The organism is Actinacidiphila sp. DG2A-62 (assembly GCF_035825295.1).
GTDB lineage: Bacteria > Actinomycetota > Actinomycetes > Streptomycetales > Streptomycetaceae > Actinacidiphila.
Map to the genome: position 1 here is coordinate 2,394,216 of NZ_JAYMGI010000002.1, position 52,436 is coordinate 2,446,651.

Below are 52,436 nucleotides of genomic sequence, written 5' to 3' on the forward strand. Positions count from 1 at the left end.
TGCGGGCGGAGGGGGTGGCGGCACCTGAGCTCCGGTCGGTCGCGGACCTGACGCCGTGGGCGGCCACCGTGGACGAGGTGGCCCGCGCGTTTCCGCCGGCCCAGGTGCTTCCGCCGGACGCGCCGAGCCGGGCGCGGCTGCGCATCGTCGACCCGCGGTCCGGCGCGCCCCTGGTCGCCCACTTCACGTGGGGCCTCCTCCAGTACGTCACGTCCTAGCGCCGGCCCGGCCCGGGCGGCGCCTCGTTGTCCGCCCGCCCTCCCGCTCCTCCGCTCCCCTGCTCTCCCGTTCGCTCTCCCGCTCGCTCTCCCGTCCCCTCCCCCGCTCTCCCCGGAGCTTCGCCCGTGGAGGGTGGGCGAGTGAAGAACGGGTGAACGCTGCCGGCGCGACTGGCGTGACCCGGAAAACTTTTGTACCGTGAGGGAACAAAGTGGTTCCGCCCGCTCACCCTGACCGGCGGGCGGGACCACCGCGTACCCCCGCCCGCCGCGCAGGCGCACGCCGACCGCGACGCGGCCGACGCCGACCGCAGGCGCCGGGCCGAAGCAGCCGCCGGGCCCGCGCCGGCGCCACGTACGAGGAGCCACATGCCCGTCCCCCTCCAGCTCCAGGCGAAAGCCGTACTGCTCGACATGGACGGCACCCTCGTCAACAGCGACGCGGTCGTCGAGCGCTGCTGGCGCCGCTGGGCCGTCCGCCAGGGGCTGGACCCCGCCGAGGTGCTGAAGGTGGTGCACGGCCGCCAGGGCCACGCCACGATGGCCGCGCTGCTCCCGGACCGCCCGATGGCGGTCAACTACGCCGAGAACGCGGTGATGCTCGCCGAGGAGACCGCGGACACCGAGGGCGTCGTGCCGGTCCCGGGCGCCCCCGCGTTCCTCGCGGCGCTGGAGCGCGCCGGCGCGCCCTTCGCGCTGGTGACGTCAGCGACCGAGGAGCTGGCCCGGGCCCGGATGGGCGCGACCGCGCTGCCGCTGCCGCCGGTGCTGGTGACCGCCGAGTGCGTGAGCGCGAGCAAGCCGGACCCGGAGGGCTTCCTCAAGGGCGCCGCGGAGCTGGGCTTCGCGCCGGAGGACTGCGTGGTGTTCGAGGACGCCGAGGTCGGCATCGCCGCCGCGAAGGCCGCGGGGATGCGCGTGGTCGGCATCGGCCCGCGGGCCGGCGCGCACGCCCCCACCGCGCACGTGCCGGACCTGACCGCCGTACGGGTCGAGGCCGCCGCGGACGGCGGCCTCGTGATCACCGCCGACGCCGGCTGAGTCCGGGCGCTCCCGTCACCCCGCCGCCGCCTCGTACAGGCTGAACCCGGCCAGGACGATCATCGCCGCCGCCGCGACCTTCGTGATCAGCCCCAGCGGCACCCGCTTCATCAGCATCCGGCCGCCGAACACGCCCAGCGCGCCCACCGCCCACAGGCCCAGCACCGCGCCGATGCCGACCGACAGCGGGCTGTCGTAGCGGGCCGCGAGGTTCGCGGTCATGATCTGCGTGAGGTCGCCGAACTCCGCGACCAGGATCAGCGTGAAGCCGGTGCCGAACACCTTCCAGAAGGTCTGGTCGGCCGGCTCCGGCACGTCCTCGTCCTCCTCGCCGTGCGACCGCAGCAGCATCACCGCGCCGCCCAGGAAGAGCACGCCGACGATGCCCTGGAGCAGCCGGTGCGGCAGCAGCGTGAGCAGGCTGCCCGCGGCGATGGCGAGCGCCACGTGGACGACGAAGGCTGCGGCGACGCCGCAGAAGACGTACGAGGCGCGGTAGCGGGTGCCGAGGACGAGGCCGGCCAGCGCGGTCTTGTCGGGGAGTTCGGCCAGGAAGATCACGCCGAAGACGACGGCGACGACGGTGGGGCTGAGCACGGGACGGTTTCCTCATCGGTCGGGCCGCCGGGCCGGGGAACCGTCGCTCCTCGCGAGTCGGGGGTCGCCTCGGCACGGCAGCGTGGAACGCTGCGGCCGAAGGTCTCGCTGGCGGGCGCCGCGCGGCGCTCCCGCCCCCGGGCGCCGGCCCGGCACGCCCCGTGAGGGCGGCCCGGCAGTATGTCGACGGTCCGGCGAAGAGCTACTCCCCTTCTGCTGCCCGCCAGTCTACGGGACGCCCTGACCAGCCCCGTCACCGGTCCCGTCCCCGGTCCCGGCCCCCGGCCCGCCGTCCGGCCCGTCCTCCGGCGCCCCGCCCGGCGCCCCGCCCGGCGCCCCGCCCGGCGCCCCGCGGTAGCAGCGCAGGAGCGGCAGGAACAGCTCGTCGACGATCGAGGCGATGCGCTCGGGCGGCACCGGCTCGAGGTTCATCAGCAGGTCGTGACGCACCAGGTCGTACGGCATGGCGAGCAGCGCGGCGGGGACCCGGTCGAGGTCGATCTCGCCGCGGTCGTGGGCGCGCTGGTAGACCGCCCGCGCCCGTACGAGCCGCCGTTCGCCCATGATGCGGTCGCGCACCTGGGCGGGGGTCATCCCGGCGTCGAGGTTGAGGCCGGACATGGCGGTGGCCGCGACCACGACGAAGAAGGCGGCGCGTACCTCGCCCATGCCGGTCAGCACGGCGAGGAGGTCGCCGCGCAGCGTGCCGGTGTCGGGGATGTCGATCAGGTGGCCGTTGCGGTAGTGCTCCAGCGCGGCCAGGACCAGCTCGTTCTTGTTGGCCCAGCGGCGGTAGAGCACGGCGATGCCGGTGCCGGCCCGGGCGGCGACGGACTCCATGGTGAGCTTCGCGAAACCGGTCTCGACCAGTTCCTCCCACGCCGCCTCCAGCAGCGCGGCCTCCAGTGCGGGCCCGCGCCGGCGCCGCCGGGAGGCCGTGGCGTCAGGTGTGGTCATCACCCCAGCATAAGGAAGGTTTGCATTCCTCAACGGCACGCCGTACGTTCATTAGAGATGGATGTCTCTCTTACAAGGGTGGAACGATGACCGGGACAGGGACGCGGACCACCGGGGCGAAGCTGCCGTCCGAGGTGCGGAACGCGCTGACGGCGCTGGTCGTCGGCGGAATCGCGGCGATTCTCGACTCGACGATGGTGACGCTGGCGATCCACACGCTGACGGGGGAGCTGCACTCGTCCACCGACACCATCCAGTGGGTCACCACCGGCTTCCTGCTGGCGATGGCCGTCGCCATCCCCGTCACCGGGTGGGCCGAGCGGCGCTGGGGCGGCAAGCGGGTCTGGACGGCCGCGCTGGTGCTGTTCGTGCTGTCCTCGGTGCTGTGCGCGGCGGCCTGGGACGACACCAGCCTGATCGCGTTCCGGGCGGTGCAGGGCTTCGGCGCCGGGCTGATCTTCCCGCTGATGCAGACGCTCGCGGTGCGGGCCTCGGGCGGGCAGGTCAGCAGCCGGCTGATGGCGGCCGTCACCGTGCCGATCGCGCTCGGCCCGATCCTCGGCCCGGTGCTGGGCGGGCTCATCCTGAACTGGCTGAGCTGGCGCTGGCTGTTCCTCATCAACGTGCCCGTGGTCGCCGCCGGACTGCTGCTGGCCCGCCGGTACCTGCCGGACGACCGCCCCGACCCCTCGGCCGCCCGCCCCCGCCTGGACTGGGCCGGCCTGTCGCTGCTCGCGCCGGCGCTGGCCGGCCTGCTGCTCGGCCTGTCGCAGCTGTCGCAGGAGGGCGGGATCGGCCACGCCGGCGTGCTGGTCCCACTGGCGGCAGGGATCGTGCTGCTGGCCGCGTTCCTCCTGCGGGCGTCGCGGCCCGGCGGGCGCGAGCCGGTCGTCGACGTCCGCCTGCTGCGCCTGCGGTCGCTCGCCGGCGCCTCGACGGTCCTGTTCACCGCCGGCGCGGCGATGTACGCCGGCATGTTCCTGCTGCCGCTGTACTACCAGCAGTTGCGCGGCGACAGCGTGCTGGACGCGGGACTGCTGCTCATCCCGCAGGGGGTCGGCGCGCTCGCCTCGCGGTTCGCGATCGGCGCCCTGGTCGACCGGGTCGGGGCGCGGGTCGCGACGATCGTCGGGTTCCTGCTCGCCGCCGTCGCGACCGTCCCCTTCGCGCTCGCCGGCCCGCACACCGGCCTGTGGTGGCTCAGCGCCGTGCTGCTGGTCCGGGGCCTGGGGATCGGCGCGGTGCTGATCCCGCCGATGTCCGTGGCCTACCGGGACGTACGGCCGGCCGGCATCCCGCACGCCACCATGAACACCCGCATCGCCCAGCAGGTCGGGGCCTCCTTCGGCACCGCGGTCGTGGCCGTCGTCCTGCAGTCGCTGCTCGGCCACGGCACGACCGGCGCCTTCCAGGGCGCGTTCTGGTGGGCGATCGGCATCACCGTCGCCGCGGTCGTCCCCGCGGCGGCCCTCCCGGCGGGCCGGCCGGCGGCCACGTCCGCGGACGAGCCGGCCGGCAGTCCGGCGGCCGAGCCGGCGGGCCGCTGACCCGGCGGCCGGGGGGGCGACGTCCGCGCGGCCGCACCCGCGCCGCGACGCCCGCGCGGCTGTACCCGTGCCGCTACGTCCGCGCGACGATGCCCGCGCCGCGACGCCCCCGCGACTTCACCCGCGCCGCTACGTCCGCGCCGCCCCGCCCGCGGGCCGGGTGATCCGCCCGCGGGCGACCAGCTCCAGCACCACGGACACCGACACCGCCTGCACGGCCATCAGCGCGATCAGCACGAACAGCTGCACCGCGCCCGCCTGCACCACGCCCGCGCCGCCCAGCAGCATGCCGACGAACGCGCCGGGCAGCGTCACCAGCCCGACCGTACGGGTCTGGTCCAGGCCCGGGACCAGCGCGCCCGAGGCGGCCGGACGGGCGATCTCCATGCGCGCGTCCCGGTCGGTGAAGCCCAGCGCCATCGCCGCCTCGACCTCGCCGGCCCGCCCGGTCAGCTCCTCCAGCGCGCGTCGCCCGCCGAGCACGGTCGCGGTCAGCCCGCCGCCGATCAGGATGCCGGAGACCGGGATCAGCGCCAGCCCGTCGATCGGCAGCAACCCGGTCAGCACCAGCAGCGCGACCACCGGCAGCGCGCCCGCCCCGACCGGCAGCGCCGCCCACACCCAGCTGGCGTCCTTGGTGATCCGCCGCCCCGCCGTGCGCGACGCGACCGCGTACATCAGCGCCACGAACCCCAGCAGCGCGGCCTGGTGGTGCACCACCCAGCCGATCAGCGCGGAGACCGCGGCGAGCTGCACGGCGGCCCTGACCCCGGCCAGCGCGATGCCGCGCGCGTAGCGCTCGCCCGGATCGGCGAGCCGCGCGTACGCCGCGACCGCCACCGCCGCGACCAGCAGCACCGCGAGCACCACGCCCAGGGTGCGGTCCACCGGCAGCAGCGAGGAACCGGAACCGGCCGCGAGCGCGCCCCGCCCCGCGGCCGTCCCCGGCACGGCGGTCAGCGCTGGCACGGCGGTCACGCCGTCACTCTAGGCGCGCCGCCGCCCCCGCAGCGGTCCCCCGGCGGTCCGGCGGTGTACGGCCCGCGCGGATCCTGTGACCCGTCTGTGCCGACAGCTGTGGATACGGTCCCAGGTCGGCCACGATCCGGTCCGCGGGCGTCCGCTCCCCCGCCCGCGCCCGTACGCTGGCGTGCGGGGACTTCCCTACAACGGCGTCACTCGAAGTATGCCGGTCGTGATCGGGCTGTAACTGTCTCCTACGTCACGCGTCCGGGACGGAACCGGAAGCCGCTGGTGGCGTACGCTGTACGGCTGACAGGGATGAAGATCAGCAACCCGGCGGAGAGCGAGGAGGAGACGTGCCGCAAGGCTTCAGCTCCCTCTTCGACTGGCCCTGGATCTACGCGCTGGTCTCGCTCTCGGTCCTCCTCGACGTCTTCCTGCCGGTGCTGCCCAGCGGCGTGCTGGTGATCGGCGCGGCGACCGCCAACTCGGCCAGCGCCGGCGACGGCTTCGTGGACGTCCTGGCCCTGCTGGCCTGCGCGGCGACCGCGTCCTGCCTGGGCGACCTGATCGCGTACCGGCTGGCCTTCCGCGGCGGTGAATGGTTCCGCCGCAGGATGGCCTCCTCGCAGCGGCTGTCCACCGCGCACGAGCGGCTCGGCCAGGTGCTGACCGGCGGCGGCGGCGCGCTGGTGGTGCTGGCCCGGTTCGCGCCCGCGGGCCGCAGCGTGGTGAGCCTGGGCGCGGGCGCGGCCCGGCGGCGCCCCAAGGAGTTCCTGCCGTGGTCGGCGCTGGCCGGCCTGTGCTGGGCGACGTACAGCGTCGGCCTGGGCTGGATCGGCGGCAAGTGGCTGGGCGCGAGCTGGTTCGGGACCGCGATGTCCTTCGGCGCGCTGGTCGGCGCCGGCGCGTTCGCGGCGTACGTCTTCCGGCGCGAGCGCCGGCTGGCGATGGCGGCGGCGAAGTACGCGGCCGCCGCGGCGGTGGAGCTGGCCATCCCGGGCCCGTCCGCCCCGCAGGACCGCGCCGCGGTCGCCGAGGCGCTCTGACTCCCGGCCCGGCTCCCGGTCCGGACGTCGCGCTGCTCTTTCGGCGCAGTAACCCGGATTTCGGAAAGTATTCTCACTCGTTCCGGCAATAGCCAGCACTCTGGGTAACCAGCAGAATCCTTCCCGTATCACCTCCAGACGGGAAGGACAGCCCATGTCGGTTGACGCGGGTCAGGACTCCGCACAGAGCGAGCCGCAGCACGCCGGACCGCGTACCAGTCTCGACACGGCCGCCGCGCGGAATCTGGCGACCACCACCAAGTCCGCCCCGCAGATGCAGGGCATCTCGTCCAGGTGGCTGCTGAAGGTGCTGCCCTGGGTGCAGGTCAACGCCGGCACCTACCGGGTCAACCGCCGGTTGAGCTACGCGGTGGGGGACGGACGGGTGACCTTCGTGAAGACGGGGTCGGAGGTCCGCGTCATCCCGCAGGAGCTGGGCGAGATCGCGGCGCTGCGCTCGTTCGACGACGAGAGCGCGCTGACCGCACTGGCCGACCGCTTCGTGCAGCGCGAGTACGAGGTCGGCCAGGTCATCGCCCGGGCCGGCGACAGCGCCGACACCGTCTACCTGGTGGCGCACGGCAAGATCGAGAAGCTCGGCGAGGGGCTGTACGGCGAGCCGACCCGGCTCGGCGTGCTGGCCGACGGCGACCACTTCGGCGAGCAGGCGCTGCTGACCGACGACGACACCTGGCAGTACACCGCGAAGGCCGTCACCGCCACCACCGTGCTGGCCCTGCCGCGCTCGGCGCTGACCTCGCTGCTCGGCGTCTCCGACGGGCTGCGCGAGCATCTGGAGGCGGTGCGCTCGCTGCCCCGCCAGCGCGCCAACAAGCGCGGCGAGGCGGACATCGAACTGGCCTCGGGCCACAAGGGCGAGCCGTCGCTGCCGGCCACCTACGCCGACTACGAGGCCAAGCCGCGCGAGTACGAACTGAGCGTCGCGCAGACCGTGCTGCGGGTGCACAGCCGGGTCGCCGACCTCTACAACGAGCCGATGAACCAGACCGAGGAGCAGCTCAAGCTCACCGTCGAGGCGCTGCGCGAGCGCCAGGAGCACGAGCTGATCAACAACCCCGAGTTCGGCCTGCTGAACAACGCGGAGTACGAACAGCGCATCCAGCCGCACGCCGGCCCGCCGCTGCCGGACGACCTGGACGAGCTGATCAGCCGCCGCCGCGGCACCCGCTACCTGCTGGCGCACCCCAAGACGATCGCGGCGATCGGCCGCGAGTGGACCCGGGCCGGCATCTACCCGGACTCGGTGGAGGTGCTCGGCGCGAACGTCCCGGCCTGGCGCGGCGTGCCCATCCTGAGCTGCAACAAGATCCCGATCTCGGCCGAGCGCACGAGTTCGGTCATCGCCATCCGTACCGGCGAGGACAACCAGGGCGTCATCGGCCTCAACCAGACCGGTCTGCCCGACGAGTACGAGCCGGGGCTGAACGTCCGCTTCATGGGGATCGACGACAAGGCGGTCATCAGCTACCTGGTCAGCACCTACTTCTCGGCGGCGGTGCTGGTGCCGGACGCGCTGGGCGTGCTGGAGAACGTCCACGTGTCGAACTGGCGCTGAGCGCGCGGTGACGTTTTTGGCCTAGTGAAGCGGTCCCCCTGCCGTGCCGGGCAGGGGGACCGCTCTTTCGTCGTGCCCGGGTCTCTTCGTCGTGCCCGGGCGTCGTGCTGGGGCGTCGCGCGCGGGCCTCAGCGCCGCAGCATGTCCCGGAAGACGTCCGGGGAGACGGCCAGGCCGCCGCCGAAGGGGGCGTCCAAGTCCCAGATCAGGAACAGCAGGAACGCGATCAGCGCGCTGAACAACCCGGCCAGCAGCAGTTCCTTCGGCGAGCGCCTGATCTGCAGGGTGAAGATCAGCCCGACCGTCACCAGCGCGCCGCTGATCAACCCGAACCACACCACGCCCGGCATCGTCGAGCCCGCGCTCTGGCCGCGCGAGGTGCGCGCCTGGTCGGCAGCGGCGACCTCGTCCACCACCGGCTGGTACGCCTGCGCGGCGAGGTCGGTCTTCGGCGCGAACTGCGTCACGTCGGTGCGCACCCGGTCCAGCAGCGCGTCCCCCTGCGGGGCGAGCGAGCCGTGGTGCTTCATGTACGGCCACTCGTGGTCCGCCACGAAGCGCGTGTACGCGTCGACGTCCGCGCGCACCTTGTCCCGTACCGGCTCCGGGTACACCTGCACGCGCGCCTTGATCTCGTGCAGCGCCTGGGCCTCGGCCTGCGCGTCGGACTGCGCCTGGCCGCTGGCCTCCCACACCCCGGCGATCGCCAGGCCCAGCACGATCGCGTAGACCACTCCGATCATCATGACCATGTACTCGATGACGTCCGGCGTCTGCGTCGGGTCGTCGTCCTCGGAGATGCGGCGCTGCCTGAGCACCACCACGGCGATCACCACGGCGCACACCGAGGCCATCGCGATCACCAGTGCCAGCCACTGTGACATGTCTGAAGTCCCCCTGCCCTGCTAGGTGTTCCGTCGATACGTGCCCGAGCCGGGCCGCAGCACCGCGACGGCGAGGAGGGCGGGCACGGTGGTCAGCAGCATCGTGACGGTCAGCGCGCGGTGGTGCGTCGCGGGCGGTGTCGCCGCTGCGGGTTTGCGCACCGGCCACCGCACGGCGGCGGGCGCGGTGGGTGGAGCCGGCGGCGAGGTCGTCACGCTGGGCGTGGGAGTCGGCGTCGGCGTGGGGCTCGGCCGCGGGTGCGCGGTCGGGGCCGGGCGCGGCGTCGGCGCGGGCGCGGGCGGCGCGGGCGCGGGCCGTGCGGTGTGTGTCGGGCGCGGTGTCGGACGCGCGCTCGGGCTGTGCGTCGGTGTCGGAGTCGGTGTTGGGGTCGGGGTACGGGTGGCGGTCGGGGTGGGCGTAGGTGTCGGTGTAGGCGTCGGTGTGGGGCACGGCCAGTGGTGGGGCCGGTGCCAGGGCCACCCGCCGTGGCACCAACGCCCGTGCCCCGGCGGCCATGTCGGCCACGCCGGCGGCCGATCCCGATGCCCGGGTCCATGCCCGGGTCCATGGTCGGGCGCGTGCCCGGGTGGGTGCCCGTGCCCGGGGCGGTGCCCCGGCGGAACCGGCTCGTGCCCGGAGGCCGGTACGGCGGTCGGCGACAGCGCCGGGGCCGGGGCCGGCGCGGCCGACACGACCGGCGCGGACGCGGCCGGCGCGGACGGCACGGTCGGCGCGGACGCGGCCGGGACGGACGCGGCCGGGACGGACGCGGCGCTGTCGCCCGCCGTCTGCGGAGGGCCGGAAGGCCCGCAGCGGGCCCCCGGCGACGGATGACGCGGCGGACAGGGCGCCCGGCCGGCGGCCGAAGCCGCCGCGCCCAACCCCCATAAGCCCGCCGCGAGGACGATGACGATCAGCACGGCCCCCACGGGCCCGTGCCTCCCCCACGAAATGCTCACCCGATCATCGTCAGTACCCCGGAGCCCGCCGACCCGCCCCCGCCCCCTCATTCCCCCGAACGAGTGCCCCCGCCCCCAAACCCCCCGGGCTCGCATCCGCATCCCGCCGCCGCGGCGACAACTGACCGCGGCCCGAACCTCGGGGCCGTCTCCGGCCAGACCCATGTCGTGCCGCACGCCCCCACCTGCGGTCATCCTGACCCGACGTACGATGTCTCGCAGTGCCATCAAGGTCGGGGCGGAGGATCACGTGGCTCGATGGGAACCTGACGCACAGGCGCGCCTGCAGAACGCGGCGCTGGAACTGGTCGCCCGGCAGGGATTCGAGCGGACGACGGCAGCGGAGATCGCGGAGGCCGTCGGACTGAATCGCCGGACCTTCTTCCGGCACTTCCCCGACAAGAGAGATGTCTTCTTCGCCGGTCAGGACCGGATCGAGGCCGATCTGGTCGCCGGGGTGACCGAGGCGCCCCCCGGCGAGTCACCGATGGGGCTCGTCGGGCTGGCCCTCGCCCGCGCGGCCGACACCTTCGCGCGTCTGCCGAGAGAGCAGGTGCGGGCGCGCCAGGCGATCATCGACGCGGAGCCGGCGCTGCAGGAGCGGGAGCGCCAGAAGTTCGCCGCCCTCGCCCGCAGTGTCGGCGACGCGATGCGGGAGCGGGGCGTCGCCGCCCTCGCGGCCACCCTCGCGGCCGAGTCCGGCGTCCTGGTCTTCAGGACGGCGTTCACGCAGTGGCTGACCGACGGCGAGTCGCGGTCCCTGCCGCTGATCATCGCCGAGACGGCGGCCGCGCTACGCGCACTCAACGTCGCACCCTAATGATGTCTCTCAGAGACATTAATCACGCCGACAGTGATGTTCAGGGCGCCCTCCTGCCGCTATCTTCATGTCACCCAGAGACATCAACAGTGGAGGACGGCGACATGAAGCGCATCCAGTACCACGAGTACGGCGGCCCCGACGTCATGCGGCTGGAGGAGTTCCAGCCGGCTCGGCCCGGCAAGGGCGACGTCCTGGTCCGGGTCAAAGCGGCGGCCGTCAACCCCATGGACATCGGCATCCGGCGGGGCAGGCTGAAGATGGTCACCGGCCGCACGTTCCCTCGGGCGCTCGGGCACGACTTCGCGGGCATCGTCGAGGAGGTCGGCGACGGTGTCACCCAGGTCCGCCCCGGTGACGAGGTCATCGGGGCGGCGGGCCTCAAGGCGGCCGGGGCGTTCGCCGAGATGGTTCTCGTCGAGGAGAAGTCGGTCGTGCGGAAGCCGAAGAACCTGTCATGGGACGAGGCCGCCGCACTCCCGACGCCCGCCATCACCGCGTATCTGGCGCTGACCAAGAAAGGCCGGCTGAAGGCCGGGCAGTCCGTCTTCGTCGCCGGCGCGCTGGGCGCGGTCGGCCGGTCGGCCGTCCAACTCGCCATGATGATGGGCGCCTCGGTCGGCGGCAGCTGCCGTGCCACCGCCGTTCAGGAGGCTCACGACCTCGGGCTCTCCCCGATCGTCGAGTTCGACTTCGACGCGAGCCGCTACGCCCGGCGGTTCGACGTCATCCTCGACACCTCCGGCCAGTTGCCGCTCACCTCGGCCAAGACGATGGTGAAGCGCGGCGGCCACATCGTCGACATCCAGCCCGCGCCGGCGAAATTCGTGCGCGCCGCCCTGCCGGGGCCCTACGAGGTGCTGGTCGCCAACCCGGACCGGGCCGACGTCGAGCAGATGGTGCGGGCCGCCGAACAGGGAGTCCTTCGGATTCCCATCGCCTGCGTGGTGCCGCTCGACAGCGCGATCCCGGCCCTGGCGGAGTTCGAGCGCCGCACCGGCCCCAAAGGCGGCAAACTCATCATCACCCCCGAGCCGGCCCGGAGCGTCGGCCTCCGATCCGCAGCGCGATCCGATCCCCCGATTGCTCCGCGCGCGCCAGAGCAGCGTCCGCGCTTCCCGGGTGTCGAGCGCGGCCAGACCGACCGCGGCCCAGTCCCGCAACGAAGCGTCGCCACTGTCCAACTGCGCCGCCAGCAGCGGGAGCGCGCGCGGACGCCGCCGCCGACGCCGGGGGGCCTTGACGCGGCCTCGGGGGCTCACGCCAGTTCTTCGGCGAGGCCGACCACGATGCCCTCGGGGCCGCGGACGTACGCGAGCAGGAAGATGTCCTCGTAGCGCACGATCTCGCCGACGAGCTCCGCGCCCTGGTTCGCGCGCAACCGGGCGACGGTGTCCTCGATGTCGTCGACGGCGAACATCATGCGGCGGATGCCCAGGGTGTTCGCCGGCGCGTCCCGCGGCTCGGCGCGGACCGCCCGCGGGCGGTGGAACCGGGCCAGCTCCACCCGCCCGGGCCCGCCGGGGACCCGCAGCATCGCCACGTCCTGCCGCACGTCCCGCAGCCCGATGACCCGCTCGGCCCCGGTCCACTCCAGCGGCCCCCGGTTCTCCAACTCCAGCCCGATCTCCACGAAGAACGCGATGACCGCGTCGAGGTCCTCCACGACGACGAGGACGTTGTCCATCCGCTTGACCGCCACCGCGGGCCTCCGAATCCGTACCGCGCCACGACCACCCGACGCCGCGCCCGCCAACCCCCGTCTGCGCTGCGGCTCCTGACGGCGCCGCACCGCACCCGACACCGGCTGCCCGCCGCGCAGGGCGAGACTACCGCGAAGATCCCCCTCCCGTTCGCCGCAGTCCTCCTCGGCCTCGGCTCCTCGTCCCCGCGCCGGCGATGCCGCAGCCGGCGCGGCGGGGGCGGGCGGGCACTCGGTCGGTGGTACGGGGGGCTGCCCCTGCGCCGGGGCGTCGGCGGACGGGTGTGGGGCCGGGCCGGGGCTGCTGGCGTCGGGGTGGCGTGATCGTTCGGGAGGCGGGCGGGGGGGTCGCGTCGGCGGCCCAGGGGTCGGAGGGGTCCGAACAGACGTTCCCGGGGGGCCGGGGAATACGAACGGCCAGGCCGAGGGAAGTGCTCCGGCCCGGCCTGCGGATGGTCCGGCTGCCTGCGGGGTGGGCGTGGACGGTTTCGAACCGCCGACATCCGCCTTGTAAGGGCGGAAGATTCCCTGCCCTGGCGACGCCGAGCCTAGCCGAGCGTAACCGAGTGCAGGTCAGAGGGCGGACGCCGCATCACCATCGGAAGTTCCGAGACTAGCCGAGTCCCGCCGAGGGGGGCGTGTGGATTCATCGTGGACTCCGTGGACTACACGCAGCCTGCGCACGCCAGCCAGCGCGTCCCTGGCGGCCGCCAGGGACGCGTCCGAGGTGTGCGTGTAGTTCCAGGTGACCCGGCTCCCCCGCTCCTGCCCGAGGAACGCCTGCACGTCCACCTCCGGGACGCCGGCCTCGTGCAGCCGCGACGCGACGGCATGCCGGTAGTCATGCACCCGCGGCCACCATTCGGTCCTGCCGGTCTCCGGATTTTTGATCTTGCGTGCGATACCGGCAGCCTGGATCGCCGGGATCCAGACCCTCCGGAAGTTGTTCCTGCTCAGCACGCTGTCGAGAGTCGCGACCGTACCGTCCTTCTGGCGCCGCTGCTCACCAGCCAGCGGGCCGCGGAAGAGCAGCTCCTCCGGGTGCATTCCGTCCTCGATCGCCGACCGGGTGGTGGCCGGCGCGAGGCGCTCGATCATGATGTCGTACGCCTCCAGCGCCTTCGGCGTCAGCGGGACGGACCGGAGCGCGGCTGCGGACTTCGGGATGATCTGCCGTCGGAGCACCCCGTCGTCGTCGATGACCACCTCCCTCACATAGGCGAGCGCAGCGTCCCGGTCCACGTTGCAGCGGCGCATCGCGGTGTACTCGCCCCACCGCATTCCGGTCTCCTGCGCCCAGTCGACCAGGGGCCGGTACCAGCTTGGGAGCGCCTCGCGGACGAGGGCGTACTGCTTCTCGGTGGGCGGTCGCAGGTCGTCGGGGTGCTTGGGGACGGCGATCGCGGTGACGCGGACCTCGGCGGCCGGGTTGAAGGGGATGCGGCGGTTGTCGCGGACGGCGTCGGCCAGCATCGCGCGCAACAGTTCCAGAACCTTGCGCTGGGACTCGTGCCCCTTCACATCCTGGGTGAGCCAGGACTGGATCGCCATGTGCTCCAGGGCGTTGAGCGGGACGTCGCGCCACTTGGGAGCGATGTGCGCGTTCCAGTTGGACTCCTTGCGGTTGCGCGTGCGGATGCGGCCGCCCTGGGATGGCCACCACAGGTCCCACCAGGCGCCGAGGGTGATCTCGCCGCGCTTGGGGTCGTGGTAGGTCCGTGACCGTACGGCGGTTCGCACGGAGTCCAGGAAGGCGATCGCTTCGCCGCGGGTGCGGAAGTTCTTCGCGCGCTGCTTGCCGGCGGGGTCGCGGTAGCGGGCCTGCCAGCTGCCGGTGCAGTCGCGGCGCGGGCGGCGCTCGCCGTACTGGTCTGGCGGGTACTCGGTCAGGCACGCCGTGCAGCCGCAGTTCTTCGAGCGGATCTGGCGTGGGTTGTTGGCGGCTCTAGGCGCCATAGCGGGTCTCCTCTGCGGTCCTCTGCGCGGGGATGAGCCCTTTGAGGGTGAGGGGCTCTCCGCACCAGCAGAGTGGGGTCCCGTTGAGCGTGGGCAGGTGGAGTTCGGCCACAACTGCTGCGACTGCACGGAGAGTTAGGGCGGGGTGGAGACCGGCCGGGATGGTGATGGTGCCGGTGTCGGGGTCGTATACGCGTGTGACGCGAGTAGACGATTGGACGCGCATGCACATAGGCACCCCCGTGGGCAGGCCGAACCTGACGGTTTTCGGGCTGCGGGGGAGAACGCGGCCAGGTGTTTGACCGTACCCCTGATCGGTGGAATGTGCAGCAACAATGTTGCCCTCGGCTAAGGTTTTCTCACCGAGGGTCACGAGCCCTTCGGTGTACGACTCGCGAGGGTCGTCCAGGGTTGTACTACTGGCCGGTGCGGTTCCGCTCAGCAACGGCGCGGGCTTGAACTTCCAGCATCTGCTGCTGCTCTGCGGTGAGTTCGCGGAAGTAGGTGAGGAGCCTTGCTTCGGCGTCCTCGTCGAGGCTCCCGGGCGCCTGCCGGCCGACGGCGGCGAAGATGCGCGCTTCGGTGAACTTCGGGTAGGCGGCGGCCAGCTTGCGTAGGGCGTCGGCTCGGGGGCCTCGCTGTCCTCCACGCTCGCCGGAGGTCCACTTGTACACGGTGCTGGTGTGGACGCCGATGGCGCGGGAGATCTCGGACTCGTTGACGCCGTACTCCTTCATGAGGGCGGCCATCAACTGCACGAAGGTCTCGTCACGCTCATTGGTCACAGGGCAAGGGTGCCCGGCGTCTTCTACTTTACGCAAGGAAAAGTAGAAGCGTGGCGCGATCTGTGTTCACGCTGCTACGCGGTGGCGTGCGCCCGCGTGCTCTCCCCGCAGCGATACGAGTGCTTGTTCGAATTCGACGCTAGCCGCTACGTCTCCACTCGGCAAGTCTCGGAGAGTCCGTTGACAGAAGTTCGACTTAGACAGTAGAAGTGTCGAAGACGGCCGGAGCCACTGGCCGAGAACCACACGGGGCCCACATGACCCACCTGTTCCGCAAGGGCGACGGCCAGCCGATCCGCGACGCAATGACCGCGGCCGGCCTGTCCGGACCCCAACTCGCCGAGGCCACCAAGGAGGTCGACCCCGACGGCAAGGGCATCAGCCCGGCAGCCGTCGGCGCGATCACCGGACGGGGCAGCAGCGCGCAGGACAGGTGCAGGCTCCGGAGTGCATGGCTGATCGCCGACGCGCTCGACGCGGCAGGCGCGGATGCCCCCCTCCAGCGTCTTTTCAGCCGCTTTCCCATGCCCAAAGATTCGACTTCGACAGTAGAAAGGTCAAGGTCTGATGCCCACGAAGGCTGAGCGCGCCGTGCCCCTCCCGGCCGGCCTCGTGCCGCTGCTGAGCCAGCCCGAGCTGGAGACGTACTACGGCGTGTCCGACTGGACCGTCATCCAGTGGATCAAGGCGGGGATGCCCGTCGAGCCGATGCGACCCGCGCGGCCCGTCGCTCCGGGCGAGAGGCCGCAGCGCCAGGTGCGGAAGTTCGACCTGGCCAAGGTCCAGGCGTGGCACGCCGAGCAGCTGCCCGCGTCCGCCTGATCCCCCACTTCCCCGCGTGGTGCGGGGCCGCTCGGTCCTTCCCAGTCGCGAGCGACCCCCGGCATCACGCCTCGATCAACAACCCGAAGGAGAGGCGAGAGCCTTGAACACGAATCGTAGCCCGCAGACGGGGCCGGCCACCGCGCTGGCCCAGCTGCTGAGCGAGCACCCGGAGCTGCCCCCGATCCGCTGGAGCCTTTGCCCCGACGGATTGCTGATGGGCTCCGCGATGCGCCTGGAGACGGACGCCCGGCCGGTGATGGCGGAGTTCGTGGCGGTGCTGGGCGGCGCGCCGGTGGAGGCGACGTCCTCGTCGGTGCAGGGCGACCTGATTTTCTCGTCGTGGCTGCACACGACGTGGCGGGATGTGCCGTTGTCGGTGACGCTCGGGTGCGCGGCGGAGTTGGCGTCGGCTCCGGTGGGTCTGCCGGTGGCGTGGTCGGCGGGTGCGGCGTGAGCGCCCCGCTGAGCCCGGAGCGGCTGGCGGAGATCCGTGACCGTCACGCCGCGGCCGAACTCGGTGCCTTGTACCCGGCCCCGGAGCCGTTCGCTGCGCCGGGCACGATCCGGGCGACGATCGGCGGGGTCCCGCTGACGGTCGCGGTGATGGACTTCCGCGGTTGGAAGGCCGAGGAGAACCGGCAGTTCGTTCTCCGTGCTCACGAGGATGTGCGTGAGCTGCTGGCCGAGGTCGAGCGGTTGACCGCGCAGGTCGACGCGGTGCGGGCGTTCGCCACGAGCCACGAGTACCGGTGGCTGCACGACCTCCTCGACGGTGTCGCCGTGCTGGACGCCCAGGCCGAGGCGGAGTTCGCCGTCGAGGCCGGGCACGCCCCGGGCCGGGTGCTGCCGTGGCTGGCGGACCTGGACCCGGGTGACGTGCAGGACCTCGCGTCCGCTCTGGCCACCGCGACGGTCGGGTGGCAGCGGGAGCCGGAGATCGTGCTGGCTCGGGTGGAGTGGGCTCTTGAGGAGATCCGGGCTCGGGTCGCGGACGGCGGTGAGCCGCCGGTGGTGGCCTACCGGTCCCCCCAGTCCGGTGCCCTGTACTGCGTCCCCTGCCACGCCGGAGACATCTACACCCCGGTGACGCCCGAGGACCTGCCGGACGGTGGCCTGTGCGCCGCCTGCGACGCGGACGTGCTCATCACGCCCGCCGAGGCGGGTGAGTCGCGGTGAGCCCGTGGATGCCGGGGCCGCAGGGCCCGGCGGACGGCGGTGACGGCGATGAGTGACCTCGCCGTGCGCGTCGTACTCGCGCTGCTGCTCGCCACCGCGCTGCTTGGGATGCTCGTGTACCTGGTCGCGCCGTGGGCCCGCCGCCGCGCCGCCGCCGTCCGGGCCCGCCTGACCGAGCTGCGCGCGACGGAGCCGCAGCGCCCGGACCCGCGCGAGCTGGCCGCGGGCGCGGCCCGGCTCACCGCCGCCGCGCACGGCCGGCACGCCGCCCGCATCCCCCACCAGCGCACCCACGGTGGTGCGTGATGACCACCACCCTCTTCGTCGTCACCGTCGCCGAATCGCCGAACGCGGCCGCCGCCTCGCTCGACGCGGCCAAGGCGCACGCCGTGGCGCATGAGACGCGGTACAGCAGCCCGGAGCTGCGATGGGACGAGTACCGCCCCGGCGTGTGGCGGCTGATGTCCCGCTACGACGGCTTCCGCCGCTTCTCGTGGTCGCAGGTCGCGGTGCACGCGGTGCCGGAGGTGACCGCGTGATGCACGCCCTCACCACCGTCGCGGTGCTCGCCGCGTACCTCGCCGCCGTCTGCCTCGGCACCGCCCTCACCACCGGCCACCACCTCCCCACCAAGGACCACTCATGAAGCTCACCCTGTTCCGGCGGCGCCGGATCGACCCTGCGGAGCTGCCGCCCGTGTCCGAGGCGTCCGTGCCCGGGCCGATGCACTCCGGGCTGGTGGCCGACGTGCCGGCCGCCCGCCTGACGCCCGGGCCCGTGCGCGCCGCCGACCTGCCGGCTGCCGCGCACCTGGCCGGTGCCGAGGGGCTGGCCACGGCGATGGCGGACGCGGCCGCGACCGCGCCGCTCACCCGGCCCGTGGCCAAGCCGGGCCCGCCGCCGGTGACGCGGTCGACGTTCCGCGTCACGTTCGACGGGCGCGTCCCGGACCTGACCGCCCACCAGATCACTCGCGTGGAGCTGGAGACGGCCGTCGAGCGGCACGTCAGGCCGTACTTCACGGGGCTGGTGGAGGTCGTGATCGACCAGCAGATGCCGTTCGTCCTGCTCCGCGCGGGAGACCGGACCGTGTGCCGAGGCACGTTCGTGGTGCTGCCGACGGGCGGTGGTCTCCGGTGAAGAACCTCACCATCGGCATCACGCCGGCCGCCGTCGGCCGCCCGGCCCGGCTGCGCGCGGACCAGATCCGCCGCGACACCCTCACGATGCTCGCCGCGGCCCTCGCCGAGGACGCGGACAACTCGCTGCGCAACGCGCTCGACGAGCTGATCGACGCGGCCAAGCAGGACGCGCCCGCCGAGGACATCAGCCTGTTGGTGCAGGACATCGAGGACCTGGCCGACATGGGCCAGGCCGCGATGAACCTGACGGCGGCCGAGGTCGGGCAGTTGGCGGCGGAGGCGTGGCAGGCGCTGCCTGTCGCGCCCGCGGACTCGCCGACGGCGCCGCAGCCGCGGCCGGACTGGGTCCGGTTCACCGAGCCGACGCAGCAGAGTCGGAGGGCGTCATGAGCGCCGCCGACCACCTCCAGGAGGCGATCCTCGCCGGCTGCACCCGCGACGACCACGACCATGTGGCGGACCACCGGTCCGAGGTGCTGCGCGAGGCCGGAGGCGTGGCCGACCGGCTCATCGCCACCGTCCAACGCACCGACCCCGAGGCGTTCGCCAGGGTGGACGCGTACCGCAACTACAGCGACGAACTGCACGCGATGGCCGATGGGAAGGACACCGGCGGCGCCGCCCAGGCGCTCGCGGGCGAGTTCACCCCGGCCACGCACACCGACTGGGTCGCATCCCACGACAGCGACGGCATCGCCTTCGGCCGCTACACCAACCGCGCCGCCGCCATGGACCACATCCACCACCTCATCGGCAGCGAGGAGCACGCCTCCGCCGAGGCGATCCAACTGCGGGTGATCTGGCGGGCGGACGACCCGCACGGCCCGGAGGATGCGCCTACCGCGTGGGAGTGCTGGCTGCTCGACGACGACATGGCGGACGACAATCCGACCGGCTACGTCGTCACCCCTGTCGAGGTGGCCGCGGTGTACGTCCCGCAGGCATCCATCGAGGCCGGTGGGTCGCGTGGCTGACGTCCTCACCCGCCGCGAGCACCTCGCCGCCGCCATACAGCACATGCCCACCCCGATCCGGACCGAGGACCTCGCCGCCGCCAACGCGGCCGCCGGTTTCTCGGGCCACCGGAACACCGCGCGGAAGGACGCCCGCGCGCTGTGCCGCCGCGGCGTGCTGACCGCGGTGCCCGGCCCCGGCAACCGCACCTGCACCCGCACCACGAGCACGGAGGTGCCGTCTTGAGCACCACGACCACGGCCGGGGCACCCGCCCCGGCCGGCGGCCGCCGCGTCACCCCCACCGGCCGCCTCGTCCTCCACCACGACACCCCGCGCGAGGCGTGGCTCGACGCCCGCCGCGCAGGCATCGGCAGCAGCGACCTGCCCGCCGTCATGCAGCTCTCCGGCTTCAAGACCCCGCTGCACGTCTACTACGACAAGCGCGGCCAACTCCCCCACGACGACTCCTGGTCCGAGGCCGCGCACTTCGGCACGATCCTCGAAGAGCCCCTCGCCCGAGACTGGGCGCGCCGCAATCGCACCGTCGTCGCCCCGGTCGGCCTCATCGCCAACCAGGACGACTCCTGGCAGATGTGCACCCTCGACCGGCTGTGCACCGAGTGCCCGCTCGACCGGTCGCAACGCGCCCTGTGCGCCGTCGAGGTGAAGACGAGGAATGCCTTCGTCGCCCAGCTGTGGCGCGAGGGCCCGCCCGACGACGTCCTCGCCCAGGTCCTGTGGCAGATCCTCGTCACCGGCCTGGACCACATCCACGTCGTCTGTCTCATCGGCGGCCAGGACTACAGGCAGTACACCGTCCGCCGCGAGGAGCACATCAGGCTCGTCGCGTACATCAACGCCGAGGCCAACCGGCTGTGGTGGGAGCACATCGTGCCCGGCCGGCCCCGGCGACCACCGGGCAGGAGCCGCCGGACGCGCTGATCGAGCTGTACGGCCGGCTGCACCCCGACCGGTCCGGCGAGGTGGTCCTGGACCGCGACCTGGACACGCAGGACGCGATGGCCGACTACCTCGCGGCCGTCGCGGAGAAGGCCGCGGCGGAGAAGCGCCGCAAGGCCGCGCAGGCCCGGCTGGTGGCCGCGCTCGGCAAGGCGCAGATGGCGGTCGTCCAGGACAAGCCGTTCTTCTCCATCGAGCAGTCCCACAAGCGGACGCCCGACCTGGCCCGCCTCGCCGAGGAGTTCCCCGAGGCGTACCGCGCGTGCGTGGCCGACGTGCCGCACGACCGCATCGCCATCCCCACCTACGTGCGCAAGGAGTACGCCGCATGACGTCCCTGACCGAACGCGCCGAGCGCGCCGCGGCCGACCCCCAGCCCGCCGCGCCGCCGATCCAGCACTACCAGGCGCCCGAGCCCGGTGCCGAGCTGGACCTGACCGACCTGCCCGCCGTCGCCAACGACGACTACCCGATGCCCGAGCTGGTGCCCGTTCACATCGCCTGGCTCCGGGTCCGCCGCGACGTGAGGTCGGTCGGCAAGAACGACGAGCACCGCGAGAAGAACCAGTCGGGCCGCGAGTACGTGAAGTACAAGTTCCGCGGCGTCGAGTCCGCGCTGAACGCCTTCGGCCCGGCCACGCTGCGGCACGGCGTGAACATCGTCGCCGTCGACATGCAGACCTCCTACCGCGACACCCAGTCCTCCCGCGGCAGCAAGATGCGCGAGTGCACGGTCCTGGTGACCTGGCAGATCATCGGCCCAATGGGCGACAGCATGCCGCTGGGGAAGTCGGCAGGCGAGTCGCTGGACTCCGGCGACAAGGGCACCGCGAAGGCCCAGTCGCTGGCGCTGCGGGCGCTGCTGTTCAACACCGGCCTGGTCCCCACCGGGGAACCGGAGCCGGAGGCGGTGGACGTCGAGCGCGGCGACGCGCCGGTCCGCTCGCCGCAGTCGTACCGCGACGAGATCGTGGACCCGAAGACGTCGCCGGGCCGTCTGGAGCAGATCAGCTACGAGCTGCGGAGCGCCGGGATGCTGCACGTCCTGGTCGTCAACGAGGTCGGCGACGAGGAGACCCTCGACGCGCTGGGGCTGCGGCACTACAACGAGCGCACCGCGCCGCGGGGTGATGCCTCGTGAGCTGGCACCTCAGCCCGATGTGCGCCTTCGACACCGAGACCACCGGCGTCGACACCGAGACCGACCGCATCGTGTCCGCCGCCGTCATCCCCATGGACCCCGCCGCCGGCCGCGCCGACATCACCGAGTGGCTCGCCGACCCCGGCATCGACATTCCCGCCGAGGCGACCGCCGTCCACGGCATCAGCACCGCGTACGCCCGGGCGCACGGCCGCCCCGCCAAGGACGTCGTCACCGAGGTGATCGCGGCGCTGTCCGCCGCGGTGGAGGCCGGGGTCCCGCTCGTCGGCCACAACATCTGCTACGACCTCACGATCACCGACCGCGAGGCCCGCCGGCACCTCGGCCTCGGCCTGTACGAGGCGCTGGGCGGCGAGCCGCTCGTCATCGACACCATGGTCCTGGACCGGCGCACCGCGCCCTTCCGGCGCCGGGTCTCCGAGGACCAGGGCCCGTACCAGATGCGGACCACCGCCGAGACGTACGGCCTCGGCTGGGACGTGGACGCCGCGCACGGCGCCGCCTACGACGCGCTGATGTCCGGCCGGGTCGCCTGGCACATGGGCCGTATCGCCCACCAGCCGCGCGCCGAGCGCCCGGTGTGGGTCCAGCAGCTGCGGCCCGGGTTCCACGACCGGCTGCGCGACCTGTCGCTGGACGAACTGCACCAGCGGCAGATCCTGTGGGCCCAGCTGGACGCGGAGAACTACCAGAAGTGGCTCCGGGACCCGGTCAAGGCGAAGGACAAGCACGACCCGGAGGCCGTCATAGACGGGACGTGGCCGCTGCGCCCGGTGCCGGAGGCGGTGAGCGCGCCGTGACCCGACTGCGCGAACGCAACGCGGACCTGGAAGCCCGCAACACCGCCCACGCCACACGGATCGAGCAGCTGGAGAGCAACCTCACCGCCGCCCGCAGCCGCGCCACGGCCGCCGAGGCCGCGCTCCGTGACGCACAGCGCCGGATCCGGGCACTGGAGGCCGAGCGCCTGGCCCAGGCCGACATCATCCGCCGCCGCAACGACGACCTGACGCTGCTGCGCAGCGTGTTGCGCGAACTCGTCGCCGCGGCCCAGCCGGTGCCGGACACCGGCACGCCTGGCGTGGAGGTGACCCGGTGACCCACGAGACCACCGCGCTCCTCGGCGCGTCCCTCGGCCTCGGCGGCACCGCCCTGGCCGTCGTCTCCCGCTACTGGCCCCGCCCCCGCACCGGCCCGGCCCCGCTGGCCGTGGTGGTCATGGCCTACCGGCACTGCCCCATCGAGTCGCGCACCCGCCCCGTGATCATCCACGCCGACGGCACGGCCACGTGCGGCGACTGCCACACCCTCATCCCCGCGGACACCGAGGAGGTGCCCCGTGCCTGACCTCACCGACGCCGAACTCGACCAGCTCATCGACGCCATCGGCCTCAAGCGCCCGCGCGGCGGCAGCAAGCGCAAGCCGATCGCGCACGGCGAGTTGCGCGGCGCCAGGCAGCACCGGTACCGCAAGGAGCCACTGTGCGAGGCGTGCCGCAGGGCCGAGAACGAGTACCAGCGGAACAAGCCCAAGAGCCCGCGCAAGGCCAGCTCGCAGCAGTACCTCACCGAGGAGGAGTGGCAGGCCAGGGTCGCGGCCCGCAAGGCCGCGAAGGCAGGGGGCGAGCAGCAGTGACCGCCCTGTTCCCCGTCGAGGACCTCGCGCCCGAGCCGGCGCCCTCCCTCATCACGTTCGACATCACCGCCTACGGCACCCCCGCCGGCCAGGGCCGCGTCTCCTTCTTCAAGGGCCGAGGCGTCCATTCCAACGCCGACAAGCTCAAGCCCTGGCGCAAGGCCATCTCCGAGGCCGCCCAGGAGGTCGCGGGCACCCACCCGTACACCGGGCCGCCCAAGCGCAAGGCCAAGCCTGGAGAGAAGGCGGAGAAGGTCCCGCCGCAGCCGTGCAAGGTGTGCGGCATCCTGCCGTCCGTCCACGGCCTGCTCACCGGTCCGCTCGGCATCGAGATCACCGTGTCCGTCGAGCAGTCCACGGCGGCCGCCAAGCGCGGCGACGTCTGGCCGGCCAACCGCACATCGTCCGACATCGACCACCACGCTCGCTCGGTCCTCGACGCGCTCACCACGGCGTCACTGTGGCGGGACGACGCCCAGGTTGTCGAGCTGTGCGCCCGCAAGGTGTGGGCCGGCGGGCTCGGCATCGATGCGCTCACTGAGCCCGGCGTGGTCATCCACGTCTGGCAGCTCGCCACGGCAGTGGCCCCATGACGCGCGAGGAGCAGGCCGCCGTGCTCGCCGAGGAGTTGCCCACGGGTCTCTTCGGCGGCGGCCGCCCCACGCCGGCCTATCCGCCGGTCCCGGCTGACCCGCGCGCAGCCGAGCACCGCGCCGACCTCCTGGCGGCGCTCGACGCCCACGATGCCGACCTGCGCCGCGCGCACCTGCGCCTGGTCGTCGACGCCGAGCAGGCCGTGTCATGACCGCCCGCACCGGCCGCCGACGCCGTGCGCCGTCCGTCCCGGAGTTCCACGAGGGCCAGCTCCTCGACTGGTGCGCGCCCTGGCACTGGGGTAACGGTCACGACCTGCCATGCCGGTACTGCGGCAAGGACGCCTGGTGCCGCGATTCCAAGGGCCACCCCGCCCACAAGGTCTGCGCGGAGAAGGCGCTGGCCGCGCAGTACGCCGAGGCGGTCGCCGAGTACGCGCGAGGCACTCTGTGACCGCCCGCCAGGAGGCGATCGCGGTGCCCCGCCGCGCAGTGTCGGTAGTGCGTACTACGGTACGTACTACGCGACCTGAGGCGGCGTCATGATCCGGCTGCTCCTGCCCGCCGCAGACGACGTCGCCGAGCTCGTCGACGCCCTGCTGACCGCCGCCGAGGCCTGCGAGCACCACGCGCCGGACCTCGCCGCCCGCCGCCGAGCCCTCGCCGACCAGCTCGGCGACGCGCTCGACCACCTCCCCCGCCCCATCCCGATGCCCGACCCCGGAGAGGACCACGACACCCAGTGAGCACCGACCGCCCGTACACCGACGCCGACCTCCGCGCCGCCGCCATGGACCAGCACGCCGCCGCGCTCCGCGACCCCGACTTCACCGGCATCGGCGAGCAGCTGCAGGGCCGCTACGTCCACTTCGAGGTCGTGGACCAGGACCACGGCGACATGATGCCGCCGCCCGGTACGCCCCGCTGGGACGAGCTCCCGGAGGACGACTTCGCCGCAGCCCAGCGCGCCATCGATGACCTGCTCGCCAAGGCCGCCCCCATCTCCGAGTGGGCGATCAACCTCGGCGCCGACGGCCTGGAGCCCAGCTCCAACGTGCTCGGCATCGAGGCCGGAGACACCCCCATCGTCCGCGTCCACATGGCGTTCCACCCCGACATGGACCAGGCAGCCCGGAACGAGTTCGCCATGCAGCTCGGCGCCGCCATGCGCGACATCCACTGACCACCCGCCAGCGCACCACCACCCGGAAGGACAGCGCACATGCCCAAGCTCGCCAAGGACGCCCGCGTCACCGCCAAGCTCGACTCGGCCGCCGAACACCTCGACGTCGCCCTCACCACCGCGCAGAAGCGCGAGCTGTTCGAGAACCCCGGCAAGGTCGCCTTCGCCATCGTCCAGCTCCAGTCCACCGCCTACACCGGCCACGCCGACTCCGAAGGCAAGGACCCCCAGGTCAAGCTCCGCATCACCCAGGCCGGCGTCGCCCTGGACGAGGACGAGGCCGCGTCCCTCGCCGAGGCGGCCCGCGCGATGTACCGGCGGCGCCGCATGGACGGGACGTTGGACGAGGTCGGCGCGGGCCCCCACGGCGCTGGCGCGATCCTCTCGGCGGACTTCGCGGGCTACCCGTCGGAGGAGGAGTTCCAGCGCCACGAGGAGGCCAAGGCCAAGCGGGCCCGCGAGCACGAACGCGCCGCGCACCTCCGCTGACCCGCGCGGGCCCGCGGCGCCTTCCCCCGCCGCGGACCCGGCCCGCACGACCACACCCCGACTGAACCGCCGGAGAGCCTCCCTTGAGCAGCAGCCCCGACCGCGACCGCGGCGTCCAGACCGTCCGCAACGCGTGGATCAACCGCGTGCGGGACGAAGCGCTGCGCTGCCGCCGGCCAGAGGTCTGCAAGGCCTTCCACATCGGCTTCATCCTCGCCAGCTTCGCCGACGCCGACGGCAGCAACATCTTCGTCGGCCAGGACACCGTCGCCGCGATCGCCGGATGCACCGACGAGACCGTCAGCCGCTGCCTCAAGCTCCTGGTCGCCGTCGGCCTCTTGGACAAGCGGCGCCGCCCGAACAAGACAGCCGTCTACCAGCTGCTGATCCCCACCCAGCGCCCGGACTGGGAGCTGTGGGCGCACCTGTACACCGACACGAGGCAGGCCCGCCGCAAGGCCGCGCTCAAGCAGAAGGAGATCGCGGAGCAGCTGGCCGCGCGCGCCACGGACACCGTTCCGCACCGGAGTCCGGAACCCGTTCCCGCCGGGGGTTCCGGAACCCGTTCTGCAACGGGTTCCGAGCGATCCGGAAACCGTTCTGGAACGGGGTCGGACACCGTTCTGCAACGGGTTCCGGAACCCGTTCCCGCCGGGGGGACCAGTCCAGACCTACCTCCGGTAGGGACCCAGAGAGCTACCAGGAGATGGCTGAGCCCCTACCTCAGCCACAGGTGGGTGGCACCGCGACACCGCAGCAACATCCATCTCCAGGCCAGCAGCCGAACAGCGACCCCGGCTTCGCCCCCACCCGCTGCACCTCCTGCGGCGACCCGATGGTCCACCGACCCGGCCGCTCCAACGTCCACGCCCACTGCGCGAAGAACGCCTCGCCCGGAGCCGCGTGATGCCCGACCCCACCGACGACGACATCACCGCCCTCCGCCGCGACGGCGACCTCAGCCAGTACCTCCGCGGCCTCATCCGACCGACCCGCACGACCGTGGCCACCGCCGATGACCGCGCCTTCGGACCCCGCCACCAGCCCGGCGCCTGGCCCGCCGGCACCCACCCGCCCACCTCCGCGATCTGCCACCCCGACTGCGGATGCGCCCTCACCAAGCCGCCCACCACCTGACCCGGAGACCACGCCCATGCCCGCCACACCCTGCCCCGGCCCCTGCACCAGCACCCGCGCCGCCGGCCACCTCCTCTGCCAGACCTGCTGGCACGAGCTCCCCGAATCCACCCGCCGCAAGCTCGGCAAGCGCGGCGCCGTCGGCATGAAGCGCGTGCGATCCCTCCACGACCAGCTCCGCGCCGGCAAGGCCCTCCGGGACATCCGCATCGACTGAACGCCCCGTACGGCTCTCTCCGCCCCGAACACCCGCACGGACGAGCCGAGCCCCACACACGCCCTTGATCACCCGCCAGCCGCCCCCACAGCCCCGACACGAGCCCACAGAGAGATCACCATGGACACCCAGCCCGACCCGGTTCCGGACCCGGCCGCGCGCCTACAGGCCGCCGCAACCCACCTCCGCCACCTCCTCGCGGCCATCGCCACCATCGCCGACCGGCACCCCACCCTCATCATCGTCGACGGCGTCACCGAGGCGATGACCATGCTCGGAGGGGAACTCAAGGAGAACTCCGACATCGCCCGCTTCGGCCGCACCCTGCTGCGGCCCCTCGCCGACACCGGCGCCGCCGTCGTCCCCCTGGACCACGTCGTGAAGAACAGCGAGTCCCGCGGCCGCTACTCCCTCGGTGGCGTCCACAAGCTCAACGCTGTCGACGGCGTGCAGTACATGCTCGAGGCGGTCCGTCCGTTCGGCATCAACACCGAGGGCCGCAGCCGGCTGCGCATCGCCAAGGACCGCCCGGCGCAGATCCGCCGCCACGCCCTGCCCGGCGGGCGCTCCAGCACGATGCACTGGTTCGCCGACCTCGTCATCCGCTCCGAGGGCGACACGTTCGCCGAGGCCCGTCTGTACCCGCCGATCGAGCGCACCGACAACCCCGAGCCCGCGGTGACGTCGGAAGAGAAGAAGGCGGAGCAGGAGGAGCAGGCGATCCGGGACCGGGAGGAAGCGGTCCTGAAGGTCCTGAAGTCCGCGCTGGAGCCGCTGACGACGAACAACCTCGCGGAGCTGATCCCGGGCCGCGCGAGCGTCACCCGCAGGGCCGTCACGCGCCTCGTGCACGCCGGGAAGGTCGTCGCGGAGAGGGGTGCCCGCGGGGCCGCGCTGCACCACCTCCCGGAGCCGAAGGAGGGCGAGAAGTGACCGCGTCCCGGACCGCGTCCCGCCGAGCGGCTGACCGCGTCCCGACTGCGTCCCGATCCTTCATGATCGCGGACGCGGTCACGGCATCCCCGCAGGTCAGCGCCCTGCCGACTGCGTCCCCGATCTTGAAACGACCGCGTCCCGACCTGACGACCCATCACGGGACGCAGTCACACCCCCTCCCACCTGCACAGATCCGAGAAGTTGACCGCGTCCCGACTGCGTCCCGGACGCGGTGGGACGCGGTCACGACGACTGCGTCCCGCGTCCCCCTCCCTATAGGGGACGCGGACGCTGTCGGACGCAGACCACCACCCATGCCCCACCACCTGAACGGAGACCGACCGTGACCGACCAGCCCACCACCCACCCCCAACCCCACCTCGACCACAACGGCCGCTGCATGTGCGACGACCCCTGCTGCCTCGACCCCCACACCGACGACTGCATCTGCCCCGACTGCACCTGCCCGCCCGGACCCTGAGCCCGGCTACGGGCCACCCGCCACCCCGCCCCGCCCGAACACCACCCCACCAGAACTGGAGAGCCGGCATGTCCGACACAGCCATCCGCTACGGCTATACCCTCACCAGCCTCGACGGCCTCGCCCGCGCCGTCGTCTCCAACAACCGCGCCTGGTGGCCCGCGGGCGACCGTGACGACCTGTATGCCGCCGCCTGGCACGGCATCGTCGAACACCTCTACACCGCCGATACCGAACCCCATCGGCACGACCTGATGGAAGCCGGCCGGCAGGCCCTGGCCCGCGACGTGAAGGACAACCTGCGCCACCACGGTGCACGCCGCGACGGCACCAACAACGGCCTCAAATACGCCATGTACTGGCATTGGGCCGGCCGCGCCACCCCCAGCCCCGAGCCGGGCATCGTCGAACGCGTCGCCCTCGCACAGATCCTGCCCACGCTCACCCCGGGCCAGCTCGCTGCGGTGCACGCCCTCGCCGCCACCGGCGACTACGCCGAGGCCGCCCGAATCACCGGTAGCCCGACCGGTCTGAAGTCGCAGCTCATGAAGGGGCGCCGCCGCTTCCGTGAGCTGTGGCACGAAGGTGAGACCCCGTCGAAGTCGTGGGGCGCTGATCGGCGCGCCGGCTCAACCGCCGCAGATCTGAGCAGCGGCGAATCCGCCCTCAACCGCATGCGACGCCGGCACCGCGCAGCCGACGCTGTCCCGGTCGAAGGGCAGGCCAGCCGATGACCGAGACGACCACCGAGATGACCGTCGAGGCGGTGTTGCCGCCGCTCCTCGCCGACATCCTGCACGGCCTCGTCCCCCTCCACCTCGCCCGCCTGACCACAGCCTCCGACCACGACCGGCACGTCCTGGCCGAACGCTACGCGGACGGTATCGCCGCGGGCGCCGACCGCCTCACCGCGCCCGGCAACTTCCAGGACCGTCATGAGCGCAGCGAAGCCCTGACCGCGCTCGCCGGCGGCCTCGCACTCGGAGCCCTGACCCCCGGTGGCGTCACGTTCGCCGGACACCACTGGTGCACCGCCCCCCACCCCGACTGCCCGACCACCCGCACGAAGGAGACGCGCTGATGGCTGCGCCCCGCGAACTCGACCTGACCGTCACCCTCGACGCCGCTTGGCAGGCATGGGCCACGTACCTGTACGCGCGCGTGACGGCGGACGTGATGAGCCCCGGCACTGTCCGCGGCTACCTCTCCTACGCCCGCAAGGCCGTCGACCACCTCGGCCCGCAGCGGACCTGCGACAGCGTCGAAGCCGACGAGATCGACGCCTGGGTCGGCACCTACCGGGCCCGTGGCTGCGGCACGGCCACGCTGCGCTTCTGCCACAAGGGCATCGGCGGCCTCCTCGCCTACGCTGACACGCGCCGCTGGCTGCGCGAGAACCCGATGCGCGACGTTGCCCGCATCCCCCTCACCACCAAGGCCCCCGGCTCTGAGCGGGCCGCGCTGACCGGGCCCGAGCGAGACGCGATGATCGCCGCGGCCCGCGCCGGGCACGGCACGCCGGGCCGCGGGAGCGTCTCCGAATGGGCGCGCGACGAGGCCGTCGTCCGCCTCGCTGCGGAGTCGGGCCTGCGCAACGCCGACATCTGCAACCTCGACCTCGCCGACGTGGAACGGCTGCCCAGCGGGGACTGGGTGGTGCAGATCCGCCGCGGCAAGGGCCGCAAGGCGCGTACCACGCCGGTCACCGACGCCTGCGCGCGCCTCCTCCTCGCCTACGTCGCCGATCACCGGCCCCCCTCCGCCGACACACCCGACCGTCGTGACAAGCACGGCGGCCTCCGCAAGGGTGACCGCGACGCGCTGCTGCTGACCGGCAGGGGGCACCGGCTGCAGGCGACGACTGTGTGCCGGATCGTTGACCGCCTCGCGCAGGCCGCGCTCGGGCGACACTACGTCCCGCACGGCCTGCGGCACACCGCCGGCACCCTCCTGATGCGGGAAGCGAAAGCCGACGTGGCGACCGTCGCGCACGTGCTGGGCCACTCCGACATCTCGGTGACCTCCCGCTACCTCGACACCAGCGCCGACGAGGCCGCCGCCGCCATCAACCGCCGGCGCGCGGGCAGCCGGTCCCGCGGGCCGAAAGAGCTGCCGCCGGGGCCGGCGGAGGGGCGGTGGCCGGAGTGCGGCACCCGCGAGGGATGGAACCGGCACCGCAGGGAGAAGACACCCACGTGCGGGCCGTGCCGCATGTGGAACCGGCGCCAGAAGGAAGCGCGCGAGCAGCGCCTCGCCCTCATGCCAAAGCGGGCCCACGGCACCGTCGAGGGCTACCGGGACTGGCGCTGCCGGTGCGAGCAGTGCTGCCAGGCCGTCCGGCCGAAGGTCAGCCTGACCAAGCGGGAAGCGCCCGCCCAGGCGTCTCTCGGGGTGCTCGCCGCGCGGCGTCGTGATCAGCGGGCCGAGCAGGGCGTGCGGTCCCGGGGGATCTGTCCTGGATGCGGCGAGCGGCGCGCACTGGCCCTGGCCACGGGCACGATGCGGCGGCACGGCGAACACGTCCACGGACATGGCGGCGCCACCCGCATCGTCTGGGCCATCCCCGGCGAGCACGACCCCGACCTGCCCTGCATGCACTGCGTCGACGGCCACCCCGCCCCGACCAGCCGCCCGTGGGGCGTCCGCGTCAGCCCGCAGTACCGGCCCGACGGCAGGCCGGACCACCTGATCGTCCAGCCGTCGGGCGGCGGCCACGTGGCCAACGAGGACGCGACGTGGCTGTGGCAATTGATCCGGGCGGCGAGCGGCGCTCGGGATGAGTAGCCCGTCCAGCGCACCCCGCGGCGAGCACCCCGGCCGCCCCGGCGCCAACTGGGAGACGCAGCTGCACCGGTACGAGGTCATCGTTCCGGAGGACGGCGACGAGAGCCCCTTCGGCTGGACCCAGCCACCACGCCCCAACCGCGCCACCCGACGCTCAGCAGCACGAGCAGCACGGAGAAACCGATGACCAACCCCGCCGACCGGCACCGCGTGCTCCGCACCGCCCTCACCGCCGCGATCCGCCTCACCGGCATCGTCAGCCGCGGCCACACCGCACTCCGCGCCCGCCCCGGCAACCCCGCGAGCCGGCCGCTGATCACGTGGTGCGGCGCATCCATGCCCGACGCGGGCGGCGAGCCGATCGGGCCATGCATACTGCGCGCCGACCATGACGGGCCAGTGCACCAAGCCGCCATGCCGGTCAAGGAGGGCTGACCGGTGGCCTTCCCCCAGCTCCACCCCGTCGAGCGGCGCGGCGAACTCCGCTGCGGCTCCGTACCCGCTGCCGGCGCACAGGGATGCACCGCACCAGCCACCTGGCACGTCGCCTGGCGACTGGAGCCAAAGGCGGACTTCTCCCTGTTCTGCGACCGACACATGACCCAAGCGCGGCAGGAACTCGTGTACGCCGACCGGCACGCGGCTGAGATCAACTGCGACATGCCCGGCACCGGCTGGCTGCTGACGGACCCGTCCCGGTGCGTGCCAGTCGATACGGACGAGACCGCGACGGGCTACACCCGCGTCGACGAACACCCCGACCCAGACTGATACCCGTCGGGTATCAGACCGTGCGACGATCAACCAGCAGGAAGGAGGCCACCATGACGGACGACCAGCCCAGCGACGGGCCCCCGCCGCCCGCACCCGAAGTCCGCGACGGCAACGGACGACCCATCCGAACCCCCGAGCAAGTCGAACGCGACGCCTGGTCCGCCGCACAACGCGCCCTCGGCAGAACCTACCGAGACATCGCCGCCGACCTCGGCGTCAGCGTCAGCAGCGCCCACGAGGCAGTCCGCCGCGCCTACCGCGACATCGCCGAACCCCTCGCCGGACCCGCCCGCACTGCCGAGCTTGCGCTGCTCGAAGCCACCCGCGACGCCGCGCTCGGCGTCATGGCGCGCCGGCACGTCACCGTGTCCAACGGCAAGGTCATCTACCTCGAAGGGGCCAGCGAGCCCCTGGAGGACGACGGGCCGATCCTCCAGGCCGCGCAGACCGTCGCCCGCATCTCCGCGACGATCCACGACCTCATGGGCTGGAAGGCACCCGCAAAGGTCCAGCTGTCCGGAGACGTGCGGTACGAGATCGTCGGCGTGAACACGGACGCCCTGTCGTGACCACGCCCACGCTGGTGCGCCGCTACCAGCCCCGCGGGTCCGCGCTGGAGGTGTTCCACCGGCGCGAGCCCGAGGTGCTCATGTCCGGCCCGGCAGGCACCGGCAAGTCCCGTGCCTGTCTGGAGAAGATCCACGCGATGTGCCTGAAGAACCCCGGCCTCAAGGCGCTCGCAGTACGCAAGACCGGCCGCAGCCTCGCCAGCACGGGCCTGGTGACGTACCGGGAGCACGTCGCGAAGGAGAGCCTGGCGGCCGGTCACGTGCGCTGGTTCGGCGGCAGCCAACAGGAGCCGCCCGGCTACCGCTACACCAATGGAAGCTTTCTGGCGGTGGGCGGCATGGACGACCCCACCAAGATCATGTCGTCCGAGTACGACATCGTCTTCGCCCAGGAGGCCACCGAGCTGACCACCACCGACTGGGAGTCCATCACCACCCGGCTCCGAAACGGCCGCGTCTCTTTCCAGCAGCTCATCGCCGACTGCAACCCCAACGTTCCCACACACTGGCTCAAGGCCAGGTGCGACCGCGGGCAGACCGTGATGCTGCACTGCTCCCACAAGGACAACCCGCGCCTGTGGAACGGCGAGGCGTGGACGGAGGAGGGCGAGGCGTACATCGCCAAGCTGAAGGCGCTGACGGGGGTGCGCTACCAGCGGCTGTACCGGGGGAAGTGGGTGGCCGCCGAGGGGATCATCTACGAGCGGTGGGACCCCGCGGTGCACGTGATCCCCAGATTCGAGATCCCGGCCGACTGGACCAGGTGGTGGTCGGTGGACTTCGGGTACACCAACCCGTTCGTCCTCCAGTGCTGGGCGGAGGACCCTGACGGGCGGCTCTACCTCTACCGGGAGATCTACAAGACCCGCACCCTCGTCGAGGACCACGCGAAGCGCATCCTGCGCGAAGTCACGAAGTGCGTGACCTGCTGCAAGACGCGCTCCCGCGGCAGCCACGACTGCTGGTCCTGCGAGAAGTGCGAGCGTGAGTGGACCGAGCCGAGGCCGAGGGCCGTCGTGTGCGATCACGACGCCGAGGACCGCGCCACCCTGGAGAAGCACCTCGGCTTGTCGACGGTGCCGGCGGACAAGCGGGTGAAGGTGGGCATCGAGGCTGTGCAGACCCGCACGAAGACCGCGGGCGACGGCCGGCCGCGCGTCTTCATCCTGGCCGACAGCGTGCTGGAGCGGGACAACTTGCTCGACGAGGCGAAGAAGCCGTGCTCCACCGAGGAGGAGGTCCCCGGGTACGTGTGGGACCCGGGCCGGCGGCCGCCCGCGCGAGGGAGGCGCCGCCGAAGGAGCAGCCGCTGAAGGAGAACGACCACGGGTGCGACGGCATGAGGTACATCGTGGCTGAGCGGGATCTCGGCGGCCGCCCGCGTATCCGGACCCTGTGACCTGACCGGTTCACGCCGCCATCAGCTGACGAGGAGTCATCGTGAAGATCCGCACACCCCGCCTGCCGAAGAATTTTCTGTCATGGACCATCTTGACAGGAGGATTTACACTTATCGCAGCAGGGTTCGGGATTATCTTCGGCATGGGCGTCGGGCTCATCGTCGCAGGGACCTCCGTCCTGGTGATGCACACGGTGGCGCGCAGCTAGGAGGAGGGGGCCCATGGGCACAAGCCTGCTGGACCCCCTCCGCGCGCTCCGCAACGCCACCCCACCCGTCCCGTACGCCCTGCGCGGCCCCCGCTGGGGCATCACCGGCCAACACGCCAGCCCCGCCAGCCAGGAAGCACAAATGCGCGCCCAGGGCGGCAACGGCACCCTGTACGCCATCGTCGACCGGATCATCACCACCTACGCGCAGGTCACCTGGCACCTGTACCGCACCGCACCGTCCGGTAAGAGGGAAGACCGCGTCGAGGTCACCCAGCACGCCGCGCTCGACCTGCTCAATTCCCCCAACGACTTCATGCTCGGCGAGGCGTTCCGGGAGACGACACAGCAGCACGAGGAGCTGACCGGCGAACAGTGGTGGGTGATCGTCAAGAGCGCCCTCGCGTCGTGGCCGCTGGAGCTGTGGCCCGTGCGCCCCGACCGCATGAGGCCGGTCGCCCACCCCACGAAGTACCTGACCGGGTACGAGTACGTCGGCCCGTCCGGGGAGGTCATCCCGCTCGCCCTGGACGAGGTGATCTTCCAGCGGCGCCCCAATCCTATGGACCCGTACCGCGGGCTCGGGCCGGTGCAGACGATCCTCGTCGACCTGGACTCCGCCCGCTTCGGCCGCGAGTGGAACCGCGCGTTCTTCGCCAACTCTGCGGAGCCGGGCGGCGTGCTGCAGGTCGACCGGCGCCTGGACGACGACGAATTCGACGAGCTGAGAGCCCGCTGGGCAGAGCAGCACCGCGGCGTCTCGGCAGCACACCGCGTGGCGATCCTGGAGAACGGCGTCACCTGGCAAGATCGCAAATACACCAACCGCGATATGCAGTTCGTGGAGCTGTCCCAGGTCGGCCGCGAGATCATCCGCGAGGCGTTCGGCTTCCCCAAGCCCGCCTTGGGCGCGACCGACGACGTCAACAGGGCCAACGCCGACGCCGCCGAGCTGTTCCTCGCGCGCTGGCTCGTCGTGCCCCGCCTCGTGCGCCACCGCGCCCTGTGGAACCACCGCATCCTCCCCATGTACGGCACCGCTGGCGCCGGCCTGGAGTTCGACTTCGACAGCCCCGTGCCCGACGACGAGATCACCGAGACCGAGGCGCTCGTCAACCGCTCCCAGGCCGCGCAGCTCCTCGTAGAAGCCGGCGCGTTCGGCCCCGAGGTCCTGGCCGCAGTCGGCCTGCCCGCCATGTCGTTCGGCGCCCCCGACGCCGACCCGGACCGGGCGCTCCTCGTCGACCTCGTCAAGGGCGCTCCGACGCTGGCACCGATGATCCTGCCGATGCTCGGCTTCGACATCCCCGAGCAGTGGCGGAACGGCGTGCCCGGCGGCCCGCAGGCATCTGCCCCGGCCGCCAGGAGGGTCGGCGCTCCGACCGCGCTCCCCGCCGGACCCGACCCCGAAGCCGCGCTGCGCTGGGTCGCGGTGTCCGAACACGACGACGACGTGTGCCAGCCGTGCGCCGACAACGACGGCCACCTCTACCGCAACCGCGCCGAGGCGTACAAGGACTACCCCGGCGGCTCCGGCTACATCCACTGCGTCGGCGCCCAGTACGGCAACGCGTGCCGCTGCAAGGTCGTCAAGCGCGGCAAGGAGGACTCCTGATGCCCTGGATCGACGTGCCCCAGGTACCGGGGGCACAGCGCGCCGCGAAGGCCCGCGCACGCGCCCACGACGCCAAGGGCCGCAGCTGGTACAGCATCCGCAACGCGACCTCCCCGGACGAGGCGGAGCTGCTGCTGTACGACGAGATCGGCGGCTGGTGGGGCGCGACCGCCGAGGACTTCATCGCCGACCTTCAGCAGGTGACCTCCCCGAACCTGCGGGTGCGCGTCAACAGCCCGGGCGGCAGCGTGTTCGAGGGCATCGCGATCGCCAACGCGATCCGCAACCACCCGGCGACCGTCACCGTGCAGGTCGACGCCCTCGCCGCCTCGATCGCCTCGGTCATCGCAATGGCCGGTGACACCCTCGTCATGTCCCCGAACAGCATGCTGATGATCCACGACGCGTCCGGGATCTGCATGGGCGACGCCGCGGAGATGACGCAGATGGCCGCGGTCCTCGACGCCATCAGCGACAACATCGCCGGCGCTTACGCCGCGAAGGCCGGCGGCACCGTCGAGGACTGGCGGGCCGCAATGAAGGCGGAGTCCTGGTATAAGGCGCAGGACGCCGTCGACGCGGGCCTGGCCGACGAGGCACTGCCCGCCAGCGCGGCCCCGAGCGGCGACGAGCCGGAGATGCGCGCCCGCTTCGACCTCAGCGCATACGGCTACGCCGGGCCGCCGCAGCCCAAGCCCGAGCCGCCGACCGGCCGCACGGAGCCGGCCCGGCCACGGCACCGGTGGCACTGACCGTCGACATCGCACATCTCCTCGGTGAGGAGGCCACGGCCCGTCTGCGCGCGGCGGTCACTGCGCCCCCGGTGGCCGACACCGCGTCCGCCGTGCACCACACCGCGACCACCGACGCCGCGTGGGACGGGCCGGCCGCGGTCGCCGCGATGCCGAACGAGGAGACAGTGCTGCGGTACTGCCACGCCTGGTTCGACCCGGAGGGCGACCCCGACGCCAAGGCGTCCTACCGGTTCCCGCACCACAAGACCAAGGGCGGCCCCGCCAACTTGGCGGCATGCCGCAACGGTCTGGCCCGCCTGGAGGGCAGCAACATCCCCGACAGCGACAAGCCGGGAGTGCGCAAGCACCTGCAGGCCCACCTCGACGACGCCGACAAGGCCAGCAACGCGTCCGGTCACGGCGACGACACGATGCCCACCGCCGCCGTCGAGACGGAGCCCGTGGCCGACGACTGGGCCGCGGCCACCGCTCACCTCACCGCGCCCGCCCCCGACACGTGGGCGGACGCCATCGCACACCTCACGACCCCGGCCGCGCCCGCGGCGACGGACGCCTGAAGGAGGCACCCGTGGCACCCACACTGACCGTCCCGCGCAACAACGCCGAGCTGGCTGAGATGCTGGCCGACCCGGCGCAGCGCGCGGAGATCCTGAAGTCCCCCGAGATCCTGACCACGTTCGTCCAGAACTACGCCGACAAGCACCAGGGCGACGGCTCCGACCTCCAGAAGCAGGTCGAGGACCTCGCGACCAAGGCGTTCGCCGCGTTTCTGAAGGACGCCGGCGTCGAGGACCTCAAGCGCCCGGACGTGCGCAAGGCCATGCCGGACCCGTACGCCGCGGTGGCGTCCAAGAGTGCCCGGGCGCAGGGGCTGTTCAACCGCAAGGCGCTGGGCGCGCAGGTCGACTCTCTCTTCGACAGCTCGGGCGAGTACTTCAACACGATCTGGCGGTCGAACCCGGCCAAGCACACCGCGGACGTGCAGGAGAAGCTGGAAAAGCTCCGCAACTTCAGCTCCGACATCCCGTCCGACGGCGGGTTCCTGATCCCGGAGACGCTGCGCAGCGAGCTGCTGTCGGTGGCGCTGGAGACCGCGATCGTCCGCTCGCTGGCGCGGGTGGTGCCGATGGAGACGCTGCGGGTGCCGTTCCCCGCGATCGACTCCACCAGCAACGTCTCCTCGGTGTACGGCGGCATCACCGGCTTCTGGACGCCCGAGGGCGGCAAGATGACCGGCAGCAAGCCGCGGTTCAGCCGGGTCGTCCTGGACGCGAAGAAGCTCACCGCGTACACCGAGGTGCCGTCCGAGCTGCTCATGGACAGCCTCATCTCGCTGACCATGTTCATCGACCAGATGTTCCCCGAGGCGCTCGCGTTCTTCGAGGACATCGCCTTCCTCACCGGCACCGGGGTCGGCGAGCCGCTCGGCGCGCTGAACGGTAAGGCCGCGGTGACCGTCGCCCGCACCATCGCCGGGGCGATCGGCTTCGACGACATCGTCACGATGTTCTCGCGGATGCTGCCGCAGTCGATGAAGCGCGCGGTGTGGGTGGCAAGCATCAACACGCTGCCGCAGCTGGCCGCGATGCGGATCGTGCAGCAGAACGTGGCCGGCACGGAGAACGTCGGCGTGGCCAGCCCCGCCGTGTGGCTGAACAACGGCCAGGTCATCGACGGGCCGCCCATGACCATCATGGGCCGCCCGGTCATCTTCACCGAGAAGGTGCCGGCCCTGGGCAGCGCGGGTGACCTCAGCCTGATCGACTTCGGGTTCTACCTCGTCGGTGACCGTCAGGTCATGCAGGCCCGCCAGAGCGACGACTTCAAGTTCGACACCGACGAGGTCGCCTTCCGGATCATCGAGCGCGTCGACGGCCGGCCGTGGCTGCAGTCCGCGCTCACGCCGCACAACGGTAGCGACCCCCTGTCCCCGATCGTCAAGCTCGGCGACGCCGCCTGAGCCCGGCCAGACCCACCCACCCACGAGCAGGAGGAAATCATGGAAGGTCTGGGAAGGCTCTTCAATCTCGCGATCGGCGCCGCACCCGTCGACCTGTCGACCGCGGCGGTCACCGGCAAGCGCGTCTCCCTGCAGCACGCGTCCGGCATCACCTTCCTGGTGTTCAAGGGCGCGGGCACCGCCGGGGACGACCCCACGATCACGCTGCAGCAGCACACCGCCGCCTCCGGCGGCACCAGCAGCAACCTGGTCGCGATCGACCACTACTACCTCAAGGACGCCGCCACGCTGGCCGGCACCGAGCAGTGGGTGGAGAAGACCCAGGCGCTCGCCGCGACCATCGCCGACCCTGGCGGCGCGGGCACGTCCGCGGAGCACCAGCAGCTGCTCGCGATCGAGGTCAACGCGACCGCCCTGTCCGACGGCTACACCCACGTGTCGCTGAACATCGCCGACGTGGGTGCCAACGCGCAGCTGGGCGCGGTCCTGTACGTGCTGCACGACCTGACGGTGCAGCGTGCCCCGGACGCCCTCGCGGCGACGCTCTGACCAGGGGGTGGGGTCGGTGCTGAGGATCTGCCAGGACTGCACGGCCGCCTATGCGGTCGGTGTCCCGCTGTGCCCGCACTGCGGGTCGGAGCGAGCGGTCGACGAGGGCACCGACCCCTACCGAGGAGACACCATGCCGAAGATCAACGCCGCGGGTGAGGCGACGTATGCCGCCGACGTGCGCGATGCCGTGCTCGGTGAGGAGCGGTCCGACGCCGGCGGCTACGACGAGGACGCCGAGCCGCTGGGCCCGGCGCCCGGGATGGAGGAGCCATCTCCTGGTACCAGCTCTCCGACACCTACCGGGAAGCGGCCGACCTCCGGCGAGACGAGCTCGACCGGCCGCCCCAGGCGTGCCCGCACGACGGGGAGCCGCTCGAAGAAGACCCCCGCGGGGGACTCGTCTGCCGCTTCGACGGATACCGCTGGCCCCGTGACGGACGGCTCTGACCCAGCCTGACCGAACCATCCGACTGAGCCCTGAGAGGAGGTGACACAGGTGATCGACTACACCGAGCCCTGGTATGCGACGCGCGAACAGGTCCGGGACGCGCTGGACTTCAAGGTCACTGCGCGCGCTGACGCCCGCATCGACCGGGCCCTTGCGGCGGCCAGCCGCGCCGTCGACGCCCTGTGTCACCGCCGCTTCTACCCCGTCGTCGACACCCGTTCCTGGGATTGGCCCAACGGCCAGTACGCGGCCGCCTGGCGGCTGTATCTCGACGACTCCGAATTGATCGAGCTGACCGGCCTGGTCGCCGGCGGTGTCACCATCCCGACCGATGCCGTGATCCTGCAGCCCAACCGCAGCGGCCCCCCGTACCGGTGGCTCGAAGTGGATCTGTCCACCTCCTACGCCCTGCAGGCCGGGGACACTGAGCAGAACGCGATCGTCCCGACCGGGTTGTGGGGCTACCGCAACACGGAGAGCCCGGCGGCGACTGCGGCCGGCGCCATCGACTCCGCGGCCACGACCCTCACCGTCTCCGACGCTTCTGCGGTGGGCGTCGGCAGCGTGCTGCGCGTCGGCGGCGAACGACTCCTCGTCGTCGGCCGCAGCATGGCTGACACCGGTCTCACTCTCCAGCAGGACGTGCAGGCGTCCGCAGCCGCGGTCGTCCTGAACGTCGGCGACGGCGCAGCGGTCCACGAGGGCGAGGTGCTGCTCCTGGACGGTGAGCGCGTTCAGGTCGTCGACACCGCGGGCACGAATGCGGTCGTCCACCGGCAGTGGGACGGGTCGCCGCTGGCCGCCCACGCCGCAGGCACCCCCGTGTACGCTCAGCGGGCCCTGCAGGTGACCCGGGGCGCGCTGGGCACCACTGCGTCGGTGATCGCCGACGGCGCGGCGTTGATGCGGTGGGATCCGCCGGAGCTGGTTCAGACGCTGACGATTGCGGAGGCGGTCACCACGCTGTCGCAGGAGCCGGCCGGGTACGCGCGGGTTGCCCGGGGCGCCTCGGGTGCGTCCGGATCGGCGGCCCGGCCAGCTCAGCCGACGATCAGCGACATTCGGGATCAGTGCTACGCCGCGCACGGCCGCACGGCCCGCACAAGGGCGGTGTGACCGTGGCGGACGAGGTGCAGGTGATCGCGACGGGGCCGCTGTTCGACGGACGCGCCGCCCGGGCCGCCCGGGCGTACTGCGACGACGTCCGCGACGAGATCGCTGCCCGCGGTGAGGACCTGGTGCTGGCGAAGCTCGGCATGGTTCTGCGGCACCCGACGGGCTACTACGAGAGCCAGATCTCGACCGAGCCGGCCGGGGCCGATACCTCGGTCGTCGGCGACGGCGGTGTGGTCTACGGGCCGTGGCTGGAGGGCACCGGCTCCCGGAATACTCCGATCACGCGGTTCGCCGGGTACGGGCACTGGCGGGCAGCGAAGGAGAAGCTCGCGGGTGAGGCCCCGGAGATCGCCGACCGGCTGCTGCGCGTGCGGTACCTGCCGGAGATGAGGTGACCGCCGTGGCCTTGGACGTGAACGCTCTGTTGGACAAGGCGATCTCGCACGCTGGTGCGTCGGGCCTGTTCGAGCAGGTCAATGGGCACGAGCCGGAGAATCCGCCCTCATCGGGGGGCCTGACGTGCGCGGTGTGGGTTTCGGACCTGGTGCCGATCCGGTCCTCCGGCATGCGGTCGACGAGCGTGCGGCTGGAGTTGTCGGTGCGGATCTACACCAGCGCAGTCTCCGAGCCGCTGGACGCGATCGACCCGGCCGTGGTGGGTGCGGTGGACGTGCTGTTCGCCGCGTATATCGGCGACTTCACCCTCGGCTCAACCGTGCGGCAGGTCGACGTGTTCGGGGCGTACGGCAGCCCGCTGCGGGCCCGCCCAGGCTACCTGACCGTCAACGACGTGGTGTTCCGCGTCATGACCATCACCCTGCCGCTGATCGTCGACGACCTGTGGGAGCAGACGCCATGAGCAAGCAGTCCGGTCTCGGCGACCGGTTCCTGATCGACGGCCACAACCTGTCCGGCGACATCAACTCCCCGGCCCTGGCCGGCGGCCCCGCTGCACTCGTGGTGACCGGCGTCGACAAGGGCGCTCCGGAACGCATCGGGGGCGTCCGCGACGGCAGTCTCGGATGGACGGCCTTCTTCAACCCCGGTGAGGAGGCCGACGCCGCGCACGCCGTCCTGTCCGCCCTGCCCCAAGCCGACGTGCACTGCATGTACCTGCACACCGTCACCCTGGGCCGACCGGCCGCGTGCCTGGTCGCCAAGCAGATCGGGTACGACGGCAACCGCGGCGACGACGGGGCCTTCACGTTCGCCGTCCAGGCGCAGGCCAACGGGTACGGCCTGGAGTGGGGAGTGCAACTCACCCCTGGGATGCGCACCGACACCGCGGCGACCGACGGCGACAGCGTCGATCTCACCGCGGCTGGTGCGTTCGGTCTGCAGGCGTATCTCCAGGTGCTCGCTGTCACCGGCACCAGCGTGACGGTCAAGCTGCAGCAGTCCAGTGACAACGGCGTAGCGGACGCGTGGGCGGACGTCACCGGCGGCGCATTCGCCGCGGCCACCGAGCCGGGCGTGCAGCGGCTGCAGACCGCGCGGGGGCAGGCCGTGGAGCGGTACCTGCGCGCGGTCACCACCGGGACGTTCACCGAGGCCGTGTTCGCGGTCGTCGTCGCCCGCAACGAGGTCGAGACGGAGTTCTGATGGTCGAGCCGTTCCGTATCGAACCGGCGCTGCCGCCGGCCGCGTTCCAGACCTACGCGATCACCCGACGCCGCGACACCAGCGTGGCCGCCGCCTGCGAGCAGGTCGGGTGCGCAGCGTGGCTACACGGCTGGGAGTCCACGGTCGACGAGGGCACAGAGCTGGGCCGCCAGCAGGCCGCGTACATCCGTACCCAGTCGCGGCGCACGTTCCGCGAGCAGCGCACCGCGGCGGGCCTGACCGTGTTCCGGTTCGAGTCCGGGCAGCGGTGCTTCGCCGAGCACCGCACCGCGCCGGAGTTCTACCGGGTCCGTGGCGGCGACCACCGCGGTAACCCGAGCGGGTTCACCCGCACGCACACCCGGGCGGCGGACTGGGTGGAGGACTGCGGCGAGCACCTGCAGCGCGTCGCCGACGACAGGAAGAGGGGATAGGCCATGGCCAAGGAGAGCGGCCTCGGGTGGACGACGTGCAGCGTGGACGACGCGTCGGGCACCGCGAAGGCGATCATCAACGACTGCACGAACTTGCAGTTCGCGACGCCGAGGGCGACGCAGGACACCACGGGTCTGGACAAGTCGGCGATGGAGCGGCTTCTGCTCCTGGCGGATTTCTCCGTGACGCTGAACGGCGTCTTCAACGACGCCACGGGCCAGTCCCATGACGTGTTCAAGACCGTGTCGTCGACGAGCGTGCCGCGGACGCTGACGCTGGCGGTGTCCGGGCAGACCCTCGCAAACGAGTGCCTGTTCACCGACTACCCGCTCACCCGCGCCGACAGCGGCGAGTTCACGTGGGCGGTGCCGGGTGTCCTGTCGGACGGCACGGTTCCCACCTGGTCCTGACCGGCAGCTGCGCCGGCCCCCTATTCGAGGAGTCGCGGAATGGGATTCGTACCGAAGAAGAAGACATACACCCTGGATTTCAGCGGGACGGAATTCGCCGGACTGGAGATCACCGTCAACGATATGACGACTGACGAGCTGATTTCCATGCCCGACGCCGCCACCCATGAATCGCTGGTGAAAGCGTTCGCCGGGCAGCTCGTGTCGTGGAACATCGAAAGCGAGGACGGCACACCGGTCCAACCGACACCCGCCAACGTGCTGACTCTCGACCGGTCCTTGAACAAGGTCATCGTGGAACGGTGGCTCGACGCACTCAACGGAGTCGACGCCCCTTTGCAGCCCGGCTCGCCCAGTGGCGGGCCGTCCCCGGCGGTCACCATTCCGATGGAACCCCTGTCCGGCCCCCAGCCGAATACGAGCGAGCCAGCCTGATCCTCGCCCTGTGCGACCGTTTCAAAAAGCTGCCGTCTGAAATCCTCGCCGAGCCCGCGGAACTGGTGCGGCTGCTGAGGATCGAGCACCTCGGCGACCCGAAGGAAGGGGGTGAACCCGATGTCGAATGATGTGGAAATCCGCGTCAGGACAACCAACCAGGCGGACGGGTTCACCTCTGTCAACACCCAGCTCACGGCCCTGAAGACGGTCGCCGGCAATGCCGCGCAGAGCCTCCGAACGCTCACCACCCGCAGCGGTGCCGCGTCGCTTTCGCTGAAGAATGTGAAGACCTCCGCCGGAGACGCGCGCACCGCCCTTGAGGAGCTGCGGGCGCAAGCCGGGGACGTCACCGTCAAGGCCAAGATCCGGGACGATACGCGGGCAGGCGCCGACGCCGTCAAGGCGGCCGTCGACGATCTGAAGACGTTGGGCCCAGTCGCCCTGGACGTGCGCTTCAACGGGTCGTCCGCGGACATCCTCGCGACCGCGGACGCGATGAAGGACCTGAAGAGCAACGCCAGGGACGCGGGCCAGTCGACGCAGACCCTCGGCAGCCGCGCCTCAGCGGCCGCGGTGAGGCTGGAGGAGCTGAAAGTCGCCGCGGAGGGCGCTGCGGACAAAATCGGTCACCTGCGCACCAACGCCGCTGAGGCAGCGGTCGCAGTCGGCGAGCTGCGAGACCGTGCGGCCCGGGCCGCAACCGCCGTCGGGTCGCTACGAGACCGGGCTACCGCCGCCGGAACCCGCGTCGACGCACTCGCCGGGAACACCCGCACGCTCCGCACGGACCTGGACGGCCTGACCACCTCCGCCACGCGGGCCAGCGGGGGGCTCAACGGGCTGCGCGGCCGCATCGCGTCGACGGGCAGCTCCGGAGACCGTGCCTCCGGGGCGCTGGAGCACCTGAAGGGTGCGCTGATCTCTCTCGCGCCGGCCGCCGTCCCGGTCGCCGCCGCCATGACGCCGATCGTCACCGCTACCGGCGCTGCTGTGCTTGCGCTCGCCGCGCTTGGCGCGGCGATCATTCCGCAGGTCAGTCAGCTGTCGGACCTGTCGCACGCACTGGACACCGTGTCGGCCGCGCAGGAGTCCGGGGCTGCGATGTCCAAGCAGGCCGTCGCGAAGTACGACGAGGCCCTGTCGGCTGTGGAGGGCACGCCGGTGGCCACGCGGAAGGCGGCTGCGGCGTGGGGGGACTTGACGCAGTCGTTCAAGTCCTGGTCGAACTCCTTGTCCGGTTTCACGATGGACCCGGTCACCAAGAGCTTCGCGGTGTTCGAGCAGGTTCTACCGCGGCTGAGCCCGCTGGTGAAGGACTCCTCGGCGCAACTGTCGCGGCTGGTGACGCTCGCCGGCGGCGAGGTGTCCACGCCCGGATTCGACGCGCTCATGGGCAAGCTCGACACCTACACCAACCGGGTCCTGAAGGGTGCGGTCGACGAGACCGTGCACTTCTCACGAGTGCTGTCCGAGGGCGGTGCGGATGGCCCGGTGTCGAAGTTCATGGAGTACGCCAGGAGCGAAGGGCCGCAGGTCAAGCAGGTGCTGTCGGACCTGGCGACGACGGTCGGGCACCTGCTGCAGGCGGCATCCGAGGCCGGGCCCGGCCTGCTGACCGTGGTGGACGCCCTGGCCCGGCTGATCAACGCGGTGCCGCCGGAGCTCCTCGGCAGGCTGATGCAGCTGTACACGACGTTCAAGCTGGTCAAGCTGGCCGGCGCGGGGTTGACCAGCATCACGGGCGGAGTGCAGTCGCTGGCCACGCGGCTGACCGCGCTGAACGCCGCGTCGGCGGCGGCCGGCGGGGGCCTGGCAGGGGTGCGGGCCGCGTTGGCGTCGCTGTCGACGGGCACGAAGATCACTGGCGCTGTGGCGGTGATCGCCGGCCTGGTCCTGGCGCTGAAGTCGCTGGGCGGCTCGGGCTCGGCTGCGCCGAACGTGGAGCGGATGACGACCGCTATCGGCCAGCTGGGCCGCACTGGCAAGGTCTCCGGCGAGGCCAGCCGTGTGTTCGGCAAGGATTTCGACGACCTGAACTACGCGATCGGCCGTCTCAACGGGCGGCGCAGCGGGATGGACGCCTTCAACGACAGCATGAACGCGGTGTTCACACTGGGCTTCGGCAAGAGCAACAGCGCGAAGAAGGCCGCGAAGGACATCGATGCCGTCGACCAGTCACTCGCCGATCTGGTGCAGAACGGGCAGGCCGACATCGCCGCCGCGGCCCTGAAACGGCTGACCGACGAATACACCAAGACCGGCAAGCCGGCGACCGACCTGACGAAGAAGCTCGACGCCTACCAGAGCGCTTTGGACGACGCGCAGTTCGAACAAGACCTCGCCGCGGACTCCATGGGTCTTTTCGGGCAGCAGGCCGTCGACGTGCAGGCCAAGCTCGACGCGCAGACCAAGAGCGCGGACGGGCTGCGGCAGTCGATCCAGGCCCTCAACCAGGAGAACCGGTCCGCGCTCGACGCCGAGGCCGACTTCGAGCAGGCCATCGACGACGCCACTGCGGCGATCAAGGGGCACCACCATGCGCTGACCATGGCCAACGGGGAGCTGAACCTGAACTCGCAGGCTGCCCGGGATGCGTACAAGCCGCTGTCGGACCTGGCGGCGAAGACTGACGCGGCCACCGCGGCGGCGCGCGAGCAGGGCCAGTCCTGGCAGCAGGTCAACGAGATCTACGGCCGCGGCCGCGAGGCCCTGATCCGGACCGCCACGCAGATGGGCCTCACCACCGCGCAGGCCCGGCAGCTCGCCGATCAGATCCTGAAGACCCCCGACAAGACGGCGTACCTGAAGGGCAACATCCAGGACCTGCAGGCGAAGCTCAACGCGGCGAAGGCGTCCCTGAAGGGCGTCCCCGCGTCGAAGACCGCAGCGATCAAGGCGAACATCGCGCAGTTGCAGAACGCCATCCGAGACGCCCAGTCCCGCGTCAACAACCTGCACGGCAAAACGGTGCCGATCATCGTGAAGACGACGTATGTGACCGGCGTCGGCAACGTCGCGCACGAGGGCGGCGGGTACGCGCACGGGGGCATCGTCGGCGCGGCGGCCGGTGGTCCCCGCAGCCGGCTGACGCTGGTTGGCGAGCAGGGCCCGGAGTTGGTCGACCTCGCGGCCGGCTCCAGGGTGCGGTCGGCGAATGCGACGCGTCAGCTCGTCGCCCAAGCAACGTCCGGAAGCGGTGTGGCGCGCGTGGAGCTGGCGTTCGTCGGCGGCAGCGACGACTTCTCCCGGGCGATGGTCACGCTGCTGCAGAGCTACGTGCAGCCCCGCGGCGGGAACGTTCAGGTGGCGGTAATGGGGAGGGCGGGGTGAGCGTGAACTTCGACCCGCGCGGGGAGATCTTCGTCGGTGGCCAGTGGATCGACATCACAAGCAAGATCCAGCTCGATGGCGGCAACGGCATCACCGTGAACCGGGGGACCACGGGCATCAGCTCGTCGGTGGACCCCACCGTGTGCATGTTCATGCTGGACAACACCAGCGGCGACTTCAGCCCCGACAACCCGTACGGCCCGTGGTACGGGCAGATCGGCTACAACACGCCGTTCCGGTACTCCCAGCCCGGCTTCGAAACGGTCCTGCTCTTGGACGGCTCTGCGGGCAGCTACGCCTCCACGCCGCACGCCTCCGCGGTGAACATCACCGGGGACCTGGACATCCGCATCGAGCTGGACGCGGACCTGGCGTCCAGCTCCAAGCAGCGCATCCTCGCGCAAAAGTGGTCATCGACGGCCTCCGAGCAGGCGTGGCAGTGGTCGGTGACCGGGGACGGGCAGGTCGCGTTCACCTGGGTCAACGCCGCCGGCACCAGCCACACTTCGACCGCCGAGCTGGCCCGCCTGCCAGGGCGGGCCCTGCGGTTCACGCTCGACGTCGACAACGGCAACGGCACGTACACCGTCGCGTTCTCCAGCGCGGACAACATCGACGGTCCGTGGAACGTGGGCTTCACCGGGGACGGGACCACCACCACGTCGATCCGCTCCACGTCCTCCAGCGCCGTGTCTGTGGGCGGCGACGACACCGCCGACGGCTTCTCCTCGCAGCCGGGCCGCATCCGATGGTTCCTTCTGCTCAGCGGAATCGACGGCACCCCGGCCCTGGACACTCCGTTCCTTGAGCAGATCGCCGGGGTGCCGTCGTTCACCGACACCACCGGACGCACATGGACGCTGGCCGGCTCCGCGGCCCTGGACGACCGCGACTACCGGTTCAACGGCACCGTGCCCAACTGGCCCGTGCAGTGGAACGTCGACTGGGTGTGGGCGTCGGTGTCCGCGGGCGGCACACTGCGTCAGCTCGCCCAGGGGCAACGGCCGGTGAAGAGCGCCCTGGCCCAGCGCGTTCCCCGGTTCCGGCCGCTTGCCTACTGGCCGTGCGAGGACCGTCCCAACTCCTCGCGGGCATCGTCCCCGGTTCCTGGCGTGCTGCCGATGACGGCCGGCGGTCTCACCTTCGGTGCCGACACCTCGCTCGTCTCCTCCGACGCGCTTCCGGTGCTCGGTTCCACGAGCCAGCTCAGCGGCGCGGTGCCGTACTCGTCGACGTCGGTCTGGTCGGTGTGGTGGATGTACCACGTCGAGACGCTGACCTCCACGTACCGCACGATCATGAGCATCAGCACGACCGGCACCATCGCGCAGTGGAACGTGCAGATGGCCAGTACGGACCCGGGCACGGTGCAGGTCCTGTTCCGCGACTCCAGCGGTGGCACCGTCTTCTCCGGGGTCATTCCCACGACGAAGGCGCAGACCTATGGCGGCTGGTTTCGCGCCTACCTATACGCCTACCAGTCCGGCAGCGACGTGGCCTGGAACATGTCCTGGGCGCCGGTGGGCGGCGAGAGCCTGATCCTCGGGTCGGACATCACCATCAGCGGCCAGACCCTGGGCCGTGTGACCCGCGTCGGCTCGCCGCCGGGCGGCTTCTCCTCGGACCTGTCGGGCATGGCGATGGGGCACATCAGCGTGTGGGACGAGATCAACTCGGGTGCCTACACGGCGACGTACGGGTCCACGCTGGCGTACGCCGCCAACGCCTTCGACGGTGAGCTGGCCAGCTCCCGGATTCTGCGGCTCGGCATCGAAACCGCGACGCCGCTGCGGACGGTCGGGCCGCCGCAGGACGACCAGCTGGTCGGCTACCAGACCCGGAACACTGTTCTCGGAGAGATGCAGACGGCAGAAAAGGCGGATGACGGGCTGCTGATCGACGACCGGCTGCTGCCGTGCCTGGTCTACCTGAACAAGAGCCAGCTCTACAACCGCGAGCCCACTGTCCTCTCGTACGGGATGCTCCAGCCCGGGTTGACGCCGACCCGCGACGAGTCCCGGTGGGCGAACGCCTTCGTCGCCAGCAGGGACGGCGGCAGCTCGGGCAGCTACGAACTCGACGACGGCTCCGCGATGTCCACCACCGTGCTCGGCTACTACGAATCGTCCGACACCTACTCCCTGCACACCGATGACCAGGCCGACCAGCGCGCGTCCTGGGAGGTGGCCAAGGGCACCGTCGACGCGCCCCGCTACCCGGCCGTGACGATCGAGATGGCCAAGTGGCCCGACTATCTGGAGGACGTGCAAGCCCTCGACGTCGGCAGCCGGATGGCCATTACCGACGCTCCCGCGGGGAAGACCCCGCCGGGCACGCTGGACCTGTTGGTCCGCGGCTACACCGAGCGGGCAAGCAAGCAAACATACTCGTTCACCTTCAACTGTCTGCCGTACGCGCCCTGGGAGATCGGCGTCCTTGACGACGACGTGCTGGGGCGGGCAGACACCTCGGGCAGTGAGCTTGCCGCCGACATCGACGCCAGCGACACGTCGTTCACTGTGACGGTCACTGCGGGCCCGCTGTGGATCACCAGCGCGCTGAACCTCGGTGAGTTCCCCTTCGACATCACCTGCGGAGGCGAGGTCATGACGGTGACCGGCCTGTCGGGTACCTCGTCACCGCAGACGTTCTTCGTAACCCGCGGCACCAACGGCGTGACCAAGAGCCACCCGGCCGGCACTGCGATCACCCTTACCTACCCGATGATCGCCGGACTGTAGAGGAGCAGCACCGTGACGCAGTTCCCGACATGGTCGGCCGGCCAGAAGGTCCGTGCCCAACAGCTTCAGCAGATGGAGCCATGGTGGGCGGTCAAGGGCGCGCCGACGCCGAAGGCTTCGACGACCACGATCGGTCTGGACCCCGACCTGCAGATCGACCTCCCGGATGCCGGGACGTACGCCTTCGAGATGTGGATCAACTACACCGGGGGCACCTTGGGGTCCAGCGACTTGAAGCTGGCCGTCAACTACACCGGCCAGTCGACGTTCGGCGTGTGGGGCGTGAACGGAATCAACACGTCGAGCACCACCAGCGTGACCGTCAACGGGCAGGCGCTCGGCACGAACACGCTGACGCTCGGCACCAGCGGCGGCACGTTCTACACCGTGGACCTCAAGGGCTCCCTGTTCGCTACAGGCCCCGGCAACCTCGGCCTGTACTGGGCACAAGGCACCAGCAGCGCAACCGCCACGAACCTACGCCAGGGGTGCTGGATGCGCGTCACCCAACTCGCCTGAACCCCCAATGCGACCAGCCCTGGAGGGCACATGACCATGTTCCAGCTCATCCCCGAGAACCCCGACGCCCCGTATCGCACGGGCCGGCACCAGGTCCACGACTGGCTGCTCCCGGAACGGGAAGCATCAGTGCGGCGTGGCACGCCCATCCTCACCGTCACCCACGCCGAGCTTCAGGACCCGTTCGACCAGGGGCAGGTCGGCTCCTGCACCATGAACGCCGCCTACGGCGCTCTCGTCACCGTGCCGTTCGCGAAGCCGCAACAGGCCGCGATCGCGCAGTCGACGATCCAGGACGGGTACCGGCTGGAGACCCGCATCGACGACTCGCAGATCCCCGGTCACTGGGAGCCGGACGACACCGGCTCTGCGGGCCCATGGTCGATGATCGCCCTGGAGAAGCTGGGGCTGATCAGCTCCTGGCACCACACCCGCAGCCTCACCACCGCGCTGCGGCTGCTGAACTCGGGGCCGATCAGCATCGGCGTGACCTGGTACAACAGCATGTTCACCCTGGACGCCAAGGGGCAGCTCGTCATCTCCGAGGCGGACGGCATCGGCGGCGGCCACCAGGTGTGCGTGACCGCGGACGACGCGGAGGCGCGCCGCGTCCTGATCCGGAACAGCTGGGGGACCGGGTGGGGTGACCGCGGGCACGCGTGGCTGTCCTGGTCGGACCTGGACGATCTGCTGCAGGACGGTGGGGATGTCGTGCAGCCGGTGATGTCGTGACCGAGGGAATCGACGTCGCCTCCTACCAGAGCACCTCCTACAGCACCGCGGGACTCGGCTTCGTGTTCGTGAAGGCCACCGAGGGCACGAGCTACGTCAACCCGCACCACGCCGGACAGGTCGCCACCGGCCGCGCCCACTCCCTGGTGGTCGGCCACTACCACTTCGCCCGGCCGGGATCGATGACCGCGCAGGCCGCCTACTTCCTCAAGCAGGCCGCGCCCAAAGCGGGCGACGTGCTCGCCTTCGACTGGGAGGACGCCGGCGTCTCCGGCGCCGACAAGGACGCCTGGATCAAGCACGTGCAGGCCGAGATGCCGCACAACCGCGTGCTGCTGTACTGCAACCGCGACTTCTGGCTGAACCGCGACACCACCTCCTTCGCCGGCGACGGCCTGTGGATCGCCGACCCCGACGCACCCAAGGGACAGCCGCGCGTCAACGCCAGCTGGCTGATCCACCAGTACAGCGAAGCCGGCGGGCTCGACCGCGACTTCACCCCGCTCACCGCCGAGCAGCTCCGCACATGGGCGGCCGGCCAGACCGTGAACCCGGAGGACGACATGGCGATCACCGACGCCGACGTGACGAAGTTCGTCAACGGCCTCGCTACCTACCTGGGCGCCCCCAAGGGGCTCTTCAGCTCCATGGACGACGCCACCAGCGCCGACGACAAGAAGACCGTCACCTACCGCGGCAACGCGTGGAATGCGACGTTCCACGCCGGACGGGCGGACGCCAACTCGACGGCGATCCTCGCTCAGCTGAAGCAGGGCGTGCCGCTCACCCTCACCGACGACCAGGTCACCGCGCTTGCCACGAAGCTCGCGGCCAACCCCACGTTCGCGAGCACTCTCGCCCACGCCATCTGTAGCGACTTCGCCGCCCGGCTCCAGTCCTGACCCCACCAGCAGAAACGGATCACCATGAAGATCTTCGGCCGCGAGCCCGCCCTATGGCTCGCCCTCATCGCCGTCGCCGTCAAGCTCAGCACCGCCTTCGGGCTCGACCTGACCAGCGACCAGCAGGCCGTCATCAACGCGGTCGCCGCCGCCCTCGTCGGCCTGATCGTCGCGATCACCACGCACGACGGCATCGGTGCCGCTGTCATCGGGTTCGTGCAGGCCGGGCTCGCCCTCGCGGTCGGCTTCGGGCTCCACTGGTCCCCCGAGCAGCAGGCCGTCGTGCTGTCCTTCGTGTCCGCGATCGTGGCGATGTGGACGCGGACGCAGGTGACCGCGCCGGTTCCGCCCGTCAGCAAGCCCACGCTCAGCGCTGCTCCGTAGGAGGCCCACTTGGACGCCACCACCATCGGCAGCGTCCTCGGGTTCGCCGGCGTTCTGGCGGCCGCGGTGGTGGCGTTCCTCGGGAAACGCGGCGAGACCGCCGTGGCCGGCTCCAACCAGCTCATCGACCAACTCCAGGAAGAGCGCGCCGACCAGCGCGAGCAAATCAGAGATCTACGGCAGCAGATCGCCGACCGGGACGCGAGGATCGCGGAGCTCGCGTCGTACCGGACCGCGGATCAGGCGGAGATCACCCGACTACGGAACATCGTGCAGTCCCTCGGAGGCCAACCATGACGCGCGCGGAGCAGCTCCTCGCGGACCGGTGGCGCCGCGTCATGCTCGCGTGCGTCCTCGTCGCCCTCAGCGGGGCAATCATCCTCATCTGGGCGCGCATGGACCACGCGAACGCCCGCATCGACTCCGAAGCGGAGGCGCGGCAGTCCGCAGTCGCCGAGGCCAACCGCCGCGGCGGCGCCGTCGAGACCCTCGCGGCGGACGTGCGGGCGCTGCGCGCGCAGGTGCAGGCAGCCGGTCAGCAGCCGGTCGCCCCGGACCCGGCGTCCGCGGTGCCTCATCTGCCGGCGCGGACGGTGGTCCCGATCCCGATCCCCGGGCCGGCCGGACCGCAGGGCAGTCCTGGCTCGCCGGGGGCGACCGGGCCCTCGGGGAGCGCCGGATCGCCGGGACCGGCCGGCGCGACGGGACCCGCAGGCGCTACCGGTCCCACGGGCCCGACTGGTCCGGCCGGACCCCAAGGCCCCGCCGGGCGGGCGGGCCCGTCGTGCCCCGACGGATACACCCTGCGGACGCC

The 52,436-nt window shown here is 71.7% G+C and carries 71 protein-coding genes and 1 tRNA gene (2 of these 72 cut by a window edge); 63 read left to right on the forward strand and 9 right to left on the reverse strand.

Going from position 1 to position 52,436, the window contains the following annotated elements; translation table 11 throughout:
- Both VSR01_RS10460 and VSR01_RS10465 read left to right on the forward strand, forming a co-directional pair.
- Positions 1-218, forward strand: partial view of a hypothetical protein gene (locus VSR01_RS10460; RefSeq protein ID WP_326453587.1) — the final stretch only. It extends 292 nt beyond the left edge of the window; the window shows 218 of its 510 coding nt (coding positions 293-510); the start codon falls outside the window, past its left edge; it ends in the stop codon at positions 216-218.
- 369 nt (positions 219-587) lie between these two features.
- A complete protein-coding gene (locus VSR01_RS10465) occupies positions 588-1,259 on the forward strand; it encodes an HAD family hydrolase (RefSeq protein ID WP_326448979.1) in 672 nt (223 codons plus the stop codon).
- Positions 1,260-1,274: 15 nt separating this feature from the next.
- On the opposite strand, the gene VSR01_RS10470 is transcribed toward VSR01_RS10465, so the two are convergent.
- On the reverse strand, positions 1,275-1,856 hold the full coding sequence (locus tag VSR01_RS10470; RefSeq protein ID WP_326448980.1) for a TMEM165/GDT1 family protein: 582 nt from the start codon (positions 1,854-1,856) through the stop codon (positions 1,275-1,277).
- 228 nt (positions 1,857-2,084) lie between these two features.
- Entirely contained in the window at positions 2,085-2,813 is a 729-nt protein-coding gene (locus VSR01_RS10475; RefSeq protein ID WP_326448981.1) for a TetR/AcrR family transcriptional regulator, read from the reverse strand.
- An 86-nt stretch (positions 2,814-2,899) separates the two neighbouring features.
- Between VSR01_RS10475 and VSR01_RS10480 the strand changes: the two genes are divergently transcribed.
- Complete coding sequence (locus tag VSR01_RS10480; RefSeq protein WP_326448982.1) at positions 2,900-4,360, forward strand: MDR family MFS transporter; 1,461 nt, start codon at positions 2,900-2,902, stop codon at positions 4,358-4,360.
- A 129-nt stretch (positions 4,361-4,489) separates the two neighbouring features.
- Here VSR01_RS10480 and VSR01_RS10485 read toward each other — a convergent pair whose 3' ends face one another.
- Positions 4,490-5,257, reverse strand: coding sequence for an ABC transporter permease (locus tag VSR01_RS10485; protein ID WP_326453588.1), 768 nt, complete (start codon positions 5,255-5,257; stop codon positions 4,490-4,492).
- Between the two features lie 422 nt (positions 5,258-5,679).
- Between VSR01_RS10485 and VSR01_RS10490 the strand changes: the two genes are divergently transcribed.
- On the forward strand, positions 5,680-6,372 hold the full coding sequence (locus tag VSR01_RS10490; RefSeq protein WP_326448983.1) for a DedA family protein: 693 nt from the start codon (positions 5,680-5,682) through the stop codon (positions 6,370-6,372).
- A gap of 154 nt (positions 6,373-6,526) precedes the next feature.
- Positions 6,527-7,948, forward strand: a complete 1,422-nt coding sequence (locus VSR01_RS10495) for a family 2B encapsulin nanocompartment shell protein (RefSeq protein ID WP_326448984.1) — start codon at positions 6,527-6,529, stop codon at positions 7,946-7,948.
- A 128-nt stretch (positions 7,949-8,076) separates the two neighbouring features.
- Here VSR01_RS10495 and VSR01_RS10500 read toward each other — a convergent pair whose 3' ends face one another.
- Entirely contained in the window at positions 8,077-8,832 is a 756-nt protein-coding gene (locus tag VSR01_RS10500) for a bestrophin-like domain (RefSeq protein WP_326448985.1), read from the reverse strand.
- A 21-nt stretch (positions 8,833-8,853) separates the two neighbouring features.
- The gene (locus VSR01_RS10505; protein ID WP_326448986.1) at positions 8,854-9,048 is read right to left on the reverse strand and encodes a hypothetical protein; all 195 of its coding nucleotides are present in this window, start codon (positions 9,046-9,048) and stop codon (positions 8,854-8,856) included.
- A gap of 994 nt (positions 9,049-10,042) precedes the next feature.
- Here VSR01_RS10505 and VSR01_RS10510 point away from each other — a divergent pair.
- Both VSR01_RS10510 and VSR01_RS10515 read left to right on the forward strand, forming a co-directional pair.
- Positions 10,043-10,612 (forward strand): TetR family transcriptional regulator, encoded by a 570-nt coding sequence (locus VSR01_RS10510; RefSeq protein WP_326448987.1) that lies wholly within the window; start codon positions 10,043-10,045, stop codon positions 10,610-10,612.
- Between the two features lie 104 nt (positions 10,613-10,716).
- Positions 10,717-11,949 carry an NADP-dependent oxidoreductase gene (locus VSR01_RS10515; RefSeq protein WP_326448988.1) on the forward strand — a complete coding sequence of 411 codons (1,233 nt, stop codon included), beginning with the start codon at positions 10,717-10,719 and terminating at the stop codon, positions 11,947-11,949.
- Here the strand turns inward: VSR01_RS10515 and VSR01_RS10520 are convergent.
- The 4 genes from VSR01_RS10520 to VSR01_RS10535 form a co-directional block, all read right to left on the reverse strand.
- A complete protein-coding gene (locus VSR01_RS10520; protein ID WP_326448989.1) occupies positions 11,871-12,314 on the reverse strand; it encodes a VOC family protein in 444 nt (147 codons plus the stop codon). The two genes, VSR01_RS10515 and VSR01_RS10520, sit on opposite strands and share 79 nt — an antisense overlap.
- Positions 12,315-12,787: 473 nt before the next feature.
- Positions 12,788-12,858: transfer RNA gene (locus VSR01_RS10525), tRNA-Val, on the reverse strand.
- A 29-nt stretch (positions 12,859-12,887) separates the two neighbouring features.
- Positions 12,888-14,270, reverse strand: a complete 1,383-nt coding sequence (locus VSR01_RS10530) for a tyrosine-type recombinase/integrase (protein ID WP_326448990.1) — start codon at positions 14,268-14,270, stop codon at positions 12,888-12,890.
- Positions 14,271-14,686: 416 nt separating this feature from the next.
- Positions 14,687-15,055, reverse strand: coding sequence for a helix-turn-helix domain-containing protein (locus VSR01_RS10535; RefSeq protein WP_326448991.1), 369 nt, complete (start codon positions 15,053-15,055; stop codon positions 14,687-14,689).
- Positions 15,056-15,312: 257 nt separating this feature from the next.
- Here VSR01_RS10535 and VSR01_RS10540 point away from each other — a divergent pair, with 257 nt between their 5' ends.
- The 56 genes from VSR01_RS10540 to VSR01_RS10815 form a co-directional block, all read left to right on the forward strand.
- Entirely contained in the window at positions 15,313-15,639 is a 327-nt protein-coding gene (locus VSR01_RS10540) for an XRE family transcriptional regulator (protein WP_326448992.1), read from the forward strand.
- On the forward strand, positions 15,623-15,877 hold the full coding sequence (locus VSR01_RS10545) for a hypothetical protein (protein ID WP_326448993.1): 255 nt from the start codon (positions 15,623-15,625) through the stop codon (positions 15,875-15,877). Before VSR01_RS10540 ends, VSR01_RS10545 begins: the two co-directional genes overlap by 17 nt.
- A gap of 103 nt (positions 15,878-15,980) precedes the next feature.
- On the forward strand, positions 15,981-16,334 hold the full coding sequence (locus tag VSR01_RS10550; protein WP_326448994.1) for a hypothetical protein: 354 nt from the start codon (positions 15,981-15,983) through the stop codon (positions 16,332-16,334).
- A complete protein-coding gene (locus VSR01_RS10555) occupies positions 16,331-17,056 on the forward strand; it encodes a hypothetical protein (RefSeq protein WP_326448995.1) in 726 nt (241 codons plus the stop codon). Before VSR01_RS10550 ends, VSR01_RS10555 begins: the two co-directional genes overlap by 4 nt.
- 48 nt (positions 17,057-17,104) lie before the next feature.
- Positions 17,105-17,362 carry a hypothetical protein gene (locus tag VSR01_RS10560; RefSeq protein ID WP_326448996.1) on the forward strand — a complete coding sequence of 86 codons (258 nt, stop codon included), beginning with the start codon at positions 17,105-17,107 and terminating at the stop codon, positions 17,360-17,362.
- Complete coding sequence (locus VSR01_RS10565; protein ID WP_326448997.1) at positions 17,362-17,595, forward strand: hypothetical protein; 234 nt, start codon at positions 17,362-17,364, stop codon at positions 17,593-17,595. Before VSR01_RS10560 ends, VSR01_RS10565 begins: the two co-directional genes overlap by 1 nt.
- A gap of 103 nt (positions 17,596-17,698) precedes the next feature.
- Positions 17,699-18,196, forward strand: a complete 498-nt coding sequence (locus VSR01_RS10570) for a hypothetical protein (protein ID WP_326448998.1) — start codon at positions 17,699-17,701, stop codon at positions 18,194-18,196.
- Positions 18,193-18,588, forward strand: coding sequence for a hypothetical protein (locus tag VSR01_RS10575; protein ID WP_326448999.1), 396 nt, complete (start codon positions 18,193-18,195; stop codon positions 18,586-18,588). Before VSR01_RS10570 ends, VSR01_RS10575 begins: the two co-directional genes overlap by 4 nt.
- Complete coding sequence (locus VSR01_RS10580) at positions 18,585-19,172, forward strand: hypothetical protein (protein WP_326449000.1); 588 nt, start codon at positions 18,585-18,587, stop codon at positions 19,170-19,172. Before VSR01_RS10575 ends, VSR01_RS10580 begins: the two co-directional genes overlap by 4 nt.
- Entirely contained in the window at positions 19,165-19,398 is a 234-nt protein-coding gene (locus VSR01_RS10585; protein ID WP_326449001.1) for a hypothetical protein, read from the forward strand. Before VSR01_RS10580 ends, VSR01_RS10585 begins: the two co-directional genes overlap by 8 nt.
- A complete protein-coding gene (locus VSR01_RS10590) occupies positions 19,395-20,096 on the forward strand; it encodes a lambda-exonuclease family protein (protein WP_326449002.1) in 702 nt (233 codons plus the stop codon). Before VSR01_RS10585 ends, VSR01_RS10590 begins: the two co-directional genes overlap by 4 nt.
- Entirely contained in the window at positions 20,033-20,446 is a 414-nt protein-coding gene (locus tag VSR01_RS10595; protein WP_326449003.1) for a hypothetical protein, read from the forward strand. Before VSR01_RS10590 ends, VSR01_RS10595 begins: the two co-directional genes overlap by 64 nt.
- Positions 20,443-21,255 (forward strand): hypothetical protein, encoded by an 813-nt coding sequence (locus VSR01_RS10600; protein ID WP_326449004.1) that lies wholly within the window; start codon positions 20,443-20,445, stop codon positions 21,253-21,255. Before VSR01_RS10595 ends, VSR01_RS10600 begins: the two co-directional genes overlap by 4 nt.
- On the forward strand, positions 21,252-22,076 hold the full coding sequence (locus VSR01_RS10605; RefSeq protein ID WP_326449005.1) for an exonuclease domain-containing protein: 825 nt from the start codon (positions 21,252-21,254) through the stop codon (positions 22,074-22,076). Before VSR01_RS10600 ends, VSR01_RS10605 begins: the two co-directional genes overlap by 4 nt.
- Positions 22,073-22,375 (forward strand): hypothetical protein, encoded by a 303-nt coding sequence (locus VSR01_RS10610; RefSeq protein ID WP_326449006.1) that lies wholly within the window; start codon positions 22,073-22,075, stop codon positions 22,373-22,375. Before VSR01_RS10605 ends, VSR01_RS10610 begins: the two co-directional genes overlap by 4 nt.
- Entirely contained in the window at positions 22,372-22,623 is a 252-nt protein-coding gene (locus VSR01_RS10615; protein WP_326449007.1) for a hypothetical protein, read from the forward strand. The genes VSR01_RS10610 and VSR01_RS10615 overlap by 4 nt, the downstream gene beginning before the upstream one ends.
- Positions 22,616-22,912, forward strand: a complete 297-nt coding sequence (locus tag VSR01_RS10620) for a hypothetical protein (RefSeq protein WP_326449008.1) — start codon at positions 22,616-22,618, stop codon at positions 22,910-22,912. Before VSR01_RS10615 ends, VSR01_RS10620 begins: the two co-directional genes overlap by 8 nt.
- Complete coding sequence (locus VSR01_RS10625) at positions 22,909-23,505, forward strand: RusA family crossover junction endodeoxyribonuclease (protein ID WP_326449009.1); 597 nt, start codon at positions 22,909-22,911, stop codon at positions 23,503-23,505. Before VSR01_RS10620 ends, VSR01_RS10625 begins: the two co-directional genes overlap by 4 nt.
- The gene (locus VSR01_RS10630; RefSeq protein ID WP_326449010.1) at positions 23,502-23,717 is read left to right on the forward strand and encodes a hypothetical protein; all 216 of its coding nucleotides are present in this window, start codon (positions 23,502-23,504) and stop codon (positions 23,715-23,717) included. The genes VSR01_RS10625 and VSR01_RS10630 overlap by 4 nt, the downstream gene beginning before the upstream one ends.
- Positions 23,714-23,959, forward strand: a complete 246-nt coding sequence (locus VSR01_RS10635; protein ID WP_326449011.1) for a hypothetical protein — start codon at positions 23,714-23,716, stop codon at positions 23,957-23,959. Before VSR01_RS10630 ends, VSR01_RS10635 begins: the two co-directional genes overlap by 4 nt.
- Before the next feature lie 88 nt (positions 23,960-24,047).
- Positions 24,048-24,251: a hypothetical protein gene (locus VSR01_RS10640; protein WP_326449012.1), complete on the forward strand. Its 204-nt coding sequence runs from the start codon at positions 24,048-24,050 to the stop codon at positions 24,249-24,251.
- Positions 24,248-24,688, forward strand: a complete 441-nt coding sequence (locus VSR01_RS10645) for a hypothetical protein (protein ID WP_326449013.1) — start codon at positions 24,248-24,250, stop codon at positions 24,686-24,688. Before VSR01_RS10640 ends, VSR01_RS10645 begins: the two co-directional genes overlap by 4 nt.
- 39 nt (positions 24,689-24,727) lie before the next feature.
- A complete protein-coding gene (locus tag VSR01_RS10650; RefSeq protein WP_326449014.1) occupies positions 24,728-25,177 on the forward strand; it encodes a hypothetical protein in 450 nt (149 codons plus the stop codon).
- Positions 25,178-26,083: 906 nt separating this feature from the next.
- The gene (locus VSR01_RS10655) at positions 26,084-26,314 is read left to right on the forward strand and encodes a hypothetical protein (protein WP_326449015.1); all 231 of its coding nucleotides are present in this window, start codon (positions 26,084-26,086) and stop codon (positions 26,312-26,314) included.
- Positions 26,315-26,330: 16 nt separating this feature from the next.
- Entirely contained in the window at positions 26,331-26,531 is a 201-nt protein-coding gene (locus VSR01_RS10660; protein WP_326449016.1) for a hypothetical protein, read from the forward strand.
- Between the two features lie 120 nt (positions 26,532-26,651).
- On the forward strand, positions 26,652-27,464 hold the full coding sequence (locus VSR01_RS10665; protein ID WP_326449017.1) for a hypothetical protein: 813 nt from the start codon (positions 26,652-26,654) through the stop codon (positions 27,462-27,464).
- 346 nt (positions 27,465-27,810) lie between these two features.
- A complete protein-coding gene (locus VSR01_RS10670) occupies positions 27,811-27,948 on the forward strand; it encodes a hypothetical protein (RefSeq protein ID WP_326449018.1) in 138 nt (45 codons plus the stop codon).
- 68 nt (positions 27,949-28,016) lie between these two features.
- On the forward strand, positions 28,017-28,682 hold the full coding sequence (locus VSR01_RS10675; protein ID WP_326449019.1) for a hypothetical protein: 666 nt from the start codon (positions 28,017-28,019) through the stop codon (positions 28,680-28,682).
- Positions 28,679-29,029, forward strand: coding sequence for a hypothetical protein (locus VSR01_RS10680; RefSeq protein ID WP_326449020.1), 351 nt, complete (start codon positions 28,679-28,681; stop codon positions 29,027-29,029). The genes VSR01_RS10675 and VSR01_RS10680 overlap by 4 nt, the downstream gene beginning before the upstream one ends.
- Positions 29,029-30,732 (forward strand): tyrosine-type recombinase/integrase, encoded by a 1,704-nt coding sequence (locus VSR01_RS10685; protein ID WP_326449021.1) that lies wholly within the window; start codon positions 29,029-29,031, stop codon positions 30,730-30,732. The genes VSR01_RS10680 and VSR01_RS10685 overlap by 1 nt, the downstream gene beginning before the upstream one ends.
- 183 nt (positions 30,733-30,915) lie before the next feature.
- Positions 30,916-31,167: a hypothetical protein gene (locus tag VSR01_RS10690; RefSeq protein ID WP_326449022.1), complete on the forward strand. Its 252-nt coding sequence runs from the start codon at positions 30,916-30,918 to the stop codon at positions 31,165-31,167.
- A 3-nt stretch (positions 31,168-31,170) separates the two neighbouring features.
- Positions 31,171-31,503: a hypothetical protein gene (locus VSR01_RS10695; protein WP_326449023.1), complete on the forward strand. Its 333-nt coding sequence runs from the start codon at positions 31,171-31,173 to the stop codon at positions 31,501-31,503.
- A gap of 53 nt (positions 31,504-31,556) precedes the next feature.
- Positions 31,557-32,075, forward strand: coding sequence for a hypothetical protein (locus VSR01_RS10700; protein WP_326449024.1), 519 nt, complete (start codon positions 31,557-31,559; stop codon positions 32,073-32,075).
- Complete coding sequence (locus tag VSR01_RS10705; protein ID WP_326449025.1) at positions 32,072-33,388, forward strand: phage terminase large subunit; 1,317 nt, start codon at positions 32,072-32,074, stop codon at positions 33,386-33,388. The genes VSR01_RS10700 and VSR01_RS10705 overlap by 4 nt, the downstream gene beginning before the upstream one ends.
- Before the next feature lie 127 nt (positions 33,389-33,515).
- Positions 33,516-33,683: a hypothetical protein gene (locus tag VSR01_RS10710; protein ID WP_326449026.1), complete on the forward strand. Its 168-nt coding sequence runs from the start codon at positions 33,516-33,518 to the stop codon at positions 33,681-33,683.
- A gap of 13 nt (positions 33,684-33,696) precedes the next feature.
- Positions 33,697-35,298, forward strand: coding sequence for a phage portal protein (locus VSR01_RS10715; protein ID WP_326449027.1), 1,602 nt, complete (start codon positions 33,697-33,699; stop codon positions 35,296-35,298).
- Positions 35,298-36,050: a head maturation protease, ClpP-related gene (locus VSR01_RS10720; protein ID WP_326449028.1), complete on the forward strand. Its 753-nt coding sequence runs from the start codon at positions 35,298-35,300 to the stop codon at positions 36,048-36,050. Before VSR01_RS10715 ends, VSR01_RS10720 begins: the two co-directional genes overlap by 1 nt.
- Positions 36,041-36,610 carry a hypothetical protein gene (locus VSR01_RS10725; protein ID WP_326449029.1) on the forward strand — a complete coding sequence of 190 codons (570 nt, stop codon included), beginning with the start codon at positions 36,041-36,043 and terminating at the stop codon, positions 36,608-36,610. The genes VSR01_RS10720 and VSR01_RS10725 overlap by 10 nt, the downstream gene beginning before the upstream one ends.
- An 11-nt stretch (positions 36,611-36,621) precedes the next feature.
- The gene (locus tag VSR01_RS10730) at positions 36,622-38,013 is read left to right on the forward strand and encodes a phage major capsid protein (protein WP_326449030.1); all 1,392 of its coding nucleotides are present in this window, start codon (positions 36,622-36,624) and stop codon (positions 38,011-38,013) included.
- 39 nt (positions 38,014-38,052) lie between these two features.
- Complete coding sequence (locus VSR01_RS10735; RefSeq protein ID WP_326449031.1) at positions 38,053-38,562, forward strand: hypothetical protein; 510 nt, start codon at positions 38,053-38,055, stop codon at positions 38,560-38,562.
- Positions 38,563-38,578: 16 nt separating this feature from the next.
- Positions 38,579-39,022, forward strand: a complete 444-nt coding sequence (locus VSR01_RS10740; protein WP_326449032.1) for a hypothetical protein — start codon at positions 38,579-38,581, stop codon at positions 39,020-39,022.
- Positions 39,023-39,061: 39 nt separating this feature from the next.
- Positions 39,062-40,129 (forward strand): hypothetical protein, encoded by a 1,068-nt coding sequence (locus VSR01_RS10745; protein WP_326449033.1) that lies wholly within the window; start codon positions 39,062-39,064, stop codon positions 40,127-40,129.
- Complete coding sequence (locus VSR01_RS10750; protein WP_326449034.1) at positions 40,126-40,524, forward strand: hypothetical protein; 399 nt, start codon at positions 40,126-40,128, stop codon at positions 40,522-40,524. Before VSR01_RS10745 ends, VSR01_RS10750 begins: the two co-directional genes overlap by 4 nt.
- A gap of 5 nt (positions 40,525-40,529) precedes the next feature.
- Positions 40,530-40,988 (forward strand): hypothetical protein, encoded by a 459-nt coding sequence (locus tag VSR01_RS10755; RefSeq protein WP_326449035.1) that lies wholly within the window; start codon positions 40,530-40,532, stop codon positions 40,986-40,988.
- On the forward strand, positions 40,985-41,731 hold the full coding sequence (locus tag VSR01_RS10760) for a hypothetical protein (RefSeq protein WP_326449036.1): 747 nt from the start codon (positions 40,985-40,987) through the stop codon (positions 41,729-41,731). Before VSR01_RS10755 ends, VSR01_RS10760 begins: the two co-directional genes overlap by 4 nt.
- Positions 41,731-42,165, forward strand: a complete 435-nt coding sequence (locus VSR01_RS10765; RefSeq protein ID WP_326449037.1) for a hypothetical protein — start codon at positions 41,731-41,733, stop codon at positions 42,163-42,165. The genes VSR01_RS10760 and VSR01_RS10765 overlap by 1 nt, the downstream gene beginning before the upstream one ends.
- A gap of 3 nt (positions 42,166-42,168) precedes the next feature.
- On the forward strand, positions 42,169-42,576 hold the full coding sequence (locus VSR01_RS10770) for a hypothetical protein (RefSeq protein WP_326449038.1): 408 nt from the start codon (positions 42,169-42,171) through the stop codon (positions 42,574-42,576).
- Between the two features lie 39 nt (positions 42,577-42,615).
- Positions 42,616-43,011: a hypothetical protein gene (locus tag VSR01_RS10775; RefSeq protein WP_326449039.1), complete on the forward strand. Its 396-nt coding sequence runs from the start codon at positions 42,616-42,618 to the stop codon at positions 43,009-43,011.
- 111 nt (positions 43,012-43,122) lie between these two features.
- Positions 43,123-46,344: a hypothetical protein gene (locus VSR01_RS10780; RefSeq protein ID WP_326449040.1), complete on the forward strand. Its 3,222-nt coding sequence runs from the start codon at positions 43,123-43,125 to the stop codon at positions 46,342-46,344.
- On the forward strand, positions 46,341-49,085 hold the full coding sequence (locus VSR01_RS10785) for a hypothetical protein (protein ID WP_326449041.1): 2,745 nt from the start codon (positions 46,341-46,343) through the stop codon (positions 49,083-49,085). The genes VSR01_RS10780 and VSR01_RS10785 overlap by 4 nt, the downstream gene beginning before the upstream one ends.
- Positions 49,086-49,157: 72 nt before the next feature.
- Positions 49,158-49,604, forward strand: a complete 447-nt coding sequence (locus VSR01_RS10790; protein ID WP_326449042.1) for a hypothetical protein — start codon at positions 49,158-49,160, stop codon at positions 49,602-49,604.
- 30 nt (positions 49,605-49,634) lie between these two features.
- Complete coding sequence (locus VSR01_RS10795; protein WP_326449043.1) at positions 49,635-50,336, forward strand: C1 family peptidase; 702 nt, start codon at positions 49,635-49,637, stop codon at positions 50,334-50,336.
- Positions 50,333-51,238, forward strand: coding sequence for a glycoside hydrolase family 25 protein (locus tag VSR01_RS10800; protein WP_326449044.1), 906 nt, complete (start codon positions 50,333-50,335; stop codon positions 51,236-51,238). Before VSR01_RS10795 ends, VSR01_RS10800 begins: the two co-directional genes overlap by 4 nt.
- A gap of 24 nt (positions 51,239-51,262) precedes the next feature.
- Complete coding sequence (locus tag VSR01_RS10805; RefSeq protein WP_326449045.1) at positions 51,263-51,622, forward strand: hypothetical protein; 360 nt, start codon at positions 51,263-51,265, stop codon at positions 51,620-51,622.
- Positions 51,623-51,631: 9 nt separating this feature from the next.
- On the forward strand, positions 51,632-51,919 hold the full coding sequence (locus tag VSR01_RS10810; RefSeq protein ID WP_326449046.1) for a hypothetical protein: 288 nt from the start codon (positions 51,632-51,634) through the stop codon (positions 51,917-51,919).
- Positions 51,916-52,436 carry the 5' portion of a collagen-like protein gene (locus VSR01_RS10815; RefSeq protein WP_326449047.1) on the forward strand. 109 nt of this gene lie beyond the right edge of the window, so the window shows 521 of its 630 coding nt (coding positions 1-521); its start codon is at positions 51,916-51,918; its stop codon lies beyond the right edge, outside the window. The genes VSR01_RS10810 and VSR01_RS10815 overlap by 4 nt, the downstream gene beginning before the upstream one ends.

What these genes read in the sequence shown, in the direction of transcription:
- VSR01_RS10760 (WP_326449036.1), top strand. Translation starts at nt 40,985, where the DNA reads ATGAGCAAGCAGTCCGGTCTCGGCGACCGGTTCCTGATCGACGGCCAC.
- VSR01_RS10790 (WP_326449042.1), top strand. Translation starts at nt 49,158, where the DNA reads ATGGAGCCATGGTGGGCGGTCAAGGGCGCGCCGACGCCGAAGGCTTCG.
- VSR01_RS10765 (WP_326449037.1), top strand. Translation starts at nt 41,731, where the DNA reads ATGGTCGAGCCGTTCCGTATCGAACCGGCGCTGCCGCCGGCCGCGTTC.
- VSR01_RS10515 (WP_326448988.1), top strand. Translation starts at nt 10,717, where the DNA reads ATGAAGCGCATCCAGTACCACGAGTACGGCGGCCCCGACGTCATGCGG.
- VSR01_RS10635 (WP_326449011.1), top strand. Translation starts at nt 23,714, where the DNA reads ATGACCGCCCGCACCGGCCGCCGACGCCGTGCGCCGTCCGTCCCGGAG.
- VSR01_RS10580 (WP_326449000.1), top strand. Translation starts at nt 18,585, where the DNA reads ATGAGCGCCGCCGACCACCTCCAGGAGGCGATCCTCGCCGGCTGCACC.
- VSR01_RS10775 (WP_326449039.1), top strand. Translation starts at nt 42,616, where the DNA reads ATGGGATTCGTACCGAAGAAGAAGACATACACCCTGGATTTCAGCGGG.
- VSR01_RS10795 (WP_326449043.1), top strand. Translation starts at nt 49,635, where the DNA reads ATGACCATGTTCCAGCTCATCCCCGAGAACCCCGACGCCCCGTATCGC.
- VSR01_RS10680 (WP_326449020.1), top strand. Translation starts at nt 28,679, where the DNA reads ATGACCGAGACGACCACCGAGATGACCGTCGAGGCGGTGTTGCCGCCG.
- VSR01_RS10675 (WP_326449019.1), top strand. Translation starts at nt 28,017, where the DNA reads ATGTCCGACACAGCCATCCGCTACGGCTATACCCTCACCAGCCTCGAC.
- VSR01_RS10735 (WP_326449031.1), top strand. Translation starts at nt 38,053, where the DNA reads ATGGAAGGTCTGGGAAGGCTCTTCAATCTCGCGATCGGCGCCGCACCC.
- VSR01_RS10630 (WP_326449010.1), top strand. Translation starts at nt 23,502, where the DNA reads ATGACGCGCGAGGAGCAGGCCGCCGTGCTCGCCGAGGAGTTGCCCACG.
- VSR01_RS10565 (WP_326448997.1), top strand. Translation starts at nt 17,362, where the DNA reads ATGACCACCACCCTCTTCGTCGTCACCGTCGCCGAATCGCCGAACGCG.
- VSR01_RS10600 (WP_326449004.1), top strand. Translation starts at nt 20,443, where the DNA reads ATGACGTCCCTGACCGAACGCGCCGAGCGCGCCGCGGCCGACCCCCAG.
- VSR01_RS10805 (WP_326449045.1), top strand. Translation starts at nt 51,263, where the DNA reads ATGAAGATCTTCGGCCGCGAGCCCGCCCTATGGCTCGCCCTCATCGCC.
- VSR01_RS10770 (WP_326449038.1), top strand. Translation starts at nt 42,169, where the DNA reads ATGGCCAAGGAGAGCGGCCTCGGGTGGACGACGTGCAGCGTGGACGAC.
- VSR01_RS10640 (WP_326449012.1), top strand. Translation starts at nt 24,048, where the DNA reads ATGATCCGGCTGCTCCTGCCCGCCGCAGACGACGTCGCCGAGCTCGTC.
- VSR01_RS10715 (WP_326449027.1), top strand. Translation starts at nt 33,697, where the DNA reads ATGGGCACAAGCCTGCTGGACCCCCTCCGCGCGCTCCGCAACGCCACC.
- VSR01_RS10495 (WP_326448984.1), top strand. Translation starts at nt 6,527, where the DNA reads ATGTCGGTTGACGCGGGTCAGGACTCCGCACAGAGCGAGCCGCAGCAC.
- VSR01_RS10540 (WP_326448992.1), top strand. Translation starts at nt 15,313, where the DNA reads ATGACCCACCTGTTCCGCAAGGGCGACGGCCAGCCGATCCGCGACGCA.
- VSR01_RS10665 (WP_326449017.1), top strand. Translation starts at nt 26,652, where the DNA reads ATGGACACCCAGCCCGACCCGGTTCCGGACCCGGCCGCGCGCCTACAG.
- VSR01_RS10570 (WP_326448998.1), top strand. Translation starts at nt 17,699, where the DNA reads ATGAAGCTCACCCTGTTCCGGCGGCGCCGGATCGACCCTGCGGAGCTG.
- VSR01_RS10545 (WP_326448993.1), top strand. Translation starts at nt 15,623, where the DNA reads ATGCCCACGAAGGCTGAGCGCGCCGTGCCCCTCCCGGCCGGCCTCGTG.
- VSR01_RS10720 (WP_326449028.1), top strand. Translation starts at nt 35,298, where the DNA reads ATGCCCTGGATCGACGTGCCCCAGGTACCGGGGGCACAGCGCGCCGCG.
- VSR01_RS10690 (WP_326449022.1), top strand. Translation starts at nt 30,916, where the DNA reads ATGACCAACCCCGCCGACCGGCACCGCGTGCTCCGCACCGCCCTCACC.
- VSR01_RS10465 (WP_326448979.1), top strand. Translation starts at nt 588, where the DNA reads ATGCCCGTCCCCCTCCAGCTCCAGGCGAAAGCCGTACTGCTCGACATG.
- VSR01_RS10700 (WP_326449024.1), top strand. Translation starts at nt 31,557, where the DNA reads ATGACGGACGACCAGCCCAGCGACGGGCCCCCGCCGCCCGCACCCGAA.
- VSR01_RS10560 (WP_326448996.1), top strand. Translation starts at nt 17,105, where the DNA reads ATGAGTGACCTCGCCGTGCGCGTCGTACTCGCGCTGCTGCTCGCCACC.
- VSR01_RS10660 (WP_326449016.1), top strand. Translation starts at nt 26,331, where the DNA reads ATGCCCGCCACACCCTGCCCCGGCCCCTGCACCAGCACCCGCGCCGCC.
- VSR01_RS10650 (WP_326449014.1), top strand. Translation starts at nt 24,728, where the DNA reads ATGCCCAAGCTCGCCAAGGACGCCCGCGTCACCGCCAAGCTCGACTCG.
- VSR01_RS10475 (WP_326448981.1), bottom strand. Translation starts at nt 2,813, where the DNA reads ATGACCACACCTGACGCCACGGCCTCCCGGCGGCGCCGGCGCGGGCCC.
- VSR01_RS10655 (WP_326449015.1), top strand. Translation starts at nt 26,084, where the DNA reads ATGCCCGACCCCACCGACGACGACATCACCGCCCTCCGCCGCGACGGC.
- VSR01_RS10685 (WP_326449021.1), top strand. Translation starts at nt 29,029, where the DNA reads ATGGCTGCGCCCCGCGAACTCGACCTGACCGTCACCCTCGACGCCGCT.
- VSR01_RS10500 (WP_326448985.1), bottom strand. Translation starts at nt 8,832, where the DNA reads ATGTCACAGTGGCTGGCACTGGTGATCGCGATGGCCTCGGTGTGCGCC.
- VSR01_RS10530 (WP_326448990.1), bottom strand. Translation starts at nt 14,270, where the DNA reads ATGGCGCCTAGAGCCGCCAACAACCCACGCCAGATCCGCTCGAAGAAC.
- VSR01_RS10480 (WP_326448982.1), top strand. Translation starts at nt 2,900, where the DNA reads ATGACCGGGACAGGGACGCGGACCACCGGGGCGAAGCTGCCGTCCGAG.